Raw genomic sequence first — 56,580 nt, 5'->3', positions numbered from 1 at the left:
TGCCTTGCCGCCGTCTTCCTGAACAATGTTCCGCATTTCGCGCTGGCAGACGGCGCGGTGCATCGGCTGGATCACGGCCACAAGACGGTCGAGGCCAATGACGGCCTGCTCGCGACATTCCACGATGCAGTGAACGACCGGCTGATCACTGGCGGCGAGGACGGAAAGGTGTTTGCCGTCAAGAGCGAGGGGGTGGTCGAACAACTGGCCGATGCCGGCAAGAAGTGGATCACCAGCGTCTCCGCCGGCCCGCAGGGAGCAGTAGCCTATGCCTCCGGCAAGATCGCCTATGTGCGGTTTTCTGACCGCAAGTTGAAGGAATTTGTCCATCCGCGCTCGGTCGAGGGCATCGCCTTCGCACCGAAAGGCATGCGCATCGGCGTTGCCCGCTACAATGGCGCGACGCTGCATTTCCCGGCGGCAGATGGCAAGCCGACGGAACTTGAATGGGCCGGCGCCCATACCGGCATCGCCTTTTCGCCCGACGGCAATTTCCTCGTCACCACCATGCAGGAAAACGCCCTGCACGGCTGGAAGCTTGCCGATGGCAAGCACATGCGCATGAGCGGCTACCCAGCCAAGGTCAAGAGCCTGTCGTGGTCCGCGAAAGGCAAGTGGCTGGCGAGTTCCGGTGCGCCGGCGGCAATCGTATGGCCATTCCAGGCCAAGGATGGCCCGATGGGCAAGGCACCATTGGAGCTCGGCACGCGCGGCAACAGCATGGTGACCTGCGTCGCCTGCCATCCAAGCCAGGACGTCGTGGCCATCGGCTACGAAGACGGCATGGTCATCGCGGCCCGCTTCACCGACGCCAAGGAAGTGCTGCTGCGCCGGCCCGGCAAGGGCGCCATCACCTCGATGATGTGGGACAGGGAAGAACGCCGCATCGTGTTCGGCTCCGCAGCCGGCGACTGCGGCGTCATCGACATAACCGCCTGACCAACACCCGACGACTGCCCAGCGCAAAGACCTTTGCTGGCCGGATTGCCGTCCTCATGCCGCATTGGCTATGAGTGGCGGCCATGACCAGACACGACGACATCACCTTGGGCGGCATTGCCCGCAACCGGATCGAGCAGATCCGCGATACCGAATCCGAAACCTTCCGGGCCGCCCGCCCGAAAAGCGAGGCAAAGGTCGGCAACGGCATTGCCGGCTTCCTCGGCGGCGTGCCGATGCACTGGATGAAGGACTGGCCGACGCCCTTCCCGATCGTCGTCGATCAGGCCAAGGGCGCGACCATTACCGACATCGACGGCAACCGGCTGGACGACTTCTGCCTTGGCGACACCGGCTCGATGTTCGGCCATTCGCCGCCGCCAGTCGCACGCGCCATCCGCCGGCAGGCCGGGCGCGGCCTGACCTACATGCTGCCTTCGGAAGACGCGCTGGCCATCGGGCCGCTGCTGCAGGAAAAGTTCGGCCTGCCGTTCTGGCAGATCGCGACGACCGCTACGGATGCCAACCGCTTCGCGCTGCGTATTGCCCGCGCGGTCACCGGGCGCGAAACCATCCTCGTCTTCAACGGCTGCTATCACGGCTCGGTGGACGAGACGATGGTTCGGCTGAAGGACGGCCGCGCCATCAATCGTCCCGGCCTCGCGGGCGAATTCCGCGATCTCACCCGCGCAACCAAAGTGATCGAGTTCAACGACCTGCCCGCCCTTGAAGCCGCGCTGGCTGACAAATCCGTTGCCTGCGTCATCACCGAACCGGTGCTGACCAATTCGTGCATGGTGCTGCCGGAACCCGGCTTTCATGCAGCGCTTCGCAAGCTGACACGCACAGCCGGTACGCTTCTTTTGATCGACGAGACGCACACGATCTCCACCGGCCTTGGCGGTTACACGAAGGTTCAGGGGCTGGAACCGGACCTGTTCGTGCTCGGCAAGCCAATTGCCGGCGGCGTACCAGCCAGTATCTGGGGCATGAGCGACGAACTCGCCTCGCGTTTTGCCGCTTATGAACGCTCCAAGGAGCCCGGCTACTCCGGCATGGGCACGACGCTATCGGCCAATCCGCTGCAATTCGCCGCGATGCGGGCGACGCTTGAAGAGGTGATGACGGCAGAAAACTACGCCCATATGGAACATCTGGCACGGCGGCTTGACGCCGGGCTGACGGCCGTGATCGACCGCTATCGCCTGCCCTGGCACGTCGCCCGCGTCGGCGCGCGCGTCGAGTTCATCTGTGCACCGGGGCCGCTCAAAAATGGCGGCGAGGCAGAAGGCGCGCATGTGCCGGAACTGGAAGCCGCAATCCATGTCGCGCTGGTCAATCGCGGCGTGCTGATCGCACCGTTCCACAACATGATGCTGATCTCGCCCGCCACACGCGTCGCACAGGTCAACCGGCTGATCGCGGCCTTTGCCGATGTTGCCGCGAAACTTGCGGCGTGAGACAAGCACGATAGCGTCCACCAGAGTTTCATCATGACATCACCCTCGGGCTCGAAGCCCAGCGAAGCGCAGGCCTTTCTCGACCGGCATCCGGAGATCGAGGCCTTCGATATCGTCTTGACCGATTCCAACGGCGTCGGGCGCGGCAAGATCGTACGCCGGCACGAGCTGATGAGCATCTATGAGGGCGGGCGGCATATGCCGATCTCGATCCTCGGCCTCGACATCACCGGCGAGGACGTCCACGAAACCGGCCTGATCTGGGATTCAGGCGACGGCGACCTGCGCGCATGGCCGCTTCCCGGCACCCTGGTGCCGCTCTACGGCACCAGCCCTGCGCGCGGGCAGGTGCTGATGGCGATGTACCACCTCGACGGCGCGCCGATGACGTCGGACCCGCGCCATGCGCTGGCAAGGCAGGTCGAGGCGCTGGCAAGCAAGGGCCTGCATCCGGCCGGCGCGTTCGAACTGGAGTTCTTCCTGCTGGCCAACGAGCGCGACGCCGACGGCAAGGTGCAGCCCGCCCGCGCCGTTCTGGACGGGCGCAAGAGCGGCAAGACCGAAGTCTATTCCGTCGACCACCTGCACGGCATGGAGCCGCTGTTCTCCGACATCTATGCCGCTGCCAAGGAACAGGGCGTTCCGACCGAAACGGTGATTTCGGAATATGCGCCGGGCCAGTACGAACTGACGCTGCACTACCGCAAGGATGTGATGCGCGCCGCCGACGACCTCATCCTGCTCAAGCGCATCGTGCGCGCGCAGGCGCGCCGTCATGGCGTCACCGCCTGCTTCATGGCCAAGCCGATCGAATCCTATGCCGGCTCCGGCATGCATTTCCATGTCTCGTTGCTCGACCGCGAAGATCGCAACGTGTTCACAGAAAAGGCCGGCGAAAGCTGGTCGCCGCTGCTGCTCAACGCGCTGGGCGGGCTTGCCGACACGATGGCTGAATCGATGCTGGTGTTCGCGCCGCATGCCAATTCGTGGCGTCGCTTCGTCGCGCAATCCTATGCGCCGGTAGCGCCCACATGGGGCGTCAACAATCGCTCGGTGGCACTGCGCGTGCCCGCCGGCGAGGCGAAGAACCGGCGTATCGAGCACCGCCCTTCCGGCGTCGATGCCAACCCCTACCTCGTTGCTGCGACGGTTCTTGCCGGCATTTCGAAGGGGCTGGATGAAAAGCTCGACCCCGGCCCCGAAACGACGGGCAACGGCTACGAAGCCGCCGAGGACGCGCGCAGCGTCATGCCGGCAGACTGGCGCGAAGCCATCAAGGCGGCGCAAGCCTCGGAATTCCTGCGGACGGCGCTCGGCGACGACCTGCACCGGACCTTCACATCGATCAAATACGCCGAGTATCTGCGCGTAGCCCGCACCATCAGCGAACTCGACTACCACCTCTATCTGCACGAGGTTTGACGCCTGCCCGGCAGGCGCACTCCGTTCATGGGGTACGTCAAATTTAATAGCGCAACCGGTAAAAAGAACATATCATGAACAAATGGCTACGCTCACACTTCGCGAAAAACTCGCCATCCTCTCGGATGCGGCCAAATACGATGCATCCTGCGCATCGTCCGGCTCGGTAAAGCGGGACTCGCTGAAGAGCGGCGGCATTGGCTCGACCGAAGGCATGGGCATCTGCCATTCCTACGCGCCGGATGGCCGCTGCATCTCGCTCCTGAAAATCCTGCTGACCAATTTCTGCATCTATGATTGCAGCTATTGCATCAACCGTTCGTCGTCCAATGTCCCGCGCGCGCGGTTTTCTATCGACGACGTGGTGCGGCTCACCATGGACTTCTATCGCCGCAACTACATTGAGGGCCTGTTCCTGTCTTCCGGCGTGATCCGTTCACCCGACCAGACGATGGGCGAGATGGTCGAGGTAGCGCGGCGGCTCAGGCTTGAGGAAAAGTTCGGCGGCTACATTCATTTGAAGACCATTCCCGAATGCTCGGCCGAACTGATCGAGCGGGCGGGCCTTTATGCCGACAGGCTCTCGATCAATATCGAATTGCCCACGGACGAAAGCGTGAAGAAGCTTGCGCCGGAAAAGAAGCCGGAAACCATCCGCCTATCGATGGCCAAGCTGCGTGCGAAGATCGAGGAAAAGGCCGAGCCGACACTTAGGACGAAGACACGCGAACGCTTTGCACCCGGCGGCCAGTCGACGCAGATGATCGTCGGCGCAGACAAGACCAGCGACGACGGCATCCTGAAAACCAGCGCGCGGCTTTACGGCAGCTATCAGCTACGCCGCGTTTATTACTCCGCTTTCAGCCCGATCCCGGATTCCTCATCGGCACTGCCTTCGCAAAAACCGCCGCTGTTGCGCGAACACCGGCTTTATCAGGCAGACTGGCTGATGCGCTTCTACGGCTTCGGGCAAGGCGAAATTCTGCAAGGCACAGCCGACGGCATGCTGGATCTTGCCATCGATCCGAAGCTCGCCTGGGCGCTGCGCAACCGCGGGCAATTTCCCGTCGACGTCAACCGCGCATCCCGGGAAATGCTGCTGCGCGTGCCGGGGCTTGGCACGAAGGTGGTGGACCGCATCCTGCAGACGCGCCGCCATCGGCGCCTGAGGCTGGAAGACGTGGGCCGGCTTTCGAAATCGATTGCCAAGCTCCGTCCCTTCATCACCGCAGAAGGTTGGTCGCCGGGAGCGATGACGGACATGGCGGCGCTTCGCCAGACAATCGTGCGGTCTTGCGAGCAACTGGCGCTGTTTTGACCCATGCAGACGATGCAATTCGCCCTTTCCCCGTTCAGCGTCGCGCTTGCCGGCGAAACCGATTTCGCCGGCTGGCGGAATGCAGCGCGAAAGCTGGCCTTGAACGATATCAGTCCGCAAGCCGTGACGTGGGTAATCGATACCAATGCCGCCGATGAGGACAAAACTCTTCCGGAAGCGCCTGACACTACAAGCCTCAACGTACCGCGCAGCTTCGTTACGCGCGCCGAATCCGTCATCTGCCACCGCGACTCCGAACGTTTCGCCCTGCTTTACCGCCTGCTCTGGCGCTTGAGGCGTGAACCCAAGCTTCTTGAGATCGCCTCCGACCCGGATGTTCGTCGCTTCGAGGCGATGGAAAAGGCAGTCGGGCGCGACATGCACAAGATGCGCGCATTTGTGCGCTTTCGCCGGATCGAAACAAGCAACGGCGAGCATTTCGTTGCCTGGTTTGAGCCGTCGCACTTCATCGTTGAGCGCAACGCGCCATTTTTCGTGCGTCGCTTCACCGGCATGTGCTGGACCATCTTGACGCCCTGTGCCTCGGCAAGCTGGAACGGCGAAACCCTGTCCATCGGACCGGGCGCGTCGAAAACGGACACTCCTGCCGAGGATGCCGCCGAAGATCTATGGCAAACCTATTTCCGGAACATTTTCAACCCCGCGCGGCTGAAGGTGCAGGCGATGCAAAAGGAGATGCCCAAGAAATACTGGCGGAACTTGCCGGAGGCCGCGCTCATTCCTGACCTGATCGCAGGAGCGGACGAGGCCGCGAAAGAGATGATTGCGCGGACGCCGACACAACCCGCGGCCCATCACGCCAAGGTGCAAGCCCTGCATTGGCCGGCAACGGATGCACATGCCGATAATGAGGACGGAAATTATACCTCGCTGGATGCCATGCGGAACGCCGCCATAAGCTGCCGGCGCTGCCCGTTGTGGCGCGATGCCACCCAAACGGTGTTCGGAAACGGTCCGCCCGATGCGGAACTCATGTTTGTCGGCGAGCAGCCGGGCGATCAGGAAGACATTGCTGGCAAGGCGTTCGTCGGACCGGCAGGCAAGGTGTTCGACGCAATTCTGACTGATGCCGGCATCGACCGGCAGAAAACCTACGTCACCAACGCGGTCAAGCACTTCAAGTTCGAGCCGCGCGGCAAGCGCCGCATCCATTCCAGGCCGAACGCAGGCGAGGTTCAGGCTTGCCGCTGGTGGCTCGACAAGGAATTGGCGTTGGTAAACCCGCGTCTGGTCGTGGCTCTCGGCGCGACCGCTGCCCTCTCCCTGCTCGGCAAGAGCATTGCGGTGACGAAAATGCGTGGCGAGGTGGTCGAACGCATAGATGGGCTGCGGGTATTCCTCACCATTCATCCGTCTTTCATTCTGCGCATTCCCGACGAGGCACAGAAGGAAGCGGAACGCCGGCGCTTTCTTAACGACATGCGGGCCGTGAAGAAGCTGATGGCCTGAAGCTGGAGGCCGCCATCAGCCTGCCTCATCTCGATCCGAGCCGGATCTGGGTCGCCTGCCGATCGCGTCGCTCAACCTTTGGCACGCATTGCGCACCGTTTCCTCGTCGTTGCTCTCGCTAACGATGATCCGGCGCCCGGACGGAGTGATCGCACGGCAGCGAAAATAGGGATCGCCCTCGGAATCCTTGTCCCGAATAACGACCGGATCAGCCATCACCTTCAATGAGAAGGTTTCGGTGCTTCGGCGCAACAGCCATCTTTCATTCACCGTCACCTGGCCGTTGACGACGGTCATGCGAAATCGCGGCGTTCCGAAGAAGTAGCTGCAACCGCCAAGGCCAAACAGCCAGAACAGGCCGAGAATGGCCCATTCGACTGCCGGATCATATTGCCGAAAGCCGCCGTCGCGCATGAAAATATAGGTGAACAGGCACAGAAACCCCGTCCAGATGGCCATGAAGACCCAGCCGGCGACCGCCATATTATTGCGAAATTCCAGCCGCTCGTCTTGCAGTTGCCGTGCCCTCACACGCAATGACGGCAACCCTCTACATGAGGATCTTTAAGCTTGCGCGCGACGATTCGTGAAAATTTTCTGCAATCACCGAATGAGAATTGCCCGCAGATCATTGACGTTGGTGCCGGTCGGGCCGGGCACGAACAGATCGCCAACCGAATTGAACGCCGTCCAGGCGTTGTTGCCGGCCAGCATCGCCTTGGCGTCGACACCGGCTGCGCGCATACGCGCCACGGTCGAGCCATTGGCGAAAGCGCCGGCATTGTCCTCCGAGCCGTCGATGCCGTCGGTATCGGCGGCCAGCGCCTCGATTCCGTCATGGCCGTCGATGCCGATGGCGAAAGCGAGCAGGAACTCGCTGTTGCGTCCGCCCTTGCCCTTTGCGCGCAAGGTCACCGTCGTCTCGCCGCCGGACAAGAGCAGCACCGGCTTCTTGAAAGGCCGGTTGCGGGTGGCGATCTCGCGGGCGATAGCCGCATGGACCGACCCGACCTCGCGCGCCTCGCCCTCCAGCGAATCCGACAGGATCACCGCTTCGATGCCCTGCCGCTTGGCCTCGGCCGCGGCGGCCTCCAATGATACGGCGGCGGAGGCGATAATCTGCACCTCGTTGCGGGCGAAGCGCTTGTCCTTCGGGTCCGGCGCATCGGCAGCCGGCGAATTGATGTGCGCCATGACGGCGGCCGGAAGCTTCATGGCGTAGGTTTCGATGGCTTTCAGCGCATCGGCGCGGCTTCCCGTGCTCGGCACGGTCGGACCTGAAGCCACGAGTGCCGGATCATCGCCCGGAATGTCCGACACCACGAGCGACACAACCTTCGCCGGCCAGGCGGCGGCGGCCAGCCTGCCGCCCTTGATGGTCGAGACGTGCTTGCGGATGGTGTTCATGGCGGAGATCGGCGCGCCTGAGGCGAGCAGCGCCTCGTTGACGGCAATCTCGTCGGCAAGTGTCAGACCAGTGGCGGGGGCAGCCAGCAGCGCCGAACCACCGCCACACACCAAGGCTATCACCAGATCGTCTTCGGTCAGGCCCGAAACCTTCGCCATGACCCGCTTTGCGGCTTCCAATCCCGCCGCGTCCGGAACCGGATGCGAGGCTTCGACCACCTCCAGATGCCTCGTCGGCGCACTGTAGCCGTAGCGCGTAACGATCAGGCCATCCACCGGTCCGTCCCAGACATTCTCGAAGGCAGCAGCCATCTGCGCTGCTCCCTTGCCGGCGCCGATGACGATCGTCCTGCCTTTCGGCTTGGCCGGCAGGTGGCTGCGAATGGTCTTTTCCGGGTCGGCGGCGGCAACGGCAGCGTCGAAGATGGATGTCAGGAAGCGCTTGGAATCCATGCAGGGGTCGCTTTTCTAGTTGGATTTCTGGGCGGGCAAAGTCAGCTTGTCACGGTCGTGGCCGAGATATTCGCACAAGGCATCGAAGACAAGCTTCGCCTCCTGGCGCTTGATGGTCTCGATGTCGTCGGCGACGGCCATCGGCACTCCTCCCGGAAAGTCGCCAGACGCTTTGGCCGATCAGTGTGCCTGGGTCAAGCGGGAGTTAGGCCAAGCGGGCAATTCGCCTCAGGCGGCAAGCTCGCTCTTGGCCGGATTTCCGGCGATGTAGACCTCGCGTACGGCGCGGTCGTCACCAACCGTCTGCAGCAGGAAAAGCTCCTCGGCCAGCGTCCTGACTGTTTCCATCCTCAGCCGCGTAACCGGTGTCGCGCCTGCGTCGAGAACGATGATGTCGGCATCAGTTCCAACCTCGAGCGTACCCACCTTGTCGGCAATCGAAAGCGCCTCGGCATTGCCCCGCGTGAGTTGCCAGAACGACTGGAACGGGGTCAGCTTCTCGCCCTGCAGCGCGATGACCTTGTAGCCTTCGTCCATGGTGCGCAGCATAGAATAGTTGGTGCCGCCGCCGACATCGGTGGCCGCCGCGATGCGGACCGGATTCCGGCGTGAGCGCAGGCGCTGGTATGGGAACAGGCCCGAACCGAGGAACAGGTTCGAAGTCGGGCAAAACACGGCGATCGAGCCCGTCGCCGATAGCGCATCCGCTTCGCGCTCCGACAGATGGATGCAATGGCCAAGCAGGGTTTTCGGCCCCATCAGGCCGTAATGCTCGTAAACGTCGGTGTAGTCTTTCGACCACGGATAAAGTTCCTGGGTAAACGCGATCTCGGCGTGGTTTTCCGACAGATGCGTCTGGATATGCAGGTCCGGAAATTCGCGCGCCAGAGCGCCGGCCATTCCCATCTGCTCGGGCGTCGACGTGATGGCAAAGCGCGGCGTGATGGCATAGTGCTGGCGGCCCTTGCCGTGCCATTCGCCGACCAGCGCCTTGGTGTCGTCGTAGCTGGATTGCGGCGTGTCGGTCACGCCGTCCGGCGCATTGCGGTCCATCATCACCTTTCCGGCAATGTTCAGCATATTGCGCCCGTGCGACTCGGCAAAAAAGGCGTCAGCCGACGATTTATGCACCGAGCAATAGGCCGCGACCGTCGTGGTGCCGTGGCGGATCACTTCGTCGAGGAACAGGCGCGCAATGCGGCGTCCATGCTGCGCATTCTCGAACTTGGTTTCTTCCGGAAACGTATAGGTGTTCAACCACTCCAAAAGTTCAGCGCCATAGCTGGCGAGGATCTGCATCTGCGGGAAATGCATGTGGGCGTCGATGAAGCCGGGCAGAAGGAGATGCGGCCGATGGTCGATGACCTTGACGCCCTCGCCTGCCTGCTTTGCAACTTCGGCATAGGCACCGGCAGCGACGATCTTGCCGTCGCGCAACAACAGCCCGCCATCTTCCTCGTAGCGATAGGCGGCATGGTCGTCGATTGTCTCGGGCCAGCGCAGGAAGGAGAGCGTGCGGCCACGCAGCAGGGTGGTGGTCATCTGGCCAGCCGCCATCACTTCTTCGCTTCCTCGAACCAGGCGACCAGCATGGCGCGCTCCTTGTCGGTCATCTGGGTCACGTTGGCCGGCGGCATGGCATGGCTGCGCCCGGCCTGCAGGTAGATCTCTTTGGCATTCGCGGCGATACCGGCATCCGTGTCCAGCGTCACGCCCTTCGGCGCATGATAGATGCCCTCATAGGAGGGTTCGGCAGCATGGCACATGGCGCAGCGGCCAAGCACGGTGTCGCGTACTGCCGGGAAATGGGCGGAAGCGACGAATTGCTCGCCAGCCGCGCTCACCTTGGTCTCTCCGGTCAGCACCTTCGGCACGGTCGAGAGCCAGATGATGATGATGAACAGGATGCCTGCGGCGAGCCAGGTCCAGGTCGGATTGCCCTTTCGGGCATGCTGGCTGTTGAAGAAGTGGCGGATCAGCACGCCGATGATGAACACCAGCGAAGCAATAACCCAGTTGAACTGCGTACCGAATGCCAGCGGATAGTGGTTCGACAGCATCAGGAACAACACCGGCAGCGTTAGGTAGTTGTTGTGGACCGAGCGTTGCTTGGCGATCTTGCCGTATTTCGGGTCCGGCTGGCGGCCGGCGATGAGGTCGGCAACGACGATCTTCTGGTTCGGAATGATAACCATGAAGACGTTGGCCGACATGATCGTGGCGGTGATGGCGCCAAGATGCAGGAAGGCTGCGCGGCCGGTGAACAGGTGCGTCAAGCCCCAGGCAATCACCACCAGCACGCCATAGAGCAGCAGCATCAGGCCGGTATCGCTCTTGCCGAGGAAAAGCCTGCACAAGAGATCATAGAAGAGCCAGCCGACACCGATGGTGGCAAGTGAAATGCCAATGCCGACCGGCACGGAAACGTCGAGCACGTTGGGGTCGATCAGGAACAAATCTGCACCGGTGTAATAGACCACGCACAGAAGCGCGAAGCCCGACAGCCACGTGGCGTAGGATTCCCATTTGAACCAGGTCAGGTGTTCCGGCATCTCCGCCGGTGCGACGAGATATTTCTGGATGTGGTAGAAGCCGCCGCCGTGAACCTGCCATTCCTCGCCGTAAGCGCCCGCCGGAAGGCCGGGCCGCTGGCGCAGGCCCAGATCGAGCGCAACGAAGTAGAAGGAGGAGCCGATCCAGGCGATGGCGGTGATGACATGCAGCCAGCGCACGCCGAACGCCAGCCAATCCCAGAATATCGCGAAGTCCAGCATGCTCCATCCCTTCCTGCCGAGCCTCGGACATTAGCGGTATCGCGCTCCAAACGAAAAGGGGTGGGAAATACGATGACTTTCAAAAAAAATTGGAAAATACTATGGTCATTCTACGCAGCCAGATGAGAGCCACGAAATCAGCGCATGGCCTATCTCGACAATATCGCCGTATTCGTCCGTGTGGTGGAACTTGGCAACCTTTCGGCAGCGGGGCGCGATATGCGCATCTCGCCGGCGGTGGCGTCCAATCGTATCAAGGAACTTGAAAAGCATCTCGGCGTGCGGCTGTTCAACCGCACCACGCGGCAGCTCATGCCGACCGAGCACGGCACGGTGTTCTATAACGGCGCCAAGCAGGTGCTCGATGCAATCGTCGAGGCGGAAGCTGCGGTTTCCGCCCTGTCCGGCCAGCCCCGCGGCACCATTCGCGTCACCGCACCGCTCGGCCTTGGCCGCCGCCTCATCGCCTCCGGCATCCCCGATTTTCACGACAAGTACCCCGATATCGAAGTCCGGCTGCGGCTTTCGGACCATAATGTCGATATCCTGAAGGAAGGCATCGATGTCGCGTTCCGACTGGGCGTCATCGAAGACTCCTCGCTTCGCCTGCGCGGCATCATGGACTGCGAGCGCGTTCTGGTCGCATCGCCCCAGTACCTCGAAACGCGGGGAGAACCGCAGGATGTTCAGGAACTGATCGGCAGGAAGCACGACTGCCTGATGCTGCGCTATCCGAGCTCGCGCGAATTCTACTGGATGCTGCAGACAGAAAACGGCCCGCAGAAATTCGAATTTCGCGGCCCCTTCGACAGCGACGACGGCGACGTCCTCACCGGTTGGGCCGTGGCCGGACGCGGCATCGTCAACAAGCCGCGCTTCGAGGTCGCCCCCTATCTGCGCGACGGGCGGCTGCGCGTCATTTTGCAGAAGACGCCACCGACCCCGGTCCAGCTTGCGGCGGTCTATCCGCACAAGAAGCTGCAAGACCCCAAGGTGCGCCTGCTGCTCGATTTCATGGCTGAGCGCTGCCAGAGACTGATCCGCGACATTCTGGCCGAGTCATAGGCATTCAGGGAACAAATTTCCTCCCTATATGTTGTTTGGAACGTGCCATTTCGCGCGCGTTCCAATCCTTTTGCGCCCAGCGCACACAGGCTTTTATGACCAATAAATCAGGCAGGAGAATACGATGGCTACCATCGCCACGAAAAACGACCTGAAATCAAACACCCGCAACACCTCGATAGAAATCCTCAACGGCCGGCTTGCCGAAGTCATCGATCTGGCACTGATCACCAAGCAGGCCCACTGGAACGTCAAGGGACCGCAGTTCATCGCCATTCACGAAATGCTGGACACTTTCCGCAAGGAACTTGACGGCCATGTCGACACCATCGCCGAACGAGCGGTGCAGCTTGGCGGAACCGCCGTCGGCACGTCGCAGGAGGTGTCGAAGAGGACCTCGCTGAGGCCCTATCCGACGGACATCCACAAGACCAAGGACCATCTCGCGGCGCTGATCGACCGCTATGCCGATGCCGGCAGGTCGGCCCGCAAGGCGATAGACGAGACCGACGAAGCAGGCGACGCCGACAGCGCGGACATCTTTACCGCCTATTCGCGCTCGCTCGACAAGCTGTTGTGGTTCCTAGAAGCCCACACGCAGGAAAAAGAGTAAATCAGCCTGTTCTTTCCTTCGCGACACCGGCGTGCGCCGCATCAAGGGCGAAGGCCGTCATGATCTCGGCTGCGGCAAGCGCCGCAATCACCGATGGCCGCTTGTCCTTCACGGCCTCGCCGCCGATCGGTGAGACGAGACGGGCAAACTCCGCCTCGGTTCCGCCTGCCGTTTTCAGGAACCAGCTTTTGAACGTGGCCTTCTTGGTCTTCGAACCGATCATGCCGACATAGGCTGCATCCGGCCGCTGCAGCGCCTCGGCTGCAATCAGGAAGTCGAGCGCATGGTCGTGGGTCAGGATGGCGAAAGCCGAACCCGCTGGCGCTTCCCTCACCGCCTCTTCCGGCACTGGCGTCAACCTCGCTTCGACGCCTTGCGCCAATCCGTCGAACGCCTCGGGGCGTGTATCGACGATTGTCGTCTGCACCGGCATCAAGGCGCATGCTGCCGCCATCGCATGGCCGACATGACCGCCGCCAAATATATAGAGGTGCGGCAAGCGTTCCTCCTCGCCTTGTTCGCGCAGGACAAGATTATCCGCTATTTGCGGATCGCCAAGGCGGATGGAGACAGCCACGCGGCCTCCGCAGCACTGCCCGATTTCGGGGCCAAGCGGGATATCCAGCATCGTTCCGAAGCGATCCGTGCTGTAGGGAGCAGCCCTGCCGGTCTTGCCGTGGTCGGGGCGCAGCAACTGCCGGGCCTTGTCGATAGCCATGTATTCGAGCTGTCCGCCGCCGATCGTGCCGTGGGTCCGGGTCGGCGAAACCAGCATCACAGCACCCGCTTCGCGTGGCGTGGACCCCTTCGTGCCGGCCACTTCAACCAGGGCAAAGCGTTTCGCGTCAGTCAAAAAAGCCTTCAGGCTTTGCAGTTTCGAGGACATGACCTTCATTCCCTCATGGGAACATAGCATCTTTCACGGATAATTTCTTCAAGCCCATCAGGCAGCCCCGCGAACCTGCGCCTTCAGCCGCTCGATGGCCATCAAGACACGCTCAGGCGTGGCGGGCGCATCAAGGCGCGGGCAGATCTTGTGGTCGGCCACACTGGCAACAGCGTCCGCCAGTGCGTGCAGCACGGCAAGCCCGAGCGGCAAAGGCGGCTCGCCGACCGCCTTCGAGCGATGCACCGTCGGCTCGTAGGCTTCCGACCAGTTGGTCAGCGCGACGTTGAAAATCTTTGGCCGATCCGATGCCAGCGGGATCTTGTAGGTCGAGGGTGCATGCGTGCGCAGGCGGCCCTTGTCGTCCCAGACAAGCTCCTCTGTCGTCAGCCAGCCCATGCCCTGCACGAAGCCGCCCTCGATCTGGCCGATGTCGATCGCTGGATTGAGCGAGCGGCCGGTGTCGTGAAGGATATCGGTGCGCTCCACCACATATTCGCCGGTCAGCGTGTCGACCGACACTTCGGAGCAGGCCGCGCCATAGGCGTAGTAGTAGAAGGCGTGGCCCTTGCCACGGCTGCGGTCCCAGTGAATCTTCGGCGTCTTGTAAAAGCCTGCCGCCGACAGATGCACGCGTGCGATATAGGCCTGCTTCACAAGCTCTGCAAAGCTGATCTCCTCATTGCCGACGCGCACGCGGTTAGGCAGGAACACCACCTGTTCCTTCGGAATCTGGTGCGTTTCGGCGGCAAAGTCGATCAGCCGGTTCTTGATCTGGCGCGCTGCGTCCTGCGCCGCCATGCCGTTCAGATCGGCACCCGACGAAGCAGCCGTGGGCGAGGTGTTCGGCACCTTGGCGGTCGTCGTCGCCGTGATCTTCACCTGGTCAATGTCGATCTGGAACTCCTCGGCCACCACCTGCGCCACCTTGAGATGCAGGCCCTGCCCCATCTCGGTGCCGCCGTGATTCATGTGCACGGAACCGTCGGTGTAGACATGCACCAGCGCACCGGCCTGGTTGGACTCGGTCTTGGTGAAGGAGATGCCGAACTTGACCGGCGTCAGGGCCAGGCCGCGCTTGATGTAGCGGCTGTTGGCATTGAACGCCGATATCTCGCGGCGGCGCCCGGCATAGTCGGCGCTTTCTTCGAGTTCGGCGACGATGCGCTGGATAATGCAGTCCTCGACCTTCTGGTGATAGGGGGTCACGTTGCGGTGGCCCTTGGTGCCCATCGGGTCGTAGAAATTGAGCTTGCGGATTTCGAGCGGGTCCTTGCCGACCGCGAAAGCCACTTCATCGATTACGCGCTCGGCCCCGACCATGCCTTGCGGGCCGCCGAACCCGCGGAACGCCGTGTTCGACACCGTGTTGGTATAGAGCGGCGCCGAACGGGCATGCACATGCGGATAGAAATAAGCGTTGTCGCAATGAAACAGCGCGCGGTCTCCGACCGGACCCGACAGGTCGGCGGAGAAACCGCTGCGCAAGGCATACATGTAGTCGATGGCGAGGATGTTGCCCTCGTCGTCGAAGCCGACATCGTAGTCGATGACGAAATCGTGCCGCTTGCCAGTGGCGGTCATGTCCTCGTCTCGGTCCATGCGAACCTTGACGGCGCGCTTCAGCTTCTTGGCCGCAATGGCTGCAAGGGCCGCGCACTGGTTGGCCTGCGTTTCCTTGCCGCCAAAGCCGCCGCCCATGCGCCGCACCTCGACAGTCACGGCATGGCTCGGCACGCCGAGCGCATGGGCTATCATGTGCTGGGTTTCGCTAGGGCCTTGCGTCGAGCAGTAGACGATGACCTCGTCGTCCTCGCCCGGCACTGCGAGCGACACTTGCCCTTCCAGATAGAAATGATCCTGTCCGCCAAGGCGCATGCGTCCCTTGATGCGGCGGGGCGAAGCCTCAAGCGCGATTTCCGGCTCGCCGCGTTTCAGGATCAGCGGCGTGGTCACCAGCTTGTCGTTCAACGGATCAAGATTGCCAATGTCGATGATCGTCGGCAGTTCCTCATATTCGATCCTGGCAAGGCGCGCGGCGTAGCGAGCCTGCTCGCGCGTTTCGGCAATCACGCAGAAAATCGGCTGGCCGTGGAACTGGACCTTGCCTTCAGCCAGAACCGGATCGTCATGCATGCCGCTAGGCGAAATATCGTTTTCGCCCGGAACATCGGCATAAGTCAGAACATCGACCACGCCGGGGGCGGACCGTACCGCCGACAGGTCGACCGACTTCAGCAGCGCGTGGGTAACGGAGGACAGTCCAAAGCCGGCATGGAGCGTTCCGCTCGGCTCGACGATGTCATCGATATAGACGGCGGTGCCGGTCACATGCTTGTGTGCGGAATCGTGACGCTGGGTGGAATGAACGCCACCGGCGATCTTTTCTGCCTTGAGGTTAGGGGTATGCTTGGTCATGGCCATCTGCCTCACGCGGCCCGGTGCCGCGAAACCTGTAGTGGTGCGCCGGTTTCCTGTGTCTCGGCAAAGAAACGCCGCAACAGGTTTTTCGATGCGAGCATGCGGTAGTCGGCTGTTGCGCGCATGTCGCTCAGCGGAGCGTAGTCCTGCGGATAGGCTTCTATTGCCGCTTCCACGGTCGCATCCGTCCACGGCTTGCCGAGAAGTGCCGCTTCCACCGCCTTGGCCCGCTTCGGCGTCGCCGCCATGCCGCCATATGTTATGCGCATGGTCTCGACCGTGCCGTCCTTGGCAAGCGTCAGGTAGAACGCGCCCAAAGCTGCGGTGATGTCTTCGTCGCGGCGCTTTGAAATCTTGTAGACAGCAAAGCGGTCGCCCTTGGCGGGAAGAGGAACATGCACGGCCTCGACGAATTCGCCGGGCTGGCGGTCTTGCTTGCCATAGGCAATGAAGAACTCTTCGAGCGGAATGGTGCGGCTTTGCTTGCCCTTGCGCAGGGTCAGGCGCGAGCCTAGCGAAATCAGCGGCGGCGGGCTGTCGCCGATCGGCGAGCCGTTGGCGATGTTGCCGCCGATGGTGCCCATGTTGCGCACCTGCTGGCCGCCAATGCGATCGATGAGATCGCCGAGCGCCGGAATGCGGGCGGCCAGAAGATCGAACGCTTCGGTATAGGTGACGCCCGCGCCGATGGTGATGACGCCGTTGCGCTCGCTGATCGAGCGCAGCCCTTCGATCTTGCCGATGAACACAACCGGCGAGATGTCGCGCATCATCTTGGTCACCCAAAGCCCGACATCGGTCGAACCGGCAACAACTGTCGCCTTCGGCTCTGCTTCCAGCACATCGGCGAGATCGTCGACGCTGGCCGGCACGATCAGGCGGTGCTTGCCCTCGCCCACCTCGACGCGGACGCCATCATCCATGGCGGCCAGCTTCGCGTAAATGGCGGAGCGCTCCGTCGCCAGCGGATCGTTGGCCACTTTTCCATAAGTTGAAATGGCGCGGCCGGCGCGCATGATCGCCTCGTAGCCGGTGCAGCGGCACAGATTGCCCTGCAGCGCCTTTTCGATATCGAGATCGCTCGGCTTGGGCGTTTTCATCCACAAGCCATAGAGCGACATGACGAAGCCCGGCGTGCAGAAGCCGCATTGCGAGCCGTGGAAATCGACCATCGCCTGCTGGACCGGATGAAGGTGCTCCGCGTCCGCGCTCACATGCTCGATGGTCACGACGTGGCAGGCGTCGAGAGATCCTACGAAACGGATGCAGGCATTGACGCTCTCATAGACCAGTTCCTTGCCGACACGCTTGCCGACCAGAACGGTACAGGCGCCGCAGTCGCCCTCGGCGCAACCTTCCTTGCTGCCCTTGAGGTTCTTCGACAGGCGCAGCCAATCGAGAAGCGTCTGATCCGGCGCAACATCCTTCAGCGACACATCGCGGTCGTTGAGGATGAAACGGATTTCGTTGCGAACCTTCACCCCAGCCATGTCAGCTCCCCCTGTAAGTCGAGTATCCGTAGGGCGAGATCAGAAGCGGGACGTGATAGTGCTTTTGCTCCGCCATGCCGAAACGGATCGGCACACGGTCAAGAAACGCGGGTTCGGGCAGTTTCGCGCCATCGCGCCGCAGATAGTCGCCAGCGGCAAATACCAGTTCGTACTCGCCGGTGCGGAAATCGTCGCCGGCAAGAAGCGGCGCGTCGCAACGGCCGTCCGCATTGGTGACGACGGTCTTCAAATGGGTGCGCTCGTCGCCGGAAATGCTGAAGAACTCGATCGAAAGGCCCTCAGCGGGCTTGCCGCTGGCCGTATCGAGGACATGCGTCGTCAAGCGACCGCCGTCTTTTGCGGTTCCTCCCAATTCATTGCCTCCCATTCCGGTACATCAAAACACGCGAGATTGGATTGTGCGCCATTTAACTGCGTAGCATAAGTGCCGGTCGAGCGGAGCGGCCCAAAAACACTTTCAAATTTTTTGGGGGGAATATGCGCCTCTCCCTTTGATAATCTGGCATGGCAACTACAAGGTCGGGAGCAGTCCAACATGCGTTACCAGCGTGACATGCGTGGCTACGGCGCCAATCCGCCGGACGCCAAATGGCCAGGCGGAGCGCATGTCGCGGTGCAGTTCGTCGTCAACTACGAAGAGGGCGGCGAAAACTGCATCCTGCACGGCGACAAGGCTTCCGAAGCCTTCCTGTCCGAGATCACCGGTGCGGCGCCTTGGGTCGGCCAGCGCCACTGGAACATGGAATCGATCTACGAATACGGCTCGCGCGCCGGCTTCTGGCGGCTGCATCGCCTGTTCACGAGCGCGTCGATCCCCGTCACCGTCTATGGCGTCGCGGCGGCTCTTGCCCGTTCCCCCGATCAGGTCACGGCCATGCAGGAAGCCGGCTGGGAGATTGCCACCCACGGTCTGAAATGGATCGACTATCGCGACCATTCGCCGGAGAACGAGCTCAAGGATATCGAGGAAGCAATACGGCTGCACACTGAAGTCACCGGCGAACGCCCCACCGGCTGGTACACCGGCCGCACCTCGGAGAACAGTGTCCCGCTCGTCGCCAGGCTGGGCGGCTTCGACTACATTTCCGACACCTATGACGACGACCTGCCCTACTGGCTCGACCATGACGGCCACGGCAACGCCATCTCACCGCAGCTCGTCATCCCCTACACGCTCGATGCCAACGACATGCGCTTCGGCATCCAGGCCGGCTTCTCCAACGGCGAGCAGTTCTACACTTACCTGAAGGACGCCTTCGATTCCCTCTATGCCGAGGGCAAGGCGGGCCGTTCAAAGATGATGACCATCGGCCTGCACTGCCGCCTGATCGGCCGGCCGGGCCGGGTGGCGGCGCTTCAGCGCTTCGTCGACTATGTGAAAAGCCACGACAAGGTCTGGCTGCCGCGCCGCATCGAAATTGCGCGCCACTGGCAGGAACATCACCCTTACGAGGCGGCAGCGCTTCGCCCGTCGCGCATGTCCAAGGCCGATTTCGTGAAAAGCTTCGGCGGCGTCTTCGAGCATTCGCCGTGGGTCGCCGAACGCGCCTACGAGCTGGAACTGGGCCCCGCGCATGACAGCGCCGGCGGCCTGCACAATGCGCTCTGCCGCGTTTTCCGTTCGGCCAGCGACACCGAGAGGCTCGGCGTCCTGAAGGCGCATCCCGATCTCGCCGGGAAGCTGGCCGCTGCCAAGCAACTGACGCCGGAATCGACCAGGGAACAGGCGGCCGCCGGCCTCGACGCGCTTACGACCAAGGAGCGCGAGCTGTTTTCCAAGCTCAACGCCGCCTATGTCACCAATTTCGGCTTTCCCTTCATCATTGCGGCCAAGGGCAGGACCAAGGAGGAAATCCTTTCCGAATTCGAGGCCCGCATCGGCAATGACCGCGAGACCGAACTCAAGACCGCCTGCAAACAGGTCGAGCGTATCGCCCTTTTGCGCCTGAAAGACATGCTGCCCCTCTAGGATTCAATCTATGGATATGAAGACCATGGCTGACCGCACCTATCATGTGCCCCGAGGCGGCTTGCCGCCCCAGAGTGACCTCATCACCGACCGCGCCGTCTTCACCGAGGCGTATGCTGTCATCCCGAAGCGGGAATTCAGCGATATCGTCACCAGCTTCCTGCCGTTCTGGGACAAGACGCGGCTTTGGGTGATCGCACGCCCGCTCTCCGGTTTCTCCGAAACCTTCTCGCAGTACATCATGCAGGTCGAACCGGGCGGCGGCAGCGACCGTCCGGAACATGATAGCGGTGCGGAGGGCGTGCTGTTCATCGTTGAAGGCGAGGTCACGGTCACGGTCGCCGGCAAGGCGCACCGCCTGACCTCCGGCGGCTACGCCTTCCTGCCGCCCGGCAGCGGCTGGACGCTGCGCAACAATGGCAGCCACACCGCCTCCTTCCACTGGATACGCAAGGCTTACGAATTCCTCGACGGCCTCGATGTGCCGGAACCGGTCTTCGCCAATGAAAACGACATCATGCCTGCCCCCATGCCGGACACCAACGGCGCATGGGCGACAACCCGCTTCATCGAGCCTTCGGACCTGCGCCACGACATGCACGTGACAATCGTCACGCTCCAGCCCGGCGCCGTCATCCCGTTCCCTGAAACCCATGTCATGGAGCACGGGCTCTACGTGCTCGAAGGCAAAGCCGTCTACCGGCTGAACCAGGACTGGGTGGAGGTGCAGGCCGGCGACTTCATGTGGCTGCGCGCCTTCTGCCCACAGGCCTGCTATGCCGGCGGGCCCAGCAATTTCCGCTACCTGCTTTACAAGGACGTCAATCGCCACGCCAAGCTTGGCGGCACATTCGCGCCGAGGCGCGCACCATGAGCGTAATCGTTGCCCAACCTCTGACGCGCGAAAGTTTTGCGCCTTTCGGCGACGTGATCGACGTCGAAACCAGCAACCACTATCCGATCAACAACGGCAAGTGCGAGCGCTACCACGACCTCGCACGGCCGGAAGTGACCGGCCCGAATGCGCGCGTGCTGATCTCGATCGCACGCGGCACGCCTTACGAATTCCCGTTGAAGCTGACCATGGTCGAACGCCACCCGCTCGGCAGCCAGGCGTTCATTCCAATGTCGCCAAACCCGTTCGTCGTCGTCGTGTGTCCTGATGGACCGGATGGACCGGGTACGCCGCAAGCCTTCCTGACCTCGCCCGGCCAAGGGGTGAATTATCGCCGCAACGCATGGCATGGCGTGCTGACGCCGGTCGGTGAAAACCAGGATTTCGTCCTCGTTGACCGGGGTGGCGACGGCTCCAATCTCGAAGAGTTCCATTTCTCGCATCCGTATGAAATCCGCTTGCCTAAAGGGTTCAAGCCGTGAGCGACGTCTCTCTGATCGACCGCCTGCTAGATGTCATCGAGTACGACATCGTGCCGAAAACGGCAGAAGGCGTGAAAGAGGGCAACAAGCTTTTCGGCGCCGCGATCCTCAGGAAGGGCAACCGCTCGGTCGTCATCGCCGAGACCAACAACGAGATCGAAAATCCGCTCTGGCATGGCGAGATCCATTGCCTGAAGCGGTTTTACGAAATGCCGAAAGCCGAGCGCGTCGATACGAAGGATGCGCTTTTCGTCGCCACGCACGAACCTTGTTCGCTGTGCCTGTCGGCGATCACATGGGCCGGTTTCGACAATTTCTACTATCTGTTCAGCCACGAGGATTCGCGCGACAGCTTCGCCATTCCGCACGACCTGAAGATCCTCAAAGAGGTGTTCCGGCTCGATCCCGGCGGCTACAATGCCGAAAACGCCTACTGGAAAAGCTATTCGATCCGTAAGCTGGCACGCACCATGCCTGAAGCAGACCGCACCCGGCTCGAGGCGCGCATCGATGCGATCTCGCGGCGTTACGACCAGCTTTCCGGCACCTATCAGTCCAGCAAGGCCGGCAACGACATCCCGCTCAACTGAGCGGATTTCCGCCGGCGGCGCGAAGCTGCCGGCAAGCGCCACGCACGTCGCAATCCGACATGCGACATTGCCCGGATTTGGCCGTGAGCCGCGGCGTGCGGGCGAGCATCTTTGATATTCCCGTCAAATCCGCCCGCATTGGTCCTTCAGTCACACCCTGTGATTGAAAACCCGTTGGTCCAAACACGACATGCGATTTACGCCACCCGATGTCGCATTCGGTCTTGCGTCGAACTTCGCCTTGCCCCCATTATTCACGACAAATGAATAACTAAAAAAGAGACCGGAAGGTCAAACACAGAGTGAGGAGCCTAGACCATGTCGAATGAACTTGAATTCCTCAGCCGCCGCGTCGCGACCGGCAAGCTTAGCCGGCGCGATTTCCTTGGCCGCGCGGCGGCGCTTGGAGTGAGCGCTGCTTTTGCCAACACGCTGCTTTCAGACGCAGCCCGCGCCGAAGGTCCGGTCAAGGGCGGCATGCTCAAGGCCGGCCTGCAGGGCGGCGAATCCTCCAACGTACTTGACCCTGCCCTGAACCTTAGCCAGGTGAACTTCTCGTTCGGCAAGGCATGGGGCGAAATGCTGGTCGAGCTCAATCCCGACGGCAGCCTCGAGAACCGCATCGCCGAGGAGATCGGCTCGTCGCCGGACGCCAAGACCTGGACCATGAAGATCCGCAAGGGCATCGAATTCCATGATGGCAAGACGGTGTCGGCGGAAGACGTGGTAGCTACCCTTGAGCGTCACAGCGATGAAAAGTCGAAATCGGCCGCGCTCGGCATCCTGCAGGGCATCGACACGATGAAGGCCAGCGGCGACGAAGTCGTCATCACGCTGAAGGACCCGAATGCCGACTTCCCCTACCTGATGGCCGACTACCATCTGGTCATCCAGCCGAACGGCGGCAAGGACAACCCGAATGCCGGCATCAGCGCCGGACCCTACAAGGTCACCGTCGATGAGCCGGGCGTCCGCTACGGCGGCGAAAAGTTCGCGAACTACTGGCAGGGCGACAAGATCGGCCACGCCGCCCAGATCGAAATCGTCGTCATCAACGATGCGACGGCGCGCACCGCCGCCCTCCAGGGCGGTCAGGTCAACATGATCAACCGCGTCGAACCGAAGGTCGTCGATCTCGTCAAGCGCGTTCCCGGCGTGACGATCCAGAACGTTTCCGGTCGCGGCTTCTACCCGTTCAACATGTTCTGCGACACCGCGCCCTTCGACAACAACGACCTGCGCATGGCGCTCAAGCTCGCCATGGACCGCGAGGAATTGCTCGACAAGATCCTGCGCGGCTATGGTTCGGTCGGCAACGACATCCCGGTCAACGAAGCCTATCCGCTGTTCTCGACCGATATCGAGCAGCGCAAGTTCGACCCGGACAAGGCAGCCGAGTTCTACAAGAAGTCAGGCCATAGCGGCTCGATCCTCTTGAGAACCTCGGACGTCGCCTTCCCCGGTGCCGTCGACGCCGCACAGCTCTACCAGCAGAGCTGCGCCAAGGCAGGCATCACCATCGAAATCAAGCGCGAACCGGGCGACGGCTACTGGTCGGAAGTCTGGAACAAGCAGCCCTTCTCGCTCTCCTACTGGGGTGGCCGCGCAACGCAGGACCAGATGTATTCCACGGCCTATGTTTCGAGCGCCGACTGGAACGACACGCGCTGGAAGCGTCCGGAGTTCGACAAGATGGTTGTCGCGGCACGCGGCGAACTCGATCAGGACAAGCGCAAGGCCATGTATCGCGACATGGCCATGGTGATGCGCGACGAGGGCGGACTGATCGTTCCGTTCTTCAACCAGTACATCGATGCCTCCGGCAAGGGTGTACAGGGCTGGGTAAGCAATCCCGCTCAAGAGATGTGCGGAGGCTACGCTTTGTCGATTTGCTGGCTCGAAGCCTAAGCCGGCCTTGAGCGCATGTCCTCACCCATCCTGAAACTCGTGGCCCAGCGCGTTGCGCTGGGCATCCTCCTGTTGGTGGCCGTTTCGGTCCTGATCTTCGCCGGCACCCAGGTGCTGCCCGGCGACGTCGCGCAATCCATTCTCGGCCAGGCGGCAACGCCTGAATCGCTCGCCAACCTGCGGGCGGAACTGGGACTGAACGATCCGGCCTATATCCGCTACTTCAGGTGGCTGGGCGGGGTCCTGACCGGTGACCTCGGCACCGCGCTTTCGAGTGGACAGGATATCGCCACCTCGATCGGCGGGCGATTGTGGAACACGCTGTTTCTTGCCTTTTGCGCTGCGCTCATATCGGTGCCGCTTGCGATCGTCCTCGGCCTGCTCGCCGTACGTTATCGCGACGGTTGGGTCGACAAGCTGATTTCGGGCCTGGCGCTCGCCTCGACCTCGTTTCCCGAATTCTTCATCGGCTATCTGCTCGTTTATTTCTTCGCCGTGCAATGGCAAATATTCCCGGGCATCTCCACCGTCTATGACGGCATGCCGTTCCTTGAGCGAATGCAGGCAATCGCATTGCCCGCGGCAGCACTAACCCTGGTCGTGCTGGCGCAGATGATGCGCATGACGCGCGCCGCCATCCTCAACGTCATGCAGTCAGCTTACGTGGAGACTGCGGAACTCAAGGGCCTGTCGGCGTTTTCCATCATACGCAAGCACGCTCTGCCCAATGCCGTCGCCCCGATCATCAACGTCGTGATGCTCAACCTTGCCTACCTGATCGTCGGCGTCGTCGTGGTCGAAGTCATCTTCGTCTATCCGGGCATGGGACAATATCTGGTCGATCATGTCACCAAGCGCGACGTGCCGGTCGTTCAGGCTGTCGGCCTCATCTTCGCCGCCGTCTACATCACGCTCAACATCGTTGCGGATATCGCGTCCATTGTCGCCAATCCGCGTCTCAGACATCCGAAGTAGGGCGCAGCCATGCTGGATATCAAACGCATCCCAATTCCAGCGCTGATCGGGATCGTCCTGACGGCTCTGTTCGTCATTGCGGCGGTCTTTGCGCCGTGGATTGCCCCACATGGCAACGCGCAGATCGTCGGCGACGTTTGGCAGCCGATGTCCTCGCAGTTCTGGCTTGGAACCGACAATCTCGGCCGGGACCTTCTATCGCGCATGATCTACGGCGCGCGCACCACGATCTTCATCGCGGTTCTGGCCACGGCCCTGTCGTTTACGCTGGGTTCCACGCTGGGCTTTTGCGCGGCTGTGCTCGGCGGCTGGTTCGACACGCTGATGTCGCGTTTCGTCGATCTCCTGATGGCCATCCCGACGCTGATCTTCGCCCTCGTCGTCCTGTCGGTTTTGCCGTCAACACTGGTGACGCTGATCCTGGTGATGGGCATCCTCGATTCGACCCGCGTCTATCGTTTGTCGCGCGCCATCGCCGTCGATATCGAGGTCATGGACTATGTCGAGGCGGCCAAGCTACGCGGCGAAGGCATGAGGTGGATCATATTCCGCGAAATCCTGCCCAACGCGCTCTCGCCGCTGATCTCGGAGCTCGGCCTGCGCTTCATCTACGCCATCCTGTTTTTGTCGGCGCTTTCCTTCCTCGGCCTAGGCGTGCAACCGCCGGACGCTGACTGGGGCGGCATGGTCAAGGAAAACAAGGACGGCATCGTGTTTGGCATCGGAGCGGCTCTTATCCCCGCCGCAGCGATCGCGGCGCTGGCCATTTCGGTCAACCTGGTTGCCGACTGGGTCCTCAACCGCACGACCAGCCTGAAGGGAGGGCGTGGGTGATGGCTGACAAACAAGCAGCGACCGACAAGAAGTCAAACCTCCTGCTCGACATCCGCAATCTGCGCATCGAGGCGACGGTTTATCCGCCCGGAGAGCCGCCTAAGAACATCGTCATCGTGCACGATGTTTCGCTAACCCTTGAAAGGGGCAAGGTGCTTGGCCTGATCGGTGAATCCGGCGCCGGCAAATCGACCATCGGCCTATCCTCGATGGGCTATGGGCGCGGTGGTGTGCGCATCACCGGCGGCGAGGTCATCTTGAATGGCCGCGACATACTGAAAGGCGGCAAGCAAGGCCTGCGCAAGCTGCGCGGACACGAGGTGTGCTACGTCGCGCAGTCTGCGGCTGCCGCCTTCAACCCTGCCCACCGCCTGATGGAGCAGGTCGTCGAGGCAACCCTTTTGCACGGCAGGGCGACACGCGCCGAAGCCGAAAAGCGCGCCGTCGGGCTGTTCAAGGCGCTCAGCCTGCCGGACCCCGAGAATATCGGCAACCGCTTCCCGCATCAGGTTTCCGGCGGCCAGTTGCAGCGCGTGATGACGGCGATGGCGTTGTGCTCGCAGCCGGACCTGATCGTCTTCGACGAACCCACCACCGCGCTCGACGTGACGACGCAGATCGACGTGCTGGCGGCGATCAAGAACGCCATCCGCGAGACGGGCGTTGCAGCCCTCTACATCACCCACGATCTTGCTGTGGTCGCCCAGGTGTCGGACGAGATCATGGTGCTTCGCCACGGCCGGCTGGTCGAATGGGGCGGCACGCGCCAGATCATCAAGGAACCCCGGCAGGAATACACAAACGCGCTGGTTTCCGTGCACGAAATCGACCACCAGGAAAAGAAGCCGGGCACGGCGCCGTTCCTGTCGGTCAAGAACGTCACCGCCGCTTACGGCGGCGGCAAGGTCAAGGTCCTGAAGAACGTCTCGGTCGATATCTTCCCCGGCCAGACATTGGCCGTTGTCGGTGAATCCGGTTCAGGCAAGTCGACGCTGGCACGCGCCGTCACCGGACTGTTGCCACCCGAACAAGGGTCGATCACCTTTGACGGCCGGCCATTGGCCAACCGGCTTGCCGACCGGCCCAAGGAAGACCTGCGGCAGTTGCAGATGATCTACCAGATGGCCGATGTGGCGATGAACCCGCGCCAGACCGTGGGAACCATCATCGGGCGGCCGCTGGAGTTCTATTTCGGCATGCGCGGGCGCGAACGCGATACCCGCGTCGCTGAACTCCTCGACAAGATCGAGATGGGCAAGGGCTTCAGCGACCGCTATCCGGCCGAGTTGTCCGGCGGACAAAAGCAGCGCGTATGCATTGCGCGATCGCTTGCCGCCAAGCCCAAGCTCATCATCTGCGACGAGGTGACGTCTGCTCTCGACCCGTTGGTGGCAAACGGCATCCTGAAGCTCCTGCTTGAGCTGCAGGCGGAAGAGAACGTCGCCTATCTGTTCATCACCCACGATCTCGCCACGGTGAAATCGATCGCCGATTCCATCGCCGTTATGTATCGCGGCGAGGTGGTGCGCTACGGGCCGAAATCGCAGGTGCTGAAGCCTCCCTTCGATGCCTACACAGACCTGCTGCTGTCTTCCGTTCCGGAGATGGAAATGGGCTGGCTGGAAAAGGCGATCAAGAACCGACGCATGGAAAGCGCCGGGAACTGATCTGGCATGAAGTCGAAACTGCTGCTCATCGTGCTGGACGGCCTGCCGTGGCGCAACTGGCGCTACATGGGCAACCTCGAAGGTTGGGTGCAGTCCGGCGCGGCGCAGGTGTGGCGCATGCGCTCGGTCCTGCCCTCCACCTCGGCCTCGTGCTACGCCTCGATCCACACCGGCGTTGCACCGCAGGCGCACGGCATCCTCTCGAACGACGTCGTGTTCAAGGTCGAGCAGCCCGACATCTTCTCCGAAGTCAGCAAGGCGGGCGGCAAGACCGGCGCCGTCACGCACTCGTTCTGGTCGACCTTCTTCAACCGCGCACCGTTCGATTTCGTTCGCGACATCGAATATGACGAGCCGGGCGGCCCCATCCATCATGGCCGTTTCCACACCATGACCGGCTACAACCGCATCAACCAGATGACGCCGAGCGACGCCGATCTGTTCGCGACGCTGACCATGCTGACCGAACGTTTCGGCATCGACTACGGCGTCCTGCACACCTGCACGCTGGATTCCATGGGTCATCGCTTCGGCCACGATTGCACGGAGATGGACACCGCGCTGTTCACCATCGACGCGCAACTCGCCGCCTTCCTGCCGCGCTGGCTCGCCAACGGCTACGAAGTCATCGTCACCGCCGACCACGGCCAGACGGACCGCGGCCACCATGGCGGCCATGACGAATTGCAGCAGGATTTCGCGCTCTATTATTTCGGCCCGGCCAAGGGGCCGAAGATGGATGTGCTGCTCGATCAGTTGCAGCTCGCGCCAAGCGTGCTGAAGCGGCTCGGCGTCAAGACGCCCGCCACCATGAAGGCCAAGCCTTTCTTGGCGTAGTCCGCATCACCAGATCCAGGCGCCGTGCCCAAGCACCTGCACCGCATCGACGATGCGTGTAAAGCTCGAGCGGGCGCGCGCAACCGAGTGCCGCCCCCTCAGATAGCCGTGGACGAGCCCGTCCTCTTCCAGCCAGAACGCCCGGCCGCCAGCGGCGACAACACGGTCGCGGTAGGCCTCGCCATCGGATGACAGCGGGTCGCATTCAGCAGTGAAGACAACCGTCGGCGGAAGATAGGCGAAATCGGCGTCCGCCAGCGGAGCCATGGTGATGTCGCCGGTGCGATCGACGCCGCCTGTCCGCAAGCGCTCATAATTGTGGAGGTCGCCGGTCGTCAGCATCGGCGCTTGCGCATGCGTGACATAGGAGCCGCGCGAGGTGTCGCCGCCAAGGGCCGGATAGATCAGCACCTGACCGACCGGCCTGGTTTTGTGGCCGCGCGTGGCATGGCTGACCGCTGCCGCGAGATTGCCGCCGGCGCTGTCGCCGCACAAAAGGATAGGACAGGCATAGGTGCTTGCCGCCCATTCGAAGGCACTCATCGCATCGTCGAAATGGGCGGGGTGGACATGCTCGGGCGCAAGCCGATAGTCGACCGACACCACCTCAAAGCCGGTTCGCGCGCAGAGTTCGGCGCAAACGTCGTCATGGCTTTCCAGGCCGCCCAAAGCGAAACCGCCGCCATGGAAATAGATCCCGACAGCCGCACCAGCGGCTTCGCCCGCGCGATAGATGCGTATTGGAATGTCGTGCGTCGGCGTCGGGATCGATGAAGTTTGTGCCGTAACGCCATCCGGATATCCGGAATGGAACTCCCGGCACATACGGTCATAGATGGCGCGCTGTTCGGCAACGGTCCGCTCGCCCGTGTCCTCTGGGTAGAACGCGTTGGTCCGCTCGATGAATGCCCAGGTCTCGGCGTCGATCAGCTTTTGATAGTCGGTCATAGGTGCCCTCCCTCGCTAAGAGGCAAAGCCGCTCTACCGCCCCTTCCACACTGGGTCGCGCTTTTCGGCAAACGCCTTGAAGCCTTCGAGATTGTCCTCGGACCCATAGAGCTTGTCGACCGTCGGCAACTGCCGGCGCGTCACCTTGTTCATCGTGTCCTGGAAGGCCAGCCCTTCGGCCACGCGCGCGGTTTCCTTGATGGCGGCGAACACCAGCGGCGGACCGCCTGCCAGCAACCGCGCAATCTCCCATACCCGCTCTTCAAGTTTTTCCTTCGGCAGCACTTCGTTGACGAGGCCCCAACGGTGCGCCTCCTGCGCATCCATCCAGCGGCCGGTCAGTAGAAGGTCCATGGCTATATGATAGGGAATGCGCTTCGGCAGCTTGATCGTGGCGGCATCCGCCAGCGTGCCGGCGCGGATTTCGGGCAAGGCAAACGACGAATGGTCGGATGCGTAGATGAGGTCGCAGGACAGCGCCAGTTCAAAGCCTCCGCCCACCGCCATGCCGTTGACGCAGGCGATCACCGGCTTGTTGAGGTCGCGCAATTCCTGCAACCCGGCAAACCCGCCGACCCCATAGTCGCCATCGACCGCATCGCCGGAGGCAGCGCCCTTCAAATCCCAGCCGGCGCAAAAGAACTTGTCGCCAGCCGTCTTGACGATGGCCACCCGAAGCGCGGGATCGTCGCGAAACGCCTTGAACGTGTGGCCCATCAGCCGCGACGTTTCCATGTTGATCGCGTTGGCCTTGGGCCGATCCAGCGTAACCTCGAGGATGGCGCCTTCGCGGCGCGTGGTGATGACGTCGGTCATGAAACCTCCCTTGAAACCAGCAATGCGTCGGCGATCCAAGCACCGTCGCCTTTCCCGCAGACGATCAGCGGATTGATGTCGAGTTCTTCGATACCGTCGGCGTTGCGCGCCACGAAATCCGCGATCCCGGCCACGGCCTCTATGGCGGCGGCAATGTCGGATTTGGTGCGACCGCGATACCCGTCGAGCAAGGGGAACATCTTCAGCCCGCGCAATGCCGCCTCGATCTCGTCGGTCGCGGCGGGCAACAACAGCGTGGCGCTGTCCTTCAGCAATTCGACCAGCACGCCGCCGCTGCCCAGCGTCATCGTCGGGCCGAAAACCGGATCGCGCGTGAAACCGACGATCAGTTCCGCCACCCCGCCCGCAACCATGCGTTCGACATAAAGGCCGGAGCCGAGCGGCAGGAGCGCCGTTGCAGCGGAACGCACGGCCCCTTCGCTGTGCAAGTTGAGCTTGACCGCGCCGGCTTCCGACTTGTGCGCGACACCCAGCGCCTTCAGCGCAACCGGAAAGCCAAGCTCGCGCGCCACGGCAACCGCTTCCTCCACATTGGCGACGCGCTCGCCCTTTGGCACCGCAAGACCCGCCTCGCGCAGCAGCGCCTTGGCTTCCGCTTCATCCAGCGTGACGCTGGCCCCTACCTCCCCCTTGCGGGGAGGTTGCGCCATGGGCGCGGGTGGGGGTGTTGTCATGGGTGCTCCCAACTCATCATTTCGTACCGACCCTAACGCGTGAGCAGCCGGCTTCTTCCACGCCTCGCCGATAAACGCCGCCGCCTCGGCCGCATCGAAAGCCTCGACAATGCCGTGGATGGGCACGATGCCGCGCTTGATCAGCTCGACGGCATGAACCTCCGGCAAATTCTCCAGCATCGAGGCGACGATTGCTCCGCGCGCATCATTTGCCTTCAAGGCAGCTTCGAATGCACTCACCGCGGTCCACCAGTCGGCATCCGAGCAGCGGTCGGTGCGCGGAAAATCCAGCACCAGCATGTTGAGGTCGAAGCCGCCCGAAACGAATGCGCCGAAAGCCTTCGTCATTGCCGGCTCGTCGTTCCAGATGAAGGTGTTGTAGTCGAGCGGATTGGCAACCGCGACCAGCGGGCCAAGCGCTTCCTTGACCCCCGCCCTCGTCTCGTCGCTCAAGGCCGGGAAGCCGACCCGGCGGCCTTCCGCCGTATCGGCCATCACCGAGGCTTCGCCGCCCGAACAGCTCATCGAGGACAGCCGCCCACCGGCCAGCGGACCGACAGTGTGCAACAGCTTCAGCGTTTCGAGGAAAGACGGGATCGAATCGACACGCGCAATGCCAAGCCGCTTGAGGAAAGCTTCAGACCCGGCATCGGAGCCGGCCAACGAAGCGGTATGCGAAATGGTGGCGGCGCGGGCCTGCTCGGAACGACCGACTTTCATGGCGACGATCGGCTTTTTGAGTTCACGCGCGCGGAGAGCGAGACGCTCGAAGCCGGCGACGGAATCGAAACCTTCGATATGCAGACCAAGCGCCGTAACGCGCTCGTCCTCGATCAGCCCCAACGCCATCTCGGACAAGCCGGTCTGCGCCTGGTTGCCGGCCGTCATCAGGAAGGCGACCGGCAGGCCGCGCTGCTGCATGGTGAGGTTGCAGGCGATGTTGGAGGATTGCGTGATGATGGCGACGCCGCGCTCACCCTCCTCCAGCCGCTTGCCGCCATGCTGGTCCGGCCACAACAGCGCGCCATCGGCATAGTTGATCAGGCCGTAGCAGTTCGGGCCGATGATCGGCATCGTGCCTGCCGCCGCGATCAGTTCGCGCTGCAGGCGCTCGCCGTCGGCATCGTCGTTTCCGGTCTCGCGAAAGCCGGCCGCAAAGCAGATCGCGCCGCCCGCACCAAGCGCCGACAACTGGCCGATGATGTCGATGGTGAGGTTGCGGTTGACGGCGACGAAGGCAGCGTCGGGTGCCGCCGGCAGGTCGGCAAGCGACTTGAACGCCGCAACGCCGTGGACGTCTGACCGGCTTGGATGCACCGGCCAGATTTTGCCGGCGTAGTTCATCTTCAGGCACTGTTCGACGACATTGGTGCCGAACGCCCCACCACCGATGATGGCGATCGATTTCGGGCGCAGCAGGCGGTCGAGGCGATGCTCCATCATCCGCCAACCGCCCTCAGCAGCGCCCTTGAAATAATATGCCGCTGGATTTCGCTCGTTCCTTCCCAGATGCGCTCGACGCGCGCATCGCGCCAGATGCGTTCCAGCGGCAGGTCATCCATCAGGCCCATGCCGCCGTGGATCTGGATCGCCTCGTCGGCAATGAACGCCAGAACCTCGGTCGCCTTCAGCTTGGCCATCGCCATGTCCTCGTCGGTGACCGTGCCCTGGTCGTATTTCCAGCCGGCCTCGCGGGTCAGCAATTCGGCCGCCTTCAGTTCCAGCGCCATGTCTGCAAGCTTGAACGATACGCCCTGGAACTTGCCGATCTGCTGGCCGAATTGCTGGCGCTGGGCGGCATATTCGATCGAGTGCTGCAAGGCGCGCTCGGCCCGGCCAAGGCAGGTCGAGGCAACTTGCAGGCGCGTCGCGCCGAGCCACGAATTCGCCACCTCGAAGCCCTTGTGGACTTCGCCCAGCACCTGCTCCTTCGGCAGACGGCAATCGTCAAATTCGAGGATGGCGTTGGTGTAGCCGCGATGCGACACATTGCGATAGCCGTCGCGCACCGCAAAGCCCTTGGTGCCCTTGTCAACAAAGAAGGCGGTGATCTTCTTGCGCTTGCCGCGCGGCGTTTCCTCTTCGCCCGAGGCCATGAAGCAGATGGCGAAGTCGGCAAGGTCGGCATGGCTGATGAAGTGCTTGGTGCCGTTCAGCACCCAGTCGTCGCCATCCTGCACCGCGCTCGCCTTCATGCCGCGCAGGTCGGAGCCCGCGCCCGGCTCGGTCATCGCAAGGCAGTCCCACTTCTCGCCGCGAATGCAGGGATAGAGATATTTTTCCTTCTGCTCGTCGGTGCCGGCGAGCAGGATGTTTGACGGGCGCGCCACGCAGGTCCAGTGCAGCGCGTAGTTGGCGCGGCCCAACTCCTTCTCGTAAAGCAGCCAGGTCAGCGTATCGAGACCCGCGCCGCCGACCTCGGCCGGCATGTTGGCGGCATAGAGACCGGCGGCAATTGCCTTGGCCTGTATCTCCTTGATCAGTTCCAGCGGCAGGTGGCCGCTGCGCTCCACCTGCTGCTCATGCGGATAAAGCTCGTTCTCGACAAAGGCGCGCGTCGTGTCGACGATCAGTTGCTGTTCTTCCGAAAGACCGAAATCCATCGCCTCAGCCCTTCTTCTTCGCGGCCACTTTCTTCTTCGTCTTTGCCACAGCCTTCTTCACCGGCTTGGCGGCCTTGGCCTTCACCGCAGCCTTGGACGCGGCAGGCTTCTTCTTCGATGCCAGGTCGCCAAGCTGCTTGGTGTAGGCCTTGTGGATCGCGCCAGCGCCCCAGCCCTTGCCCTTGTTCTGCTTGGACAGCGCCTCCATGATCGCGACCAGATTGTCGTCGCGGATCTTCTCCAATTCACGGATCGACCATTTGCCGGACTGGTCGTCCGACTGGCTGGCGATCAGGTCGACCAGTTCGTCATTGAACTCCGGCACGTCCATCAACTTGGTCCACGGCCATTTCAGGCATGGCCCGAACTGCGCCATGAAGTGGCGCATGCCGGCCTCGCCGCCGGCGACGCGATAGACCTGGAACATGCCCATCTGCGCCCAGCGCAGGCCGAAGCCGTAGCGCATGATGTCGTCCAGTTCCTCGACCGAGCAGATGCCGTCCTTGATCAGCCACAGCGCCTCGCGCCAGGCCGCTTCCAGCAGGCGGTCGCCGACGAAGGCTTCGATCTCCTTGCGGATCACCACCGGCTTCATGCCGATGGAAGCATAGATTTCCTTAGCCACCTCGATGGCCTCTGGAAAAGTCTGTTCGCCGCCGACGATCTCGACGATTGGCAACAGATAGACCGGGTTGAACGGATGGCCGACCACCAGCCGCTCGGGATGCTTCTTCATCGCCACCTGCATGTCGGTCGGCTTGATGCCGGAGGTGGAGGAGCCGATGATCGCGTTGGCCGGCGCGTGCATGTCGATCTCGGCCAGCACCTTGTGCTTGAGGTCGAGCCGTTCCGGCACGCTTTCCTGGATGAAATCGGCATCGGCCACCGCCTCGGCAATGGTCCTGGCGAAGGTCAGCCTGCCTTCCTTCGGCAGTCCGCCCGGAAGCATCTGCTTATAGGCGCGGCGCGCGCCCTTCATCACTTCACCGACCTTGCGCCTGGCTTCCGGGTCCGGATCGAAGATCGCGACATCGATACCGTTCAACAACAGGCGCGCGACCCAGCCCGCGCCGATAACCCCGCCGCCGACCGCGGCTGCCTTGGCGATGATTGTCGTCATGCGGATGTTCCACTTCTCAATTTGGCTGTGGCCGGATCGGCGAGCGGCACGCGCTCGCCTGCTCGGATCACCTTGGGGTCATAGGCTTTGCGTGCAAATACTTCGAACACGAACGGTGCGAAGAACTCGATCGGCAGCGTGTCGTAGTCGGGATCGAAACTCGTCTGGTCCCAGCGTTCGCAAAAAAGGTCGCAGTCGTCATAGAAGGCGTGACCGGCAAACTTGTCGCGCGCATGCGAGTTTCCGCCGGTGTGGTGCGCGTAGTAGAGGCGTTGAAAGTCACCGTGCTTCTCGACCACCCACGTGCATTGTTCGCGCACGAAAGGCTTCACTATCGCGGCCGCATACTCGTCGTGATTGTAAGGTGCGTAGATGTCGCCGATGTCATGCAGCAGCGCGCACGCAATCCAGTCCGTATCGGCGCCGTCGCGCCAAGCACGCGTCGCCGCCTGCAGGGAATGTCCGAGCCGGGTAATCTTGTAGCCGGACAGCCCTTGATCGAGTTTCACCAGAGCGTCGAGCAAGCGCTCGCCGGTCTTGGCGGCAAACTCGATCTCATGCTCGGTCAGGAAGGCGTAATCCTCGCGGTCGCCGTCCTTCATTGCAGTGAATTTTACAGTTTCCATCTTCGCGGAACCCTGTGGTCTGGACGTTCAGGCAGCCAGCGGCGCACGCTTGGTAAGGTTCAGCTTCTTGCGCACCTCTTCAGGCCCGATCACCCGCGCGCCCATGTTGGAAACCACCGTGACGGCGCGCTCCACCAGTTGCGCGTTGGTGGCCAGAACACCCTTGTCCAGCCACAGATTGTCCTCCAGCCCGACGCGTACGTTGCCGCCGGCAAGCACCGCTGCCGCGGCATAGGCCATCTGGTTGCGGCCAAGCGAGAACGCCGACCATGTCCATTCCTTCGGCACGTTGTTGACCATGGCCATGAAGGTGTTGAGGTCGTCCGGCGCGCCCCACGGCACGCCCATGCAAAGCTGCACCAGCGCATCCGGCTTCAGCACTTCTTCCTGCACAAGCTGCTTGGCAAACCACAGATGCCCGGTGTCGAAAGCCTCGATCTCCGGCTTCACGCCGATCTCGGTCATCATGGAACCCATGGCGCGCAACATGCCGGGCGTGTTGGTCATCACGTAGTCGGCTTCGGCGAAGTTCATCGTGCCGCAGTCCAGCGTGCAGATTTCCGGAAGGCACTGGCGCACGTGCTCGACGCGCTCGGCAGCGCCCGCCATGTCGGTTCCCTGCACCTTCAGAGGCAAAGGGTTTTCCGGCGAGCCGAACACCATGTCGCCGCCCATGCCGGCAGTGAGGTTCAGCACGACATCGACATCCGCCGCGCGGATACGGTCGGTCACCTCGCGGTAGAGATGGACATCGCGGCGCGGCTTGCCGGTCTCGGGGTCGCGCACATGGCAGTGCACCACAGCAGCACCCGCCTTTGCCGCCTCGATGGCCGAGTCGGCAATCTGCTTCGGCGAACGCGGCACATGCGGGCTGCGGTCCTGCGTGCCGCCCGATCCGGTCACGGCACAGGTAATGAAGACCTCGCGATTCATCTCGAGCGGCATGGCAATCCTCCCTAAAGCTTGGCCATCATCGCGCCGCTTGCGGCGGCTTGCTTTGCGTTTTACGAATAGAGAATGGCAAGAAACGAAAAACCATCCATCTTCCGTGCCGACCATACGCCGCTCAAGGTCACGCTGCTGGTGTTTTCCGGCGCGTCGATCATGTGCGTCGCCTCAGCCATCGATCCCCTTCGCGCCGCCAACCGCATCACCGGCGAAACCCTGTTCGACTTCAAGCTGGTCTCGATGACGGGCGAGCCGGCGGCCACCACTTGCGGCCTGCCCGTCGCCGTCAGCGGGCGCTTCGACGCCAGTGACGACACCGACATGGTGGTCGTCATCGCCGGCTTCGGCACGCAGCATTACGCCACCGCCGCCCTGCTTGCCGGCCTGCGCCGCATCGCGCGCGCGGCGCGCGCGGTCGGCGGCGTCGAGGCAGGCACATGGCTCGTCGCCCGCGCCGGCCTGCTCGAAGGCCGTGCCGCGACTACCCACTGGGAGGACATGGAGGATTTTGCCGCCGCCTTCCCCGGCACCGACGTGCGGCCGGACCGCTATGTAATAGACGGTCCCGTGTTCACCAGCGGCGGTGCATCGCCCACCTTCGACCTGATGCTGCATCTCATCCGCTCGCGCCTCGGCATGGCGGTGGCGCTCGATGTGGCGAGCGTGTTCATCTACGACCAGTCGCGCGCCGCGACCGACGCACAGCCGCTGGTCTCGCTCGGCCGCCTCGACGGCTACGACCCGCGCCTTGCGCACTCGATCCGCCTCATGGAACAGCATGTCGACCAGCCGCTGCCGGTCGCGTCCGTAGCCCGGCGCGCAGGCGTCACGCCGCGCACGCTCGAAAACATCTTCCGCAAATCGATCGGTGAAACGCCGGGCGCCTATTACCTCAGGCTCCGCCTCAATGCAGCACGGCGGCTGGTCGTGGACACGCGCGTGCCGATGGCGGACATCGCCGCGCGCACCGGCTTTTCCTCCGCCGCAACCTTTTCGCGCGCCTTCGCCAACAGCTTCGGCGAAGCACCCTCGCAGTTCAGGCAGAAATAGAAGCGGTTCACATTCGTTTGGACAAAAGCCATTCCACCGCCGCCGCGAGATCGGCCGTCACGGCAGTCGGCGGCGGATCGAAGCGTCGTTCGTCGCCCGCACGATACTTGCCGGTCCGCACCAGAAGCGCTGCGCCGAGACCAGCCTGCAAGGCCCCCGCGACATCGCTTTCGGCATCGTCGCCCACCATCGCAACCTCGCCGGCAGCACAACCCATCTCGCGCAGGCCAGCTTCGAAGAATGCCGGCGCGGGCTTGCCGATCACCGTCGCCTTCGCTCCGCTGGCGAACTCCAGCGCCGCGACGAAGGCGCCCGCATCCATGCTGGGCAATCCGTCCCGATCCTTGAACAGGCGGTTGTTGGCCAGCGCAATGAAATCCGCTCCGTCCATCAACTGCCGGAAGGCCCGGTTGAGCATCGCATAGTCGAAAGTTTCGCCGGCATCGCCGACGACCACCGCCGGCGGCCCCGCGAATTCTATCCCATCGAATTCCGGCCCCAGTTTCGGATGGACCACAAGGTGCGGCGAGCGCCCGTTTTCCAGAAGCCAGGCGATGGCGGCCCCGGCAGGGGTCAGCACTTCATCGTCGGAAACCTCGATGCCGAAACCGGCAAGCTGGGCCACGAGCGCCTTGCGCGGCGAGCGCGTCGTGTTGCTGATGAAGCGAACCGAAAGCCCGGCTTCGCGCAACCGCCCGATCGCTTCGGCAGAGCCGGGTATCAAGGTGTCGCCATCATAGACCACACCGGCAAGATCCAGAAGCACGCCACGCAGCATCGGCAAAGGATGGCCGAGGCTCCTTTCCGCGTCAAACTTTTTGACGGCCCTCAGGCCGCCGCGTCGCGAGATTCGGCAGGCTGGTCGAGCAGCGTGCGCAACCGGCGCGCAAGCTGGGCTTCGAAGCGGCTGGCAACCGCGCGATCCCACTCATTGCCGGATTGCGAACCGGATGACGGGCGCGGCAATGTCATCAATCTATCGATGATGGAGTCGGAAACTTCGTTGGACAGAAGAGCGTCGATTTCACGTTCGTGCTGCATGTCGCTTCGCCTCCTTTCGACTCGTTTGATGAGTGATATAGAGGCGGCCCGTGACGGGCTCGTGAAGACATAGCGGCAGTTTTGCGGCAGCGGCAAAAATCTCCTTCTCGCCGCCGCCGGTCCCGGTTCGCGTCAAACGTAGCGGTTGACGATATTCTCCAGATATTCCTGCCGGCCGGACTTCGGCTGCGGCTCGATTTTCTTCTTCACCACGCGCTCGGCGATCTCTTCCAGCGTGCGCTTGCCCAAAAGCATCGCCTTGCCTTCGGCCGATTTCCAGCCGGCGTAGCGCTCCTCCAGCGGGCCGGACAGCGCCTTGTCCTCGATCATCCGCGCCGCTGCCTTCAGGCCGCGTGCGCAGCAATCCATGCCGCCGATATGGGCGATCAAAAGATCCTCGGGGTCGAGCGACTGGCGGCGCAGCTTGGCGTCGAAATTCGTGCCGCCGTTCTTGAAGCCGCCGCCCGACAAGACCTGATAATAGGCCAGCGCCATTTCCGGCACGTTGTTGGGGAACTGGTCGGTGTCCCAGCCGGACTGGTAGTCGTTGCGGTTCATGTCGATCGAGCCGAAGATGCCAAGCGCATTGGCCAGCGCCAGCTCATGCTCGAAGGAGTGCCCGGCGAGAATGGCGTGGCCCTGCTCGATATTGACCTTCACCTCCTTCTCCAGCCCGAAATCCTTGAGGAAGCCGTACACCGTCGCCACGTCGTAGTCATACTGGTGCTTGGTCGGTTCCTGCGGCTTCGGCTCGATCAGGATCGTGCCCTTGAAGCCAATGCGATGCTTGTAGTCCACGACCATGGACAGGAACCGGCCCGCCTGCTCGCGCTCGCGCTTCAGGTCGGTGTTCAGCAGCGTCTCATAGCCTTCGCGCCCACCCCACAGCACATAGTTCTCGCCCTTCAGCCGCTTGGTGACATCGATGCATTTCTTCACCGTCGCCGCCGCATAGGCAAACACATCCGGGTCCGGATTGGTGGCGGCGCCGCCCATGTAGCGGCGGTTGGAGAACAGGTTCGCCGTTCCCCACAGAAGCTTGACGCCCGTTTCCTTCTGCTTCTTCTCGAAAATGTCGACGATCTCGTCCAGGTTTGCGGCGCTCTCGGAGAAATCCCTGCCTTCGGGCCGAACGTCCGCGTCGTGGAAGCAGTAGTAGGGCGCGCCCAAGAGCGAGAACATCTCGAAGGCGACGTCGGCTTTCAGCCGCGCCTTTTCCATGTCGTCATCTTCGCCCCCCTTTGGGAACCACGGCCTGTCGAATGTCTGGCCGCCGAACGGGTCGCCGCCCGGCCAGGCGAAGGAATGCCAATAGGCGATGGCAAAGCGAAGGTGGTCCGCCAGCTTCTTGCCGGCGACCACCTCGTCGGGATTGTAGAAGCGATAGGCAAGCGGATTGGTCGAATCCGGTCCTTCATACTTGATCTTCTTGATGTCGCCGAAGAAGCCGGTGCTCATGCTTGAACTCCCTTGATAGCAGGATAAAGCGCCCGATAGCGCTGGTAGGCATCGGAAAAACTGCCAGTGAGCGCCATGTCGGGCTCGATGGTCTCATCCGTCGAAGGCGGTGCGCAGACAGCGCGCGGATCAGCTCCGGTGGCAGCGATCAGGCCAAGCCGCGCCGCGCCGAAGGCCGCGCCGAAATCGCCGTCCGCCGGCACATCGACCGGAATGCCGAGCGCCGTCGCAATTGCCTTCAGCCAGTAGCGCGAGCGCGAACCGCCACCGATGGCGGTGACGCGATCAAGTTTGGTGCCGGCCTTCTTCAAGGCTTCGAGGCTGTCGCGGAAGGCAAAGGCCACGCCTTCGAGCACGGCCTGCGTCAGCACGGCGCGGCTGGATGCGTGTTCGAGCCCGATGAATGCACCCCGGATGGCAGCGTCGTTGTGCGGCGTGCGCTCGCCGGAAAGATAGGGAAGAAACGTCACGCCGGTCGGCGCTTTCAAGCCGTCGCCAAGCTCGTTCGTAAGCTCGGCGGCATCCTTGCCGGCGATCTCGCAAAGCCAGTTGAGCGAATCCGTCGCCGACAGGATCACGCCCATTTGGTGCCATGTATCCGGCAAAGCGTGGCAGAAGGTGTGCACGGCGCTTTCAGGATTGGGCAGATAAGCGGCGTTCGCCGCGAACAGCACGCCGGATGTTCCAAGCGACACGAAAGCGTGCCCCTCGCCCACCGTGCCCATGCCGCAGGCCGACGCGGCGTTGTCACCCGCGCCGCCGCCAATCGGGATGCCCGCCTGCATGCCCCATTTCGAAGCCAGTTCGGCCCGCAGCGCGCCGGCCCGTTCGGTGCCTTCCACCAGAGTGGGCATATGCTTCTCGTCCAACTCCGTCGCGGCCAGCAGGCCGGACGACCAGCGCCGCTTGCCGACATCGAGCCACGCGGTTCCCGCCGAATCCGACATTTCGGACATATGCTCGCCCGCAAGCCAGAGCCGCAGGTAGTCCTTGGGCAACAGAACCTTTGCCACCTTGGCAAAGGTGTCCGGCTCGTTGTTCTTCACCCACACAAGCTTCGGCGCGGTAAAGCCCGGAAAGACGATATTGCCAGTGAGTTTGCGAAAACGCGGATCCGCATCGAGCCGTGCCGCCTCGGCATGGCTGCGCGTATCGTTCCACAGGATGCAGGGTCTTAGAACCTTGTCCGAGGCGTCGAGCAGCGTTGCCCCGTGCATCTGGCCCGACAGGCCAATTCCCTTGACGGCGGCAAGTTCCTTCGGGTGAGCCGCCTTCAGTTCGGCAATCGCTTCCTCGCAGGCGGCGATCCAGTCGGCGGGGTTCTGCTCGGACCAGCCGTTATGCGGCCGCGATACGTCGAGCGAGCCATGCCCGGCACCAACAGCCTTTTGCCCGGCATCGATCAGCAAGGCCTTCACGCCTGACGTGCCCAGGTCAAGGCCAAGATACATGGACTTCCTCCCGAAAGCAGTGTGCGGAGCGATACGGGACCAATGCCAGGACTGCGCGACCGTTCCGCGCGCTGCCTCCCGCCTCGCAGCCTTTCATATCAAAAAATCGCAAGGCACGAAGCTATTTTTTTCGATATCCGTAAAAAATATTGGAAACCGCAATTTCGAGACTTCAATGTGTCGTCATCACGGGCGTTTGACAGCCGTGCAGCGCCGATGTTGAGTGTGAAGATGCAGCCAGACGAACCCGATGAACTGATCGAAACGATTTTCCGCAACGGCACGCTCACCGTTGTCGGAATCGTGCTGGCTTTCTCGCTCGGCTTCGTCACCCACTGGGCCGCCAACCCCATCCCGTGGCAGCCCGAGGATGGCTTCGCGCTGTTGCCGATCCTTCTCGGCATCGCGCTTCAGATCAAGGCGCTGTCCGAACTGCTCAAGCACCAGTGCCTGAAGAAGCAGCGTTTCGAGCGCGCCAACCGCATCTTCATGACAGGCCTTCTACTGACCAGTGGTGGGGTCGCGCTGGCCATCCTGTTCGACTTCTTCGAAGTTTCGAAGATCGCCAAGCTGGTCGGCTGACGCCTGTCTCAAGAACCTGAGCGGACGGCCATGGTGGCGACGCCGGCGCCGACGAGCAGCGTACCTCCCGCGCGATTGAAGATGCGGATCGCCCTCGGATTGCCGACGAGGCTGCGCGCCCTTGCTGCGACAAGCGCGTAGCCGAAGGCATTGGCGAAGGCGAGCGCGAGGAAAGTGCCCTCGAAAATCATCATCTGGGTCAGGAAATCCGCGTGGCGGTCGATGAACTGCGGCAGGAAGGCGACGAAAAAGGTGATGCTCTTGGGGTTCAGCGCCGTCACCAGCCAGGCATGCGCCATCATCTTTGCCGATGACACGGCATCGGTGCGCGGCTCGGCGTTAAGCGTTCCGCCTGCCCTGAACAGCTTGACGCCGAGATAGATCAGATAGCCCGCGCCAATCAGTTTCAGCACCGTGAACACGGTCGCCGATGCCGCCAGCAGCGCGCCAATGCCCAGCATCGACAGCGTCATGGCGGTGAAGTCGCCAAGCGCGACGCCGACCGACATCGGCAAGGCCGTGCGCCAGCCTTGGCCGAGCGCGTAGGAAACGACAAGAAGGATCGTCGGGCCGGGAATGACCAGCAGGACCATCGAGGCGGCGGTGAAGGCAAGCCAGGCTTCGAACGACATCGTTCTCTCCATCCAAAGAAAAGGATAAATCCCCGCCTTCGCCTTGATGTAAAGACCCCGCATCTAGGATTTCGCCGCTACTCAACCGCATCCGTCGCCAATTGTGGCAACCGGTGGATGTAGCCTTCATGTTTTGTAAACCATAGCTGTCGAAAATGCCTTGCAATGGCCGCCCCTCCGGTTGCGGCACTCCTGTAAGGTTAAGCGTACATGCCTGAGTTGCAGAACAACTTGCCTTCGCCTTTGCCCGGCGAAACCGCTCCCGACGAAGTCTCGGCCTCGCGCCGCGCGCTGCTTCGCGGCATCGGCGCCACCGCGCTGCTCACCGTCGGCGGCTGCACCTCGATGGAATTCCCGGCGCTTGAGCTCGACAGCGGCCCGACCGGGTCGATCCGTTCGCTCAAGCCAGCCATCAGCGTCGACAAGCAGGTGACCAGCCCCGACGTCATGTATGCGGGCCTGACCGATGGCGGCTTCGCCGTGCCGGAAGTGCCCTATCTCAAGGTCGATCCCAAGTTCCGCCGCCAGATCGTCGTCGACCCTACCGGCGAAGCGCCCGGCACCATCGTCGTGCATACGCAGGAGCGCTTCCTCTATCTTGTCCAGCCGGAAGGCGAGGCGATCCGCTACGGCGTCGGCGTCGGCAAGGACGGCTTCCGCTGGTCGGGCCGCGCCAACATCCAGTACGGCAAGGAATGGCCGACATGGACGCCGCCGCGCGAAATGATCGCCCGGAAGCCTGAACTGGTGAAGTGGCAGGGCGGCCAGCCCGGCGGCCTTGAAAATCCGCTCGGCGCGCGCGCGCTCTACATCTACCAGAACAACCAGGACACCGGCTACCGCATCCACGGCTCGCCGGAATGGTGGTCGATCGGCAAGGCGATGTCGTCAGGCTGCGTCAGGCTCATCAACCAGGACATCATCGACCTCTACAGCCGCGTGTCGAAAAAGAACCCGGTCGTCGTGGTATAAAAGGTATTTTTCAACCGATTTAATTTTCTGTTGCGCAGCTTGCCCGGAAGCGCGATTGTGACGACGATTACGCCGGAGACTTGAACCATGTCCGCGACATTCGTCATCGCACAGGGCGGCGGACCGACCGCCGTCATCAACCAGACACTCGTCGGCGCGGCGCTCGAAATCCGCAAGCGTCATAAAGGTGCGCGCGTGCTCGGCGCGCGCCACGGCGTGCGCGGCATCCGCGACGGCGATTATGTCGATCTCACCGACATCCGCGAAGACCAGTTGCGCCTCATCGGCCGCACGCCTTCGTCCGCGCTCGGCTCGACGCGCGACAAGCCGGACGCAGCCTATTGCGATGTCATCCTCAAGGGCCTGCAGAAGGCCGGTGCCGACGCCTTCATCTATATCGGCGGCAACGACACCGCCGGCACCCAGCAGATCCTCGCCGACGCTTCCGGCGGCAGCATCGCGTTCGTCCATGCGCCGAAGACCATCGACAACGACCTGGAGGAAAACGACCACACGCCGGGCTTCATCTCGGCGGCGGAGTTCGTCGCCGGCGCTTTCCTCTCCGTGGACCTCGATTTCCGGGCGCTGCCCGGCATCTATGTCGGCATCGTCATGGGCCGCCACGCCGGCTTCCTCACCGCCGCCTCCGCCGCGTGGCAACTGGACGAAGACAGCGGCCCGCACCTTGTCTATGTCCCCGAACGCGCCTTCGAGGTTGCCCGCTTCGTCGATGATGTCCGCGCCACCCTGGACCGCCACCGGCGCTGCATCGTCGCCGTCTCCGAAGGCGTATCCACCGCCGACGGCAAGGCGCTGGTCGAGAGCCTCGTGCCGCCAGAGCGGCTGGAGCGCGACCAGCACGGCAACGTCAAGCTTTCCGGCAGCGACCTCACCGCAGCACTGGAACAGGCGCTCGCAACGCATCTGCCCGGCAAACGCGCCCGCGTCGATGCGCTCGGCTACATGCCGCGCGGCTATGTCGGCGCCATCAACGCGGTCGACAGCGAAGAAGCCTTCAAGGCAGGCGCATTCGCGGCAGCCGTCGCTGGCGAAGGCGGCGGCTCGGTCGCGCTGCAGTTCGACGGCCACCAGACCGTGCTGAAAAAGGTGCCGCTCGACCACGTCGCCGGCAAGACGCGCCACATGCCGCCCGACTTCATGCAGGCCGACGCCAACCGTCTCGCGCAACCGGCCTATGATTATCTGAAGCGTCTGGTCCCGGCCAAATACCAGGTCGGGCGGCCATTCGTCTGATGGCGGGCTGGTTCGCAAAGAAGCATGTTGATGCGGTCACCACGCACCTGACCGAGCCATACGTCAACGACTATTTGCGCGCCAACATCTGGCATGTCGCAGGCCGCGACGCCGACCTGCTCATCGATACCGGCATGGGCATCTGCCCGCTCGCGCCGGAAATTGCGACGCCCGCCGGCAAACCGCTGATCGTCGTCGCCACCCACATCCATCTCGACCATATCGGCTCGATGCACGAGTTCGAACATCGCGCCGGGCCAGCCTACAGCGCGGCCGAATTCGAACGGATGGGCGACGCCGCCACCTACGCAGACTTTTTCCGCGACATGGAAGCCCCCGTATCGCAACTGCCCGAACCGGGTTGGACCGCCGGAAACTACGCCATCAAGCCTGCGCCGCTGACGCGTGCGCTCAGCGAAGGCGACAGCGTCGATCTCGGCGACCGCCGGTTCACCGTGCTGCATCTGCCCGGTCATTCGCCGGACTCCATTGCACTTTTCGATCAGACCGACGGCACGCTGTTCAGCGGCGACGCCATCTATGACGATACGCTGATCGACGACCTGCCGGACTCCGACCGCGCCGCCTATCGCAACACAATGCAGCGCCTCACCGACCTGCCGATCCGCATCGGCCACGGCGGCCACGGGCCGAGCTTCAGCCGCGATCGCATGCGCGAAATCGCCTCGAATTACCAGCAGCGGACGGCCGATCTTTAGGTCAGGTCACACTCGGAAGGATGGCCCCTCATCTGGCTGCCGCCATCTTCTCCCCGTGAAGAACGGGGAGAAGAGACGCCACCGCAACCTCTCAGAATCCCCTCTCCCCGCTTGCGGGGAGAGGGTAAGGGTGAGGGGCGCCCCTCAGCCGACGGCTTCGTCCCAGCCGCTCACGGCCTTCACCTCGAGGAAATCCTCCAGCCCCCACTTGCCGCCTTCGCGGCCAAGGCCAGACTGTTTGTAGCCGCCGAACGGGCTGCCAAAAGGACGGCTCGTGCCATTGATCTGCACCATGCCGGCGCGCAGCTTGCGGGCCACGCGCTGCGCCTTCACCTTGTCGCCGGATTGCACATAGGCGGCGAGCCCATAGGGCGTGTCGTTGGCGATTGCCACCGCGTCGTCCTCGGTGTCGAACGGGATCATCGCCAGCACCGGGCCGAAGATTTCCTCGCGCGCGATGGTCATGTCGTTGTTCACATCGGCAAAGATGGTCGGGCGCACATAGTAGCCGCGGTTGAAACCTTCCGGCCGCCCAAGCCCGCCCGCCACCACGCGCGCGCCTTCCTTGATGCCTTTTTCGATCAGGCTCTGCACCTTGGTGAACTGCACCTCGGAAGACAGCGGTCCGATATGATTGCCGTCGTCTGCCGGATTACCGACCTTCACGGTCGCGGCGACATCGGCGGCAATGCCCACGGCGCGATCATAGACCGGGCGTTCGACCAGCATGCGGGTCGGTGCGTTGCACGACTGGCCGGTGTTGTTGAAGCAGTGGCGCACGCCGCGCTTGATCGCCGCCTCGAGGTCGCTGTCGGCAAAGACGATGTTGGGCGACTTGCCGCCCAGCTCCAGCGCAACGCGCTTGATCGTCTCCGACGCCGCCTTGGCAACGGCAATGCCGGCGCGGGTCGAACCGGTGAACGACATCATGTCGATGCCGGGATGGCGCGACATCGCCTCGCCCACGCCCGGCCCATCGCCATTGACCATGTTGAACACACCGGCCGGGAAATCCGCAGCCTCCATGATCTCGGCGAAGACCACGGACGAGATCGGCGCGATCTCCGAAGGCTTCAGCACCACGGTGCAGCCTGCCGCAAGCGCCGGCACCACCTTCAGCGTCACCTGGTTCATCGGCCAGTTCCACGGCGTGATCAGCCCGCACACGCCGATCGGCTCATGCACGATGTGCTCTGCGCGGTTGTCGTCGCTCAGCGGCGTCTCGAACTTGTAGTCCTCCAGCGTCCGGATGAACGCCTCGATATGGCCTGCGCCGCTTGCCGCCTGCGATTCGAAGGCAAGCTTGATCGGCGCGCCCATCTCGTCTGAAATCGCCTTGGCCATGTCGCCCATGCGGGTCTTGTAGACCTTGAGCAGGCGCTCGAGCGCTGCCAACCGTTCTTCGCGGGTCGTCACGCTCCAGCTTTCAAAGGCGCGTCGCGCCGCGTCCACGGCCTTGTCGACATCCGCCGCCGAACCCATGGAGATCACGGCAAAGGCTTGCTCGTCAGCCGGGTTGATGACCTCCAGCTCCTTTGCCACCACCGGAGCGACCCATTTTCCATCGATGAAGAAATCCGTCTTGCGCAGCATCGTCCAGCTCCTTTGTCGCGGTGGCCGGGCACCGGCCGGGCGGCTTTCTAGCGCCTCTTTGCGCCGGCGCTCAAGCCTCAACGGGCAGGATATGTGGGGCCAGTCCATGCCGAACACGCTTTTGGCCACCCAAATGCGTGCCCAAGCACCAATGACGGCAGAGAAATTTTCGACGAAAATTTCATGCCAGGTAAAATCAAATGCAACATTAGCCGGCTTTTGTTGACGGTGTGTCCAAGACGGTGTGAACGAGAAAGTGGGAACCTCGCTTTTCGTCCAAGCGGCATTTCATTCATCATATTGATATTACTTGAAAAACTTGATTGCTAAGCAGTCATTTCATATGTTCAAGAGGTATTGGATTAGTCCAGGTATGAACAATTTCGTGATTGGCAAGCCAGCCTATCCCCACCCACATCGGGGAGGTCCAAACGACGCAAAAATCCTCCCAAGGAAACGCCGCTAGATGGACGGATGTTTTAAAATCTGGAGTACTTGAAATGAAGAAGATTGCTCTCGCCGCCGCCGCCATTCTTGCCGTCACCGGCGCCTCCTTTGCCGGCAGCGACCACTATGGTTCCGATGCGGTCAACAACCCGCCGGTTTCGACCAATGTCGACAGCGGCTACACCGCTTCGGTCAACGCTGGTTCGAATGGTTACGTGGTGAAGTCCAACACCGCTGCAGAACAGCGCCTGGGCGGCAACAGCTAATAGCCGGCCGAGAATACCCAAAGAGCGGCGGGCTTACCGCCGCTCTTTTATTATCTGCGCATGCAACCCTTGTCTCAGGCGGCTTCGGCCACCGCATCGGCATGAGCGAACGAGCGGCCTGCACCGTCGAAAATGTGCAGGTCCTCCGCATTGGCGTTCAGCTTCAAAGTACTGCCGCGCTTGACCTCGACATTGCCGGGAAGCTTCGCCACCAGAGGCTGGTCGCCGCGCCCGATGTCGATATAGACAAGCTGCACTTCGCCCAGCTGCTCGACGTAGTCGACCTTGCCCTCGAACAGATAATCCTTGCCGTTGGCGACGAACAAATCCTCGGGCCGCACGCCGAAGCTGATGGCCGCACCCTTGGCGGCGCCCTGTGACGCGATCGGCACCGTGGCCTTACGCCCATCGACATGATCCACCACCGTCGTCTTGCCCGCCGTGACGATGGTCGCCGGCAAGATATTCATCGCCGGGGAACCGATGAACTGCGCCACGAACAGGTTGCCCGGCTTCTTGTAGAGGTCCATCGGCGTGCCGACCTGCTCGATGTGACCATCCTTCAACACGACGATGCGGTCCGCCAATGTCATCGCCTCGACCTGGTCGTGGGTGACATAGATCATCGTCGTGTCGGGCATGGATTCCTTCAGCTTGGCGATCTCGATGCGGGTTGCCACGCGCAGCGCCGCGTCGAGGTTCGACAGCGGCTCATCGAACAAAAAGACCTTGGGGTTGCGCACGATGGCGCGGCCGATGGCGACGCGCTGGCGCTGGCCGCCGGACATGGCGCGCGGCAGGCGATCGAGGTACTTGGTCAGTTGCAGGATCTCAGCCGCCTGCTTCACGCGCCGGTCGATCTCGGCCTTGTCTTCCTTGGCGATCTTCATGCCGAAGGCCATGTTGTCGTAGACCGTCATGTGCGGATAAAGCGCATAGGACTGGAACACCATGGCGATGCCGCGCTTCGACGGCGGCACGTCGTTGACCCGCTCGCCAGCGATGTTGAGTTCGCCAGACGTAATTTCCTCAAGCCCGGCAATGGTCCGCAACAGCGTGGATTTCCCGCAACCCGACGGCCCGACGAAAACGATGAACTCGCCCGACTTGATGTCGAGGTCGATGCCGTGAAGGATATGCACGCTTCCGTAGGACTTCTTCACTTGCCTGAGCGTCAGATCGGCCATGATTTCCTCCCGTAAACTTCTGAACCCTGATTAAGCAACCCGCCCGAACCAGGCACCGTAACCGCCAAGCCGCACCTTGCCCTTCGCCGCCTGCCCGGACAGGCCATGCCCGGACAATGGTTGCAGCGCATGCCCCGCACCCAGATCGACCTCGGCCGGCTTGCTGCCAAGATTGAAGGCGCACACGATCTGCTCGTTGCCCTCGCGGCGGGTGAAAACGACCGCATCGCCGTCGCCTGCAAGGAATTCGATATCGCCCTTGGCAAAGGCAGGATGCGCGCTGCGGAACGCCAGGAAACGGCGATAGTGTTCCAGCAGCGATGCCTCGTCGCCCTGCTGCCTACTAACGGCGGCGGCCAGATGCTCGCGCGGCACCGGCAGCCAGGGCCTGGCCGTCGAGAAGCCGCCGTTTGCCGCATTTTCGTCCCACACCATCGGCGTGCGGCAGCCGTCGCGGCCCTTGAACTCCGGCCAGAAGCGGATGCCGTAGGGGTCTTGCAAATCCTCGAAGGCAAGGTTTGCTTCGGTCAGGCCGAGCTCCTCGCCCTGATAGAGGCAGACAGATCCGCGCAGCGACATCAAAAGCGCCGACACTACCTTGAGATAGGCCGTCGGATCGACTTCGCCCGCTGCCCAGCGCGAAGCGTGGCGCATCACATCGTGGTTGGAAAACGCCCAGCACGACCAGCCATCGGTCGCCACCTTGCCGAAGCTTTCCAGAACGCCGCGCACCTTGGCGGCGCTGATCTTTTCGGGCGCGAGGAAGTCGAAGGAATAGCACATGTGGACACGCTTTTCACCCGCCGTATAGGCCGCCACGACCTCAAGCCCGCGCTGCGAATCGCCAACCTCGCCGACGGCGGCAGCCGCCGGATACTCGTCGAGCAAGGCCCGGAAGCGTTCAAGGAAGCCGACATTCTCGGGCTGGCTCTTGTCGTAGAGGTGGTCCTGGTAGTTGTAGGGATTGACCGCCGGCGCGGTCTGGTCGTTGCGCTGTTCGGGCGGCAGGGCCGGGTTGTCCTCCAGACCCCTGGAATGGAAATAGAAATTGATGGTGTCGAGGCGAAAGCCATCGACGCCGCGATCCAGCCAGAAGCGCGTCACGTCCAGCAACGCGTCCTGAACCTCCCTGTTGTGGAAGTTAAGGTCGGGCTGCTCCGACAGGAAATTGTGCAGGTAATATTGCTGGCGGCGGGTATCCCATTGCCAGGCCGAGCCGCCGAAGATCGACAGCCAGTTGTTGGGCGGGCTGCCGTCCGGCTTGGCATCGGCCCACACATACCAGTCGGCCTTCGCATTGGTGCGGCTGGCGCGGCTTTCCTTGAACCAGGGATGGTCGTCGGCGGTGTGCGAAATCACCTCGTCGATCATCACCTTGAGACCCAACCGATGCGCCTCGGCCACCAGCGCATCGAAATCCGCCAGCGTCCCGAACATCGGATCGACGTCGCAATAGTCGGTGACGTCGTAGCCGAAGTCGCGCATCGGCGACTTGAAAAAGGGCGATATCCAGATCGCATCGACGCCGAGGCCCGCAATGTACGGCAGTCTCTGGATGATGCCCTTGAGGTCGCCGATGCCGTCGCCGTTCGAGTCCTGATAGCTGCGCGGATAGATCTGGTAGATCACCGCGCCGCGCCACCAGTCGCGGTTCACGGCTACTTCGGGGACTGATTTCAGTGCTGACTTCATCATGACCGGCTCGAAATGTGGACGACGGTCCGCTTTGGACCCCCCTCTGGCCTGCCGGCCATCTCCCCCTCAAGGGGGGAGATCGGCGACACGACACTCCGTGCCGATCCTACAAGGTTGGCTACTGAGGATACCCGACCATTCAAGCAATCTCCACCCTTGAGGGGGAGATGGCCGGCAGGCCAGAGGGGGGTAAAAGACATCAAATCAGCCTCCCTTGACCGAGCCGGCGAGAAGGCCGCGCACGAAGTAGCGTTGCAGTGAGAAGAACACGATCAGCGGCACGATGATGGTGACGAAGGCCGAGGTGGTCAGGATTTCCCAGTCGCCGCCGCGCGAACCCAGGAGCGCATTCAGCTTGGCGGTCAGCACGATCTGGTCTGCCTCGGTGCCGAGGAACACCATCGCCACCAGAAGGTCGTTCCACACCCACAGGAACTGGAAGATGGCGAACGAGGCCAGCACAGGGAACGACAGCGGCAGCACGATCTTGACGAATATCTCGAAGTCGCTGGCGCCGTCGATGCGCGCCGATTCCATGATTTCGCGCGGCAGGCCGGCGATATAGCTGCGCAGCAGGTAGATGGCGAAAGGCAGGCCGAAGCCGGTATGCGCCAGCCAGATACCGAGATAGGTTTTCACCGGCACGCCGAAGAAGACGCCGACGCCATTGTAAAGCTTGAGCAGCGGGATCAGCGACATCTGCAGCGGCACGACGAGCAGGCCGATGATGACGGCGATCAAAAGCGCCCGTCCCGGAAAGCGCATCCAGGCCAGCGCATAGGCGGCGAAGGCCGCAATCAGGATCGGGATCACCGTGGCCGGGATCGTCACCGTCAGCGAATTCATGAACGAGCGGCCGATGCCTTCGGAAAACAGCACCGTCTGGTAGTTTTCGGTAGTGAAGCGCGGCGGCGTCGAGGCAGCGTAGTAGACGCGCTGGCCGCGCGTGCCTTCCAGCTTCACCGGCGAGGTCAGCACATAGGAGCCGTCTTCGTTGACCTGCAGCGTCACGCCGTCGTTGAGTTCCGCGACCGAGCCTGCCTCGTACTTGGTCGGTTCCTGCGAGCGCACGCCGAAGGCCGACAGCGTCGCGGCGTTCCCCGCCTCGAACAGATTGCCCATGATCAGGAACTTGCCGTCCTTCTCGACCTGGTCGGCCGCCGTTCCAAGCCGCCCCGCACCGGTCTGGCTCGAGGTCGAGAACGAATTCCACCAGCCGGAGGCGATGATCTGGTCCTTGTCGCGCAGGGACGAGACCAAGATGCCGAGCGTCGGGATCGTCCAGATGACGACGAAGACAAGCACCGCGAGATGGACGCCGAAACGGCCGATGAAGGATTTTCCGGTCGAACCAGCCATCAGACCATCCCCAGTTTGGTTTGCATCACTCTGCCGGCGGCAATTTGCGGCAAGGTCGAGGGGTTTGGCGAAGGTCGTAGCGGGCCTACGGCCGAGCCGAAGCCCGAAGGATTTGACGCAAATTGACCCGGCCCTTCGGGTTTTCTGTCGGCGGACGCCAACTTTGCCGGCTTGCTTGGCCGATGTCCCGCATCGGCCTTCGCAAGCCTTCGCGTCGGTCGCCGCGCCGACAGCGAAACAGAATTGGTGCAAACCAAGCTGGGCATGGTCTAATGCCCTCCCGTCTCGCGGTTGGCCTGGCGTATGTTCCAGATCATGATCGGGATCACCGCGATCATGATGATGATCGCAATGGTCGCGCCACGGCCGAAATCGCCGCCGCCACGGAACATCCAGTCGAACATGAGATTGGCGAGCACCTGGCTGTTCCACTGGCCGTTGGTCATGGTCAAGACTATGTCGAAGACCTTCAGCACGAGGATGGTGATGGTGGTCCACACCACCGCAATCGTGCCCCAGATCTGCGGGATCATGATCTTCCAGAAAATCTGGAACGGGCTTGCCCCGTCGATCACCGCAGCCTCCAGCGTTTCCTCGGGAATGCCGCGCAACGCCGACGACAGGATCACCATGGCAAAGCCGGTCTGGATCCAGATCAGGATCACCATCAGAAAGAAATTGTTCCAGAAGGGGATCGAAATCCACACCTGCGGCGCGCCGCCGAAATACTGAACGATGGCGTTGAGGATGCCGATCTGCACCTGGCCTTCGCCGCGATACTCGTAGATGAACTTCCAGATCACGCTGGCGCCGACAAACGAGATCGCCAGCGGCAAAAAGATCAGGCTCTTGGCGATGGTTCCCCACCAGATGCGGTCGGTCAAAACCGCGATCACCAGACCGAGGAAAGTGCAGGCCGCCGGCACAACCGCCAGCCACAAGATGTTGTTGAGGATGGAATTGCGGAACTCGCGGTCGCCGAAGGCCCACGCATAATTGGCGAAGCCGACGAAATTCTCGCCGCCGCGGTCCATGAACGAGAGCCTGAGCGTCTCGATGACCGGATAGATCAGGTAGATCGTCAGGATCAGAAGCGCCGGGCCGACGAACAGCCACGGCCGCACCAGTCCTTGCCGGCGCAGATTGTCGACAGCCGCAGCGCCTGCCACGCCGCGCGAGGGGAAGATCATGTCGAGCAGCTTGTTGGCGCCCCAGAAATAGGCGACGCAACCGCCGACACCGACAACAATGACGAAAATGGCCGAGAAAATCTGCGCTGCCATGGGTTCCTCCCCCGAGAGCCGATTCTTTTCCGGTCGGGACACTTGCCTGCCCCGCCCCATTGTCGTGCAGCCGGCACGCGCGGGCAGCCAGCAGGTGCCGCGTCAGGCTGCCCCAAGTTTCACGCTATGCCGCCTTTCCCCACTGGCCCGGGCCTTCGACGGTCCGGGCCAGCGCGCCTGGGAGGCTGCGTCCGCCCCGCGCCCTTTGCGAGTCTTTACTTGATGGCGTCCCAGCTTTTCTGGATGTCGGTCGCCACCGCCTCGGCCGGCTTGCCGCCGACCAGATCGACCATGCCGGTCCAGAACGAGCCTGCACCGATCTTGCCGGGCATCAGGTCGGAACCGTCGAAGCGGAAGGTCGTGGCATTGGCCAGGATCTCGCCCTGCTTCTTCAGCGCATCCGATCCGTAGGCCTCGGTGTTCGCGCCCTTGAACGGGGTCACGAAGCTCTTCTGCGCCATCCACAATTCATGCGCGAGCGGCATTTCAAGGAACTTGATGAATTCGCGCGCGGCCTTGGAATCCTTGGTGATCATTACCAGCGTGCCGGCGCCCAGAACCGGCTGGCCGAGTTCCGGCTTGGAGGCATAGGGCGGATAATAGAAGAAGTCCGCATCGACGCCGAGTTCCGTCCCCTCGGGGAAGAAGGAGGGAATGAACGATGCCTGATGGTGCATGTAGCACTTCGGCGGCACCGTGAAGAGGCCCTTGGGGCTGTCGCGGAAATCGGTCGCCGCAACCGCTGCCGCGCCGCCGTCGACCATCTTGTCGTCGGTCGCGATCTTGCCGAAGATGTCGATGGCGTTGACCACCGCCGGATCGTTGAACGGAATCTCGTTCTTCACCCACTTGTCATAGGTTTCGGGCGGCTGCGTGCGCAGCATGATGTCTTCCACCCAGTCGGTCGCCGGCCAGCCGGTCGCGCCGCCGGAGCCAAGCCCGATGCACCACGGCTTGCCGCCGTCGGCAACGATCTTCTGCTCAAGGGCGGCCAGATCCTCCTGCGTCTTGGGAACCTCGTAGCCGGCTTCCTCGAAATTGTCGGGCGAATACCAGACCAGCGACTTCACGTCGGCCTTGTAGGGGAAAGCGTAGTAGCCCGGCGTGCCGTCCTTGCCCTTGTAGGTGCCGAGATCGACCCAGGACTGGCCCGCGCCGTAATTGTCCTTCACCCAGGTGGCGACGTCGTCGCCAAGCGGCGTCAGCAGCCCCTTGGATGCAAGATCCTGGATGAGGCCCGGCTGCGGCAGGATGGCGATGTTGGGCGGGCTGCCGGCCTGCGTGTCGATGACGATCTGCTGTTCATAGTTTTCCGAAGAGGAATATTTCAGCTCCACGCCGGTGGCTTCGACGAAATACGCCAGCACCGAACGCACCAGGTCCTCGTCCTCGCCGCGCCACGGCCCGAAAATGGTCAGCGTCTCGCCCTTGAGGTCGACCTTCTTCAGCTCGTCGAAATTCGCCCAGTGGAACTTCTGGTCCTCGCCCGGCTTGAACTTCAGCTCAGCATGCGCGGGCAGGCTCCATGCCAGCGCGGCAAGGGCCGCGCCCGTCAAAAGCATCTTCTTCATCGGCTTCCTCCCAATGGTGCAAGATATCGTGCGGAACCTCCATTCCGCGCGCCGAGGCTGCTTTGCCGCCTTCAAGGCCAGAACCTGACTCTTTGAAGGCAATTTCAAAGCGCTTTGGTTCTGCTTATCTCGTCACTGAATCGGTGGAGAGTCAAGACGCTTAAACACTAATCGATTTAATTTTCCTCGACATTGCCATAATTCTGCACTGCATCATGCAATTTTGCGCCGCAGCAACGGTTCTGCCTTCCTTCGACCGATCGCCGCGCCTATTGTTAAGCGGAGCACACTCGGGCTTTTTGGTCGAGTTTTTAAAGCGCTTTGGATTTCGGAGACAGGTTCTTGAACCTCAAACAGTTGTCGCAGATGCTGGCGCTTTCGCAGACGACGGTGAGCCGGGCGCTGAACGGCTACCCGGAGGTCAACGAGGAAACGCGCCGGCGGGTGATGGACGCCGCCAAGCGGCATGGCTACCGCCCGAACCCGAGCGCGCGGCGGCTCGCCACCGGCAAGACCGGCATGATCGGCTACGTGCTGCCGACCGGCGCCAGCGTCGATATCGACCCGCATTTCGTCGAATTCCTGTCCGGCCTCGGCGACTATGCGCGCTCGCACGAACTCGACCTGGTCCTGTCGCCCGCCGATGCCGAAGACCAGGAAACCACCTACCGCCGCATCGTGGCGAACAAGCAGGTCGATGCCGTCTATATCTCCTCGCCCCGTCCTGCCGACCGCCGCATCGCGCTTCTCCATGCGCTCGGCATTCCCTTCATCGTGCATGGCCGCAGCGACGGCCATGAGTTCGACTATTCCTATATCGACATCGACAATGAGGGTGCCTTCCGCGAAGCGACGCGGCTGCTGCTGCAGCTTGGCCACCGGCGCATCGCGCTGATCAACGGCGATATGAGGGAAACCTTCGCCATCCATCGCGAGCAAGGCGTGCGGCGCGCGCTCGCCGGCGACGGCCTCTCGCTCGACGAGCGCCATATCCTCTCGATGACAATGACCGAGGAGAACGGCTACCGGGCGGCGCGACGGCTGCTCGAAAGCGCCGATGCGCCGACAGCCATCCTCTGCTCCAGTCTCATCATGGCGCTCGGCGTCGTGCGGGCAGCGCGCGACCTTGCCGTCAGCATTCCGGGCGACGTCTCGCTGATCGCTCATGACGACGTTTTTCCGTGGCTGAGACCCGAGAACTTCTCCGTGCCGCTCGCCACCACCCGCTCCTCGATCCGGGCAGCCGGCGCGCGGGTGGCGGAGCGGCTGGCGGCCCGCATTTCAGGACTCGAAAGCGGGTCGCGCGGGGAAGTGTGGCCGGTCGATCTCGTCGTGCGCAGCTCCGTCGCCGGCGTGCCGCGCTGACACTGGCGAAATCGGGCGTAGAAGCGTATGATAACATCACGATTCACGGCACTTTCTACATGAGACCCTCATGGCGCCATACGGTATTGCAAGGCATTTATTAAAGTATATTACTATTCCTTTCTTTGCTATTCTTTATTTAAATATAGAAAAACTTGCAGAGAGACATGGATGGGATGGATTACTATCATGGTTATGGGAGTTATATACACCAACTCCGTATAAATATCTTACCCAACCTTGGGCTTTAAACACAGCGATTGCTGTCGTGGCCTTTGCTGCCGGATTTTGGCTAGATACTATAGTGCGGAAATCTGAACTAAAAAAACAGACTTTTGATATAGATCGACGAGCACTGGCAAATACAGCCGACAAACTTGCTGAGAAAATATCTGCTTTGATAGCGGAATTTGAGGCGGAGCGAATCAAAGCTTGGCAAGAGGTGAGAACTACAACTTGGACAGGCGGCGAATACCCTCATAGTGACCGAGAAACGAATGCTGAGATAAGAATGGTCGAACGTTACAGTGAGAGATACAACAGCGACGTATTGCAGTTGCTTGAAAAAGCGGATCTGGCTGTTCATCTGGACAAGACGGTAGGTTGGCAGATCCGCCGAGATGGCGTGAGCAGGTCCGACATATCGCAACTGCCACTGCTACTCACAAAGATTTCGGTCGCTTTACAAGACCCATCAAACGTCAAGCAGAATGTCAGTTCGGTGCCACCAGAGCATAGATTATCCGGGTCGAAACGCGCTGTGAGATAGATTGCGTTCCGGCAGATGTGGTTACCTGGAGAATATTTGCCTAGGAAACCCATCCTCTTCACTCCCCAAACCCTTGATCCCACTCACTTCCTACAAAAACCTTCACCTCACTTTTCCCACCCTCTGCCACCTCCCGCATAATCCGTCCCATCGCTCTTGCGGGAACCGGCTGCGCACCGGGCAACGGTCAGGGCGGCGGTGACCTCCCCCCATTGGTTCGGCCCAATGGACCCG

Annotated in this window: 51 protein-coding genes (1 of these 51 running past the window's edge); 24 read left to right on the top strand and 27 right to left on the bottom strand. The window is 62.3% G+C overall.

Translation table 11 applies throughout. The annotated features are described in order from the left end of the window. The 5 genes from ASD50_RS12520 to ASD50_RS12500 form a co-directional block, all read left to right on the top strand. Window positions 1-939 carry the 3' portion of a WD40 repeat domain-containing protein gene (locus ASD50_RS12520; RefSeq protein ID WP_056241413.1) on the top strand. It extends 36 nt beyond the left edge of the window, so only the last 939 of its 975 coding nucleotides appear in the window; the start codon falls outside the window, past its left edge; the stop codon is at window positions 937-939. A gap of 83 nt (window positions 940-1,022) precedes the next feature. Next, a complete protein-coding gene (locus tag ASD50_RS12515) occupies window positions 1,023-2,399 on the top strand; it encodes an aspartate aminotransferase family protein (protein WP_056241410.1) in 1,377 nt (458 codons plus the stop codon). 33 nt (window positions 2,400-2,432) lie between these two features. Beyond that, entirely contained in the window at window positions 2,433-3,821 is a 1,389-nt protein-coding gene (locus ASD50_RS12510; protein WP_056241407.1) for a glutamine synthetase family protein, read from the top strand. Window positions 3,822-3,903: 82 nt separating this feature from the next. Further along, entirely contained in the window at window positions 3,904-5,139 is a 1,236-nt protein-coding gene (locus ASD50_RS12505) for a putative DNA modification/repair radical SAM protein (RefSeq protein WP_056241403.1), read from the top strand. A gap of 3 nt (window positions 5,140-5,142) precedes the next feature. Continuing rightward, complete coding sequence (locus ASD50_RS12500) at window positions 5,143-6,609, top strand: UdgX family uracil-DNA binding protein (protein WP_056241400.1); 1,467 nt, start codon at window positions 5,143-5,145, stop codon at window positions 6,607-6,609. Between the two features lie 15 nt (window positions 6,610-6,624). Here the strand turns inward: ASD50_RS12500 and ASD50_RS12495 are convergent, their stop codons facing one another. From ASD50_RS12495 to ASD50_RS12480, 5 genes are all read right to left on the bottom strand, one after another. Further along, on the bottom strand, window positions 6,625-7,068 hold the full coding sequence (locus ASD50_RS12495; protein ID WP_156465057.1) for a hypothetical protein: 444 nt from the start codon (window positions 7,066-7,068) through the stop codon (window positions 6,625-6,627). A gap of 144 nt (window positions 7,069-7,212) precedes the next feature. Next, on the bottom strand, window positions 7,213-8,469 hold the full coding sequence (locus ASD50_RS12490; protein ID WP_056241392.1) for a glycerate kinase: 1,257 nt from the start codon (window positions 8,467-8,469) through the stop codon (window positions 7,213-7,215). Window positions 8,470-8,484: 15 nt separating this feature from the next. Next, a complete protein-coding gene (locus tag ASD50_RS24080) occupies window positions 8,485-8,610 on the bottom strand; it encodes a hypothetical protein (RefSeq protein WP_274533318.1) in 126 nt (41 codons plus the stop codon). An 87-nt stretch (window positions 8,611-8,697) separates the two neighbouring features. Next, window positions 8,698-10,011 carry a guanine deaminase gene (gene guaD / locus ASD50_RS12485; RefSeq protein ID WP_056241598.1) on the bottom strand — a complete coding sequence of 438 codons (1,314 nt, stop codon included), beginning with the start codon at window positions 10,009-10,011 and terminating at the stop codon, window positions 8,698-8,700. A 14-nt stretch (window positions 10,012-10,025) separates the two neighbouring features. Then, a complete protein-coding gene (locus ASD50_RS12480; protein ID WP_056241389.1) occupies window positions 10,026-11,243 on the bottom strand; it encodes a urate hydroxylase PuuD in 1,218 nt (405 codons plus the stop codon). 144 nt (window positions 11,244-11,387) lie between these two features. Between ASD50_RS12480 and ASD50_RS12475 the strand changes: the two genes are divergently transcribed. Both ASD50_RS12475 and dps read left to right on the top strand, forming a co-directional pair. Further along, window positions 11,388-12,308: a LysR family transcriptional regulator gene (locus ASD50_RS12475; protein ID WP_056241385.1), complete on the top strand. Its 921-nt coding sequence runs from the start codon at window positions 11,388-11,390 to the stop codon at window positions 12,306-12,308. Between the two features lie 124 nt (window positions 12,309-12,432). Next, the gene (gene dps, locus ASD50_RS12470) at window positions 12,433-12,921 is read left to right on the top strand and encodes a DNA starvation/stationary phase protection protein Dps (protein ID WP_056241382.1); all 489 of its coding nucleotides are present in this window, start codon (window positions 12,433-12,435) and stop codon (window positions 12,919-12,921) included. Between the two features lies 1 nt (window position 12,922). Here the strand turns inward: dps and xdhC are convergent, their stop codons facing one another. The 4 genes from xdhC to uraH are packed head-to-tail and all read right to left on the bottom strand — an operon-like array spanning window position 12,923 to window position 18,106. Continuing rightward, window positions 12,923-13,807 (bottom strand): xanthine dehydrogenase accessory protein XdhC, encoded by an 885-nt coding sequence (gene xdhC, locus ASD50_RS12465; protein ID WP_056241595.1) that lies wholly within the window; start codon window positions 13,805-13,807, stop codon window positions 12,923-12,925. 57 nt (window positions 13,808-13,864) lie between these two features. Further along, on the bottom strand, window positions 13,865-16,225 hold the full coding sequence (gene xdhB / locus ASD50_RS12460) for a xanthine dehydrogenase molybdopterin binding subunit (RefSeq protein WP_056241590.1): 2,361 nt from the start codon (window positions 16,223-16,225) through the stop codon (window positions 13,865-13,867). A gap of 11 nt (window positions 16,226-16,236) precedes the next feature. Further along, on the bottom strand, window positions 16,237-17,718 hold the full coding sequence (xdhA, locus tag ASD50_RS12455; RefSeq protein WP_056241379.1) for a xanthine dehydrogenase small subunit: 1,482 nt from the start codon (window positions 17,716-17,718) through the stop codon (window positions 16,237-16,239). 1 nt (window position 17,719) lies between these two features. Further along, window positions 17,720-18,106, bottom strand: a complete 387-nt coding sequence (gene uraH, locus ASD50_RS12450; RefSeq protein ID WP_056241371.1) for a hydroxyisourate hydrolase — start codon at window positions 18,104-18,106, stop codon at window positions 17,720-17,722. A 168-nt stretch (window positions 18,107-18,274) separates the two neighbouring features. On the opposite strand from uraH, the gene puuE reads away from it, so the two are divergent. The 9 genes from puuE to ASD50_RS12405 all read left to right on the top strand — a co-directional run bounded on the left by puuE (window position 18,275) and on the right by ASD50_RS12405 (window position 27,896). Beyond that, a complete protein-coding gene (gene puuE, locus ASD50_RS12445) occupies window positions 18,275-19,708 on the top strand; it encodes an allantoinase PuuE (RefSeq protein WP_056241368.1) in 1,434 nt (477 codons plus the stop codon). Window positions 19,709-19,733: 25 nt separating this feature from the next. Further along, a complete protein-coding gene (locus tag ASD50_RS12440; protein WP_056241586.1) occupies window positions 19,734-20,582 on the top strand; it encodes a bifunctional allantoicase/(S)-ureidoglycine aminohydrolase in 849 nt (282 codons plus the stop codon). Further along, on the top strand, window positions 20,579-21,085 hold the full coding sequence (locus ASD50_RS12435) for an ureidoglycolate lyase (RefSeq protein WP_056241362.1): 507 nt from the start codon (window positions 20,579-20,581) through the stop codon (window positions 21,083-21,085). The genes ASD50_RS12440 and ASD50_RS12435 overlap by 4 nt, the downstream gene beginning before the upstream one ends. Then, window positions 21,082-21,675 (top strand): nucleoside deaminase, encoded by a 594-nt coding sequence (locus ASD50_RS12430; protein WP_056241359.1) that lies wholly within the window; start codon window positions 21,082-21,084, stop codon window positions 21,673-21,675. The genes ASD50_RS12435 and ASD50_RS12430 overlap by 4 nt, the downstream gene beginning before the upstream one ends. 318 nt (window positions 21,676-21,993) lie before the next feature. Then, complete coding sequence (locus tag ASD50_RS12425) at window positions 21,994-23,583, top strand: ABC transporter substrate-binding protein (RefSeq protein WP_056241356.1); 1,590 nt, start codon at window positions 21,994-21,996, stop codon at window positions 23,581-23,583. Window positions 23,584-23,598: 15 nt separating this feature from the next. Then, window positions 23,599-24,558: an ABC transporter permease gene (locus ASD50_RS12420; protein WP_056241352.1), complete on the top strand. Its 960-nt coding sequence runs from the start codon at window positions 23,599-23,601 to the stop codon at window positions 24,556-24,558. A gap of 9 nt (window positions 24,559-24,567) precedes the next feature. Further along, window positions 24,568-25,392, top strand: a complete 825-nt coding sequence (locus ASD50_RS12415; protein ID WP_056241348.1) for an ABC transporter permease — start codon at window positions 24,568-24,570, stop codon at window positions 25,390-25,392. Then, complete coding sequence (locus ASD50_RS12410) at window positions 25,392-27,059, top strand: ABC transporter ATP-binding protein (protein ID WP_056241345.1); 1,668 nt, start codon at window positions 25,392-25,394, stop codon at window positions 27,057-27,059. The genes ASD50_RS12415 and ASD50_RS12410 overlap by 1 nt, the downstream gene beginning before the upstream one ends. 6 nt (window positions 27,060-27,065) lie before the next feature. Then, window positions 27,066-27,896 (top strand): alkaline phosphatase family protein, encoded by an 831-nt coding sequence (locus ASD50_RS12405; protein ID WP_056241342.1) that lies wholly within the window; start codon window positions 27,066-27,068, stop codon window positions 27,894-27,896. A gap of 6 nt (window positions 27,897-27,902) precedes the next feature. Here the strand turns inward: ASD50_RS12405 and ASD50_RS12400 are convergent, their stop codons facing one another. From ASD50_RS12400 to ASD50_RS12370, 7 genes are read right to left on the bottom strand one after another with little or no spacing between them, the layout of a single operon-like run. Continuing rightward, the gene (locus ASD50_RS12400) at window positions 27,903-28,844 is read right to left on the bottom strand and encodes an alpha/beta hydrolase (RefSeq protein WP_056241339.1); all 942 of its coding nucleotides are present in this window, start codon (window positions 28,842-28,844) and stop codon (window positions 27,903-27,905) included. Between the two features lie 33 nt (window positions 28,845-28,877). After that, the gene (locus ASD50_RS12395) at window positions 28,878-29,660 is read right to left on the bottom strand and encodes a carnitinyl-CoA dehydratase (protein WP_056241336.1); all 783 of its coding nucleotides are present in this window, start codon (window positions 29,658-29,660) and stop codon (window positions 28,878-28,880) included. Continuing rightward, window positions 29,657-31,798 carry an acetate--CoA ligase family protein gene (locus tag ASD50_RS12390; protein WP_056241332.1) on the bottom strand — a complete coding sequence of 714 codons (2,142 nt, stop codon included), beginning with the start codon at window positions 31,796-31,798 and terminating at the stop codon, window positions 29,657-29,659. The genes ASD50_RS12395 and ASD50_RS12390 overlap by 4 nt, the downstream gene beginning before the upstream one ends. Next, a complete protein-coding gene (locus ASD50_RS12385) occupies window positions 31,795-32,958 on the bottom strand; it encodes an acyl-CoA dehydrogenase family protein (protein ID WP_056241328.1) in 1,164 nt (387 codons plus the stop codon). The genes ASD50_RS12390 and ASD50_RS12385 overlap by 4 nt, the downstream gene beginning before the upstream one ends. A 4-nt stretch (window positions 32,959-32,962) precedes the next feature. After that, the gene (locus ASD50_RS12380; protein ID WP_056241325.1) at window positions 32,963-34,078 is read right to left on the bottom strand and encodes a 3-hydroxyacyl-CoA dehydrogenase NAD-binding domain-containing protein; all 1,116 of its coding nucleotides are present in this window, start codon (window positions 34,076-34,078) and stop codon (window positions 32,963-32,965) included. Continuing rightward, window positions 34,075-34,704: an HD domain-containing protein gene (locus ASD50_RS12375; protein WP_056241322.1), complete on the bottom strand. Its 630-nt coding sequence runs from the start codon at window positions 34,702-34,704 to the stop codon at window positions 34,075-34,077. The genes ASD50_RS12380 and ASD50_RS12375 overlap by 4 nt, the downstream gene beginning before the upstream one ends. Before the next feature lie 27 nt (window positions 34,705-34,731). Continuing rightward, window positions 34,732-35,649 (bottom strand): 3-keto-5-aminohexanoate cleavage protein, encoded by a 918-nt coding sequence (locus ASD50_RS12370; RefSeq protein WP_056241317.1) that lies wholly within the window; start codon window positions 35,647-35,649, stop codon window positions 34,732-34,734. A gap of 72 nt (window positions 35,650-35,721) precedes the next feature. Here ASD50_RS12370 and ASD50_RS12365 point away from each other — a divergent pair, with 72 nt between their 5' ends. Next, window positions 35,722-36,702, top strand: a complete 981-nt coding sequence (locus tag ASD50_RS12365; protein WP_056241314.1) for a GlxA family transcriptional regulator — start codon at window positions 35,722-35,724, stop codon at window positions 36,700-36,702. A gap of 7 nt (window positions 36,703-36,709) precedes the next feature. Here the strand turns inward: ASD50_RS12365 and ASD50_RS12360 are convergent, their stop codons facing one another. The 4 genes from ASD50_RS12360 to xylB form a co-directional block, all read right to left on the bottom strand. Next, complete coding sequence (locus ASD50_RS12360) at window positions 36,710-37,480, bottom strand: TIGR01458 family HAD-type hydrolase (RefSeq protein ID WP_056241310.1); 771 nt, start codon at window positions 37,478-37,480, stop codon at window positions 36,710-36,712. Window positions 37,481-37,530: 50 nt separating this feature from the next. After that, complete coding sequence (locus tag ASD50_RS12355) at window positions 37,531-37,743, bottom strand: hypothetical protein (RefSeq protein WP_056241307.1); 213 nt, start codon at window positions 37,741-37,743, stop codon at window positions 37,531-37,533. A 132-nt stretch (window positions 37,744-37,875) separates the two neighbouring features. Next, on the bottom strand, window positions 37,876-39,201 hold the full coding sequence (xylA, locus tag ASD50_RS12350) for a xylose isomerase (protein WP_056241303.1): 1,326 nt from the start codon (window positions 39,199-39,201) through the stop codon (window positions 37,876-37,878). Next, on the bottom strand, window positions 39,198-40,652 hold the full coding sequence (gene xylB, locus ASD50_RS12345; RefSeq protein WP_056241299.1) for a xylulokinase: 1,455 nt from the start codon (window positions 40,650-40,652) through the stop codon (window positions 39,198-39,200). Before xylB ends, xylA begins: the two co-directional genes overlap by 4 nt. Window positions 40,653-40,883: 231 nt before the next feature. Between xylB and ASD50_RS12340 the strand changes: the two genes are divergently transcribed. Next, window positions 40,884-41,234 carry a hypothetical protein gene (locus tag ASD50_RS12340; RefSeq protein ID WP_056241583.1) on the top strand — a complete coding sequence of 117 codons (351 nt, stop codon included), beginning with the start codon at window positions 40,884-40,886 and terminating at the stop codon, window positions 41,232-41,234. 8 nt (window positions 41,235-41,242) lie between these two features. On the opposite strand, the gene ASD50_RS12335 is transcribed toward ASD50_RS12340, so the two are convergent. Continuing rightward, entirely contained in the window at window positions 41,243-41,866 is a 624-nt protein-coding gene (locus ASD50_RS12335) for a LysE family translocator (protein WP_056241580.1), read from the bottom strand. A gap of 210 nt (window positions 41,867-42,076) precedes the next feature. Here ASD50_RS12335 and ASD50_RS12330 point away from each other — a divergent pair, with 210 nt between their 5' ends. The 3 genes from ASD50_RS12330 (at window position 42,077) to ASD50_RS12320 (ending at window position 44,811) form a co-directional block, all read left to right on the top strand. Beyond that, window positions 42,077-42,838 carry a L,D-transpeptidase gene (locus ASD50_RS12330; RefSeq protein ID WP_056241296.1) on the top strand — a complete coding sequence of 254 codons (762 nt, stop codon included), beginning with the start codon at window positions 42,077-42,079 and terminating at the stop codon, window positions 42,836-42,838. Between the two features lie 87 nt (window positions 42,839-42,925). Continuing rightward, window positions 42,926-44,092 (top strand): diphosphate--fructose-6-phosphate 1-phosphotransferase, encoded by a 1,167-nt coding sequence (locus tag ASD50_RS12325; protein ID WP_056241293.1) that lies wholly within the window; start codon window positions 42,926-42,928, stop codon window positions 44,090-44,092. Continuing rightward, on the top strand, window positions 44,092-44,811 hold the full coding sequence (locus tag ASD50_RS12320) for an MBL fold metallo-hydrolase (protein ID WP_056241289.1): 720 nt from the start codon (window positions 44,092-44,094) through the stop codon (window positions 44,809-44,811). The genes ASD50_RS12325 and ASD50_RS12320 overlap by 1 nt, the downstream gene beginning before the upstream one ends. A gap of 144 nt (window positions 44,812-44,955) precedes the next feature. Here the strand turns inward: ASD50_RS12320 and ASD50_RS12315 are convergent, their stop codons facing one another. Next, window positions 44,956-46,404, bottom strand: a complete 1,449-nt coding sequence (locus ASD50_RS12315) for an aldehyde dehydrogenase family protein (protein ID WP_056241286.1) — start codon at window positions 46,402-46,404, stop codon at window positions 44,956-44,958. 500 nt (window positions 46,405-46,904) lie between these two features. Here ASD50_RS12315 and ASD50_RS12310 point away from each other — a divergent pair, with 500 nt between their 5' ends. Further along, window positions 46,905-47,117, top strand: a complete 213-nt coding sequence (locus tag ASD50_RS12310; protein ID WP_056241282.1) for a DUF680 domain-containing protein — start codon at window positions 46,905-46,907, stop codon at window positions 47,115-47,117. Between the two features lie 74 nt (window positions 47,118-47,191). Here the strand turns inward: ASD50_RS12310 and ASD50_RS12305 are convergent, their stop codons facing one another. The 5 genes from ASD50_RS12305 to ASD50_RS12285 all read right to left on the bottom strand — a co-directional run bounded on the left by ASD50_RS12305 (window position 47,192) and on the right by ASD50_RS12285 (window position 54,212). Continuing rightward, complete coding sequence (locus tag ASD50_RS12305) at window positions 47,192-48,304, bottom strand: ABC transporter ATP-binding protein (RefSeq protein ID WP_056241278.1); 1,113 nt, start codon at window positions 48,302-48,304, stop codon at window positions 47,192-47,194. A 30-nt stretch (window positions 48,305-48,334) separates the two neighbouring features. Beyond that, window positions 48,335-49,996, bottom strand: coding sequence for an alpha-glucosidase (locus ASD50_RS12300; RefSeq protein WP_056241574.1), 1,662 nt, complete (start codon window positions 49,994-49,996; stop codon window positions 48,335-48,337). A gap of 207 nt (window positions 49,997-50,203) precedes the next feature. Beyond that, entirely contained in the window at window positions 50,204-51,358 is a 1,155-nt protein-coding gene (locus ASD50_RS12295) for a carbohydrate ABC transporter permease (RefSeq protein WP_056241276.1), read from the bottom strand. A 269-nt stretch (window positions 51,359-51,627) separates the two neighbouring features. Beyond that, window positions 51,628-52,641, bottom strand: a complete 1,014-nt coding sequence (locus ASD50_RS12290; RefSeq protein WP_056241271.1) for a carbohydrate ABC transporter permease — start codon at window positions 52,639-52,641, stop codon at window positions 51,628-51,630. 215 nt (window positions 52,642-52,856) lie between these two features. Further along, window positions 52,857-54,212, bottom strand: a complete 1,356-nt coding sequence (locus ASD50_RS12285) for an ABC transporter substrate-binding protein (RefSeq protein ID WP_056241268.1) — start codon at window positions 54,210-54,212, stop codon at window positions 52,857-52,859. A gap of 342 nt (window positions 54,213-54,554) precedes the next feature. Between ASD50_RS12285 and ASD50_RS12280 the strand changes: the two genes are divergently transcribed. Both ASD50_RS12280 and ASD50_RS23105 read left to right on the top strand, forming a co-directional pair. Then, window positions 54,555-55,577, top strand: coding sequence for a substrate-binding domain-containing protein (locus ASD50_RS12280; protein WP_056241265.1), 1,023 nt, complete (start codon window positions 54,555-54,557; stop codon window positions 55,575-55,577). Window positions 55,578-55,647: 70 nt separating this feature from the next. Further along, entirely contained in the window at window positions 55,648-56,346 is a 699-nt protein-coding gene (locus ASD50_RS23105; protein WP_156465055.1) for a hypothetical protein, read from the top strand. Window positions 56,347-56,580: the final 234 nt, after the last annotated feature.

Origin of the sequence: Mesorhizobium sp. Root552 (genome assembly GCF_001427285.1) — a bacterium.
Lineage (GTDB): Bacteria > Pseudomonadota > Alphaproteobacteria > Rhizobiales > Rhizobiaceae > Mesorhizobium.
The sequence above is the reverse complement of the archived record's forward strand: the minus strand, read 5'-3'. Positions and strand labels throughout refer to the sequence as shown.

Excerpts from the sequence above, each read along its gene's own strand:
- ASD50_RS12515 (WP_056241410.1), top strand. The coding sequence starts at position 1,023 with ATGACCAGACACGACGACATCACCTTGGGCGGCATTGCCCGCAACCGG.
- ASD50_RS12510 (WP_056241407.1), top strand. The coding sequence starts at position 2,433 with ATGACATCACCCTCGGGCTCGAAGCCCAGCGAAGCGCAGGCCTTTCTC.
- ASD50_RS12505 (WP_056241403.1), top strand. The coding sequence starts at position 3,904 with ATGGCTACGCTCACACTTCGCGAAAAACTCGCCATCCTCTCGGATGCG.
- ASD50_RS12500 (WP_056241400.1), top strand. The coding sequence starts at position 5,143 with ATGCAGACGATGCAATTCGCCCTTTCCCCGTTCAGCGTCGCGCTTGCC.
- ASD50_RS12495 (WP_156465057.1), bottom strand. The coding sequence starts at position 7,068 with ATGGCCATCTGGACGGGGTTTCTGTGCCTGTTCACCTATATTTTCATG.
- ASD50_RS12490 (WP_056241392.1), bottom strand. The coding sequence starts at position 8,469 with ATGGATTCCAAGCGCTTCCTGACATCCATCTTCGACGCTGCCGTTGCC.
- ASD50_RS24080 (WP_274533318.1), bottom strand. The coding sequence starts at position 8,610 with ATGGCCGTCGCCGACGACATCGAGACCATCAAGCGCCAGGAGGCGAAG.
- guaD (WP_056241598.1), bottom strand. The coding sequence starts at position 10,011 with ATGACCACCACCCTGCTGCGTGGCCGCACGCTCTCCTTCCTGCGCTGG.
- ASD50_RS12480 (WP_056241389.1), bottom strand. The coding sequence starts at position 11,243 with ATGCTGGACTTCGCGATATTCTGGGATTGGCTGGCGTTCGGCGTGCGC.
- ASD50_RS12475 (WP_056241385.1), top strand. The coding sequence starts at position 11,388 with ATGGCCTATCTCGACAATATCGCCGTATTCGTCCGTGTGGTGGAACTT.
- dps (WP_056241382.1), top strand. The coding sequence starts at position 12,433 with ATGGCTACCATCGCCACGAAAAACGACCTGAAATCAAACACCCGCAAC.
- xdhC (WP_056241595.1), bottom strand. The coding sequence starts at position 13,807 with ATGTCCTCGAAACTGCAAAGCCTGAAGGCTTTTTTGACTGACGCGAAA.
- xdhB (WP_056241590.1), bottom strand. The coding sequence starts at position 16,225 with ATGACCAAGCATACCCCTAACCTCAAGGCAGAAAAGATCGCCGGTGGC.
- xdhA (WP_056241379.1), bottom strand. The coding sequence starts at position 17,718 with ATGGCTGGGGTGAAGGTTCGCAACGAAATCCGTTTCATCCTCAACGAC.
- uraH (WP_056241371.1), bottom strand. The coding sequence starts at position 18,106 with ATGGGAGGCAATGAATTGGGAGGAACCGCAAAAGACGGCGGTCGCTTG.
- puuE (WP_056241368.1), top strand. The coding sequence starts at position 18,275 with ATGCGTTACCAGCGTGACATGCGTGGCTACGGCGCCAATCCGCCGGAC.
- ASD50_RS12440 (WP_056241586.1), top strand. The coding sequence starts at position 19,734 with ATGGCTGACCGCACCTATCATGTGCCCCGAGGCGGCTTGCCGCCCCAG.
- ASD50_RS12435 (WP_056241362.1), top strand. The coding sequence starts at position 20,579 with ATGAGCGTAATCGTTGCCCAACCTCTGACGCGCGAAAGTTTTGCGCCT.
- ASD50_RS12425 (WP_056241356.1), top strand. The coding sequence starts at position 21,994 with ATGTCGAATGAACTTGAATTCCTCAGCCGCCGCGTCGCGACCGGCAAG.
- ASD50_RS12420 (WP_056241352.1), top strand. The coding sequence starts at position 23,599 with ATGTCCTCACCCATCCTGAAACTCGTGGCCCAGCGCGTTGCGCTGGGC.
- ASD50_RS12415 (WP_056241348.1), top strand. The coding sequence starts at position 24,568 with ATGCTGGATATCAAACGCATCCCAATTCCAGCGCTGATCGGGATCGTC.
- ASD50_RS12410 (WP_056241345.1), top strand. The coding sequence starts at position 25,392 with ATGGCTGACAAACAAGCAGCGACCGACAAGAAGTCAAACCTCCTGCTC.
- ASD50_RS12405 (WP_056241342.1), top strand. The coding sequence starts at position 27,066 with ATGAAGTCGAAACTGCTGCTCATCGTGCTGGACGGCCTGCCGTGGCGC.
- ASD50_RS12400 (WP_056241339.1), bottom strand. The coding sequence starts at position 28,844 with ATGACCGACTATCAAAAGCTGATCGACGCCGAGACCTGGGCATTCATC.
- ASD50_RS12395 (WP_056241336.1), bottom strand. The coding sequence starts at position 29,660 with ATGACCGACGTCATCACCACGCGCCGCGAAGGCGCCATCCTCGAGGTT.
- ASD50_RS12390 (WP_056241332.1), bottom strand. The coding sequence starts at position 31,798 with ATGATGGAGCATCGCCTCGACCGCCTGCTGCGCCCGAAATCGATCGCC.
- ASD50_RS12385 (WP_056241328.1), bottom strand. The coding sequence starts at position 32,958 with ATGGATTTCGGTCTTTCGGAAGAACAGCAACTGATCGTCGACACGACG.
- ASD50_RS12380 (WP_056241325.1), bottom strand. The coding sequence starts at position 34,078 with ATGACGACAATCATCGCCAAGGCAGCCGCGGTCGGCGGCGGGGTTATC.
- ASD50_RS12375 (WP_056241322.1), bottom strand. The coding sequence starts at position 34,704 with ATGGAAACTGTAAAATTCACTGCAATGAAGGACGGCGACCGCGAGGAT.
- ASD50_RS12370 (WP_056241317.1), bottom strand. The coding sequence starts at position 35,649 with ATGCCGCTCGAGATGAATCGCGAGGTCTTCATTACCTGTGCCGTGACC.
- ASD50_RS12365 (WP_056241314.1), top strand. The coding sequence starts at position 35,722 with ATGGCAAGAAACGAAAAACCATCCATCTTCCGTGCCGACCATACGCCG.
- ASD50_RS12360 (WP_056241310.1), bottom strand. The coding sequence starts at position 37,480 with ATGCTGCGTGGCGTGCTTCTGGATCTTGCCGGTGTGGTCTATGATGGC.
- ASD50_RS12355 (WP_056241307.1), bottom strand. The coding sequence starts at position 37,743 with ATGCAGCACGAACGTGAAATCGACGCTCTTCTGTCCAACGAAGTTTCC.
- xylA (WP_056241303.1), bottom strand. The coding sequence starts at position 39,201 with ATGAGCACCGGCTTCTTCGGCGACATCAAGAAGATCAAGTATGAAGGA.
- xylB (WP_056241299.1), bottom strand. The coding sequence starts at position 40,652 with ATGTATCTTGGCCTTGACCTGGGCACGTCAGGCGTGAAGGCCTTGCTG.
- ASD50_RS12340 (WP_056241583.1), top strand. The coding sequence starts at position 40,884 with ATGCAGCCAGACGAACCCGATGAACTGATCGAAACGATTTTCCGCAAC.
- ASD50_RS12335 (WP_056241580.1), bottom strand. The coding sequence starts at position 41,866 with ATGTCGTTCGAAGCCTGGCTTGCCTTCACCGCCGCCTCGATGGTCCTG.
- ASD50_RS12330 (WP_056241296.1), top strand. The coding sequence starts at position 42,077 with ATGCCTGAGTTGCAGAACAACTTGCCTTCGCCTTTGCCCGGCGAAACC.
- ASD50_RS12325 (WP_056241293.1), top strand. The coding sequence starts at position 42,926 with ATGTCCGCGACATTCGTCATCGCACAGGGCGGCGGACCGACCGCCGTC.
- ASD50_RS12320 (WP_056241289.1), top strand. The coding sequence starts at position 44,092 with ATGGCGGGCTGGTTCGCAAAGAAGCATGTTGATGCGGTCACCACGCAC.
- ASD50_RS12315 (WP_056241286.1), bottom strand. The coding sequence starts at position 46,404 with ATGCTGCGCAAGACGGATTTCTTCATCGATGGAAAATGGGTCGCTCCG.
- ASD50_RS12310 (WP_056241282.1), top strand. The coding sequence starts at position 46,905 with ATGAAGAAGATTGCTCTCGCCGCCGCCGCCATTCTTGCCGTCACCGGC.
- ASD50_RS12305 (WP_056241278.1), bottom strand. The coding sequence starts at position 48,304 with ATGGCCGATCTGACGCTCAGGCAAGTGAAGAAGTCCTACGGAAGCGTG.
- ASD50_RS12300 (WP_056241574.1), bottom strand. The coding sequence starts at position 49,996 with ATGAAGTCAGCACTGAAATCAGTCCCCGAAGTAGCCGTGAACCGCGAC.
- ASD50_RS12295 (WP_056241276.1), bottom strand. The coding sequence starts at position 51,358 with ATGGCTGGTTCGACCGGAAAATCCTTCATCGGCCGTTTCGGCGTCCAT.
- ASD50_RS12290 (WP_056241271.1), bottom strand. The coding sequence starts at position 52,641 with ATGGCAGCGCAGATTTTCTCGGCCATTTTCGTCATTGTTGTCGGTGTC.
- ASD50_RS12285 (WP_056241268.1), bottom strand. The coding sequence starts at position 54,212 with ATGAAGAAGATGCTTTTGACGGGCGCGGCCCTTGCCGCGCTGGCATGG.
- ASD50_RS23105 (WP_156465055.1), top strand. The coding sequence starts at position 55,648 with ATGGCGCCATACGGTATTGCAAGGCATTTATTAAAGTATATTACTATT.